Source organism: Carboxylicivirga marina (genome assembly GCF_016612505.1).
GTDB classification, from domain to species: Bacteria; Bacteroidota; Bacteroidia; order Bacteroidales; family Marinilabiliaceae; genus Carboxylicivirga; species Carboxylicivirga marina.
The window spans coordinates 1-57,671 of sequence record NZ_JAENRR010000028.1 but is presented as its reverse complement, the minus strand read 5'-3'; the positions used below and the strand labels follow the sequence as shown (position 1 = coordinate 57,671).

Here is a 57,671-nt window from a genome sequence, read left to right as displayed (position 1 = left end):
GATGATGGTGCCTTTAGGGCTTAGTTTAGGATAAAAATATTCCAACGCATCTAAGGTCGATTGGTAGAGATCAGCATCAATATGAACTAAAGCATATTTGGTTTCGTTGATGCCTTCTGTTGTAGCCGGAAATACACCTTCTTTAATAATAAGTTTGTCCTTGTTACCATCGATATATTGCAGTACTTCTTCGGGCGAAGTATTATCGAACTGCACCGTTTGTGGTCGTACTGTTCCATCGCAGTCTTCTTTTATCACTAGTTTAGGTAATCCGCTAAAGCTGTCGTATAGATAAAAATCTTTTTGGGGTAAAAGGTGATGAATCAATTTGGCTGTTTCTCCTTTATATACACCTAGTTCGGCGATAGCACCTGCAATATCGTTTTTTTGTATGCGCTTTAATTGTAGCCATAAAGAGTAAAAGCGCATTTTATCTTTAAACTTACGCTCCTGTTTTAATAGGACTTTACTGTGCTCTTTCTTTTTTTGAGCGTCGAGCCAACTAAAGGGTTTGAAAAGTTTATGAGTGTAAAAGCTCCAGAAGTAGCTTAAAGCCATTAATGTTACCAGGTTAATAAGTATCAAATTGAGGAATTGGATGAGTGTCATATGATAGTTTTCAAGGTTTATAACAAAGATAAATTATTTTTTTGTCCTTGATATAGCGATTGCTTCGAATGGGAAATTTACCCTAATGAATTAGCTGATTGAGTGTTTCAAATTATTACATTTGTTAATTAGCATTTTCTTAACTTCATTCAGATACAATACTATGAGAAGAATAACTTATGCCGTTTTAATACTTATAACTTTTGCTTGTCAAACGCCTGCACCCGTTCAACAGGATTGGGCTATTGCTATACACGGCGGGGCAGGTAATATGGACAGTACTAAATTTTCAGCGGATGATATATTGCGCTACGAAACGGCCTTGCAAACGGCTCTCGAAATCGGAAAAACAGCTTTAGCCGATGGAGAATCATCACTCGATGTGGTAGAAAAAGTAGTCAGAAACCTGGAAGATAATCCACTTTTTAATGCTGGTAAAGGGGCCGTATTTACCAATGATGGACGTAATGAACTGGATGCTGCCATAATGGATGGGAGTAATTTAAATGCCGGTGCCGTGGCTGGGGTTGGAGATATTCGTAATCCGATTAGTGCTGCGCGTTTGGTAATGGAAAAATCACCTCATGTGTTGTTAATTGGTAAGGGAGCTTCGTTGTATGCCACGCAAAATGGCATTGAAACAGTTGATAGCTCGTATTTTTTTACCGATAAGCGCTGGCAGCTTTTACAACGTACCTTACAAAAAGCTGGTAAAAACGGAACTGTAGGCTGTGTAGCATTAGATAAAAATGGTAATCTGGCTGCAGCTACTTCTACAGGTGGAATGAATAACAAACGTTATGGACGTGTGGGGGATGTGCCTATTATTGGAGCCGGTACCTATGCCAACAATAACACCTGTGCTGTGTCTGCAACAGGGCATGGCGAGTATTATATTCGTTATACTGTGGCACACGATATTTCTGCTCTTATGGAGTACAAAGGAGTTAGCTTAAGTGAGGCTGCTCAAACAGTGATCAACGAAAAACTTAGTAATGAAGCTGGAAATGGAGGTGTTATTGCTGTTGATAAATCAGGAAATGTAACACTAGAGATGAACTCAACAGGTATGTTTCGTGGCTGGGCCAACTCATCAGGCGATGGGGGTGTGGCAATTTTTAGATAAGATTTAAAAATAAAAAACACAGAATACTGGATATTATTGGATCGAAACTGTCGATCTACAAATAAAAAAAGGATGTCATCTTTTATGCAAGAATATGCTTAAAAGATGACATCCGTATATTCTTGACTAAGAACAGGAAACACAAAACGATCCCATGTCTTATGTCTAAAGTTTATATTTCATCAGAATAGTAAGCCAATGGTAACTCCCGCAAATTGTAGCGATTAGCCATTATTTCTCCATAAGCACCAGCCGAACGAATAGCGATTAAATCGCCCCTTCCGGTTTCGGGTAAGTCAACCGCTTTACCAAAACAGTCGCTTGATTCGCAAATTGGCCCAACTACATCGTACTTAGCAGATGGCTTATTTGAAGTCAGGTTCTCTATTTTGTGATAAGCCTGGTACAATGCCGGACGAATCAGGTCACTCATACCTGCATCAACAATGGCAAACTTGGTATTTACACCATTTTTCACATATAGTACCTTACTAAGTAATGCTCCACACTGTCCTACCATTGAACGCCCCAGTTCGAAGTGTAATTCCTGACCTGGTTTTAATTCTAATAGTTCATCAAAGAGCTTGAAGAAACTTTTAAAATCAGGGATAGAACTACTGTCAGGCTGTTCGTAATCGATTCCTAATCCGCCACCAACATTAACCACTTTAGGGCATATCTGATGACTGATGAACCACTTTTGTAGTTCATTCACGCGCAGGCACAAATCTTTGAACGACATTAGGTCGGTAATTTGTGAACCGATATGAAAATGAAGACCTTCTAACTCAACGTTTTTAAGTTTAGCCAGAGCATCAATTACATTTTCTAAATCCCACTGGTTAATGCCGAACTTATTTTCTTCCAGCCCGGTGGTAATATAATGGTGAGTATTGGCATTCACATTCGGGTTAATGCGCAAAGCTACTTTGGCTACTTTCCCTTTCTTCTCTGCTAGTTCGTTAATGATTTCCAGTTCAGGAATAGACTCAACGTTAAAACACGCGATGTCATTATCTAGTCCCAGGTTGATTTCCCAGTCGGCTTTGCCAACACCGGCAAATACCACCCCACTGGCACCAAAACCTGTTTCAAGGGCCTTTTTAACCTCGTTTCCACTTACGCAGTCTGCACCAAATCCGGCATCTTTAATGGTCGATAAAATGCGATCGTTGGCATTTGCTTTTACCGCATAATGCACCTTAAAGCCATAAGAGCCAGCTTCCTTTTTTACTGAATCAAGCGTTGCATTTAGCAAAGCCATATCGTAGAAGTAAAAAGGCGTTTGAAGTTGATTTAATGAATCAACAGGAAAATTAAAATTCATTCGTTTCCTAGTTAAAAAGTTTATCACTCAAAAGATTTAAGGCCTTCTTTTTATCATTAGCATTAATGAGCAAAGATAGGTTGTAATTGCTTCCGCCATAGGAAATCATTCTGATTGGAATCTCCTTAACGGCATCAAAAATAGTGTTGGCATAACCTCTGTTGTCAGCAATTAAATCACCCACTACACAAACAATTACTTGCTCTCTATCAACTTCAACGGAACCGTATTTTTTTAAGTCATTCACGATCTCAGTCAAATGCTTGTCGTCATCAATGGTTACAGATACGCCTACCTCTGAAGTGGTAATCATATCAATTGGTGTTTTGTAACTCTCAAATATCTCAAATACTTTGCGAAGAAAACCATAGGCCAATAGCATGCGACCTGATTTAATTTTAATGGCGGTGATGCCATCTTTAGCAGCTACAGCCGCCATACGTTCTTTGCGTTGTTTTGATGAAATGAGGGTACCCTCAGCTTCTGGTTTCATCGTATTAAGCAGGCGCACAGGTATATTAGCCAGCTTGGCCGGTAAAACACTTGTCGGGTGCAATATCTTAGCGCCAAAGTAGGCTAACTCGGCTGCTTCATCAAATGATAATTCCGAAATACTTTTGGTATTTTCAACGTAACGAGGGTCGTTATTGTGCATGCCATCAATATCGGTCCAAATCTGGATTTCATCAGCTTCGGTGGCAGTGCCAATTAATGAAGCGGAATAATCGCTACCTCCACGCTGGAGATTATCTATTTCGCCAAAGGCATTGCGACAAATGTAACCTTGGGTAATATAAATCTTACTGTCACCCTGTTCTTTGATAACCTTTTTAAGGTTTTCTTTTATATAGGTAGCATCCGGCTCATTATTCTTGTCAATGCGCATGTAATCAAGCGCAGGCAGTAAAGTTGAATCTTTACCATTTTCTTTTAAGAAATAATGAAAAAGAGCGGTTGAAATTAATTCGCCCTGAGCCAAAATAGCTTTCTCTTCAAATACTGTAAACATATCGATGGTAAACGATTTGATAAAATCGAAATGTGATTTTATCAACTGTTTTCCTTTTTTGAGATACTCTTCGCTTTTGAATAGTTTAATAACCTCCTGCTCATACTTAGCCTCCAGGTTATTAATGACTTCATTTGCGCCGTCGTGGTTTTGTTTATACAAGTAATTTGCAATTTCTACAAGGCTGTTTGTAGTGCCCGACATGGCCGATAACACAACAATCTTTTGATGACTATCATCTATAATGTTAGCCACCTCCATCATACGCTGCGCCGAACCAACTGATGTTCCACCAAACTTAAGTACTCTCATCTTAATAGTAATAATGATTGTTCACAATAACTTTTCGGCAACAAAATTATAAGTTTTAATGCCAAGATGTGTGACTATTTGAAAGAAAATTGACTTGCTCAATTTTGATTATTAACAAATTACACGACAAAAAACGAAATACAACTAAAATTAACAAAAAGTTAAAAAAATAACAACAAATATTATTTCTATTATTTTTGTGAATTATTGTAGGTTATTACACATTATTTGTGTTTTTACTTAATGAAATTGCACCTAACTTTGTACATTATTTAGGCAGTGTTTGAAACAAGCTTGCAAATTTGATTCTCAACATTAAGAAAGAAGCATATTATTAAGCGGTAAATTATATTTATTGGGGAGTTTCGTTTAAGGCTTAAGAACAAATAAGATACAGATGAAAATAAATACAGCACAGTTTTTTAAAAGTAGCGCCAAGGCTAATCAGTGTCCAAAAGAAGATCGTCCCGAATATGCATTCATAGGCCGTTCAAATGTAGGCAAGTCATCGCTAATAAATAAGCTATGTAAGCGTAAGGCATTAGCCAAAACATCATCCACACCCGGAAAAACACAACTGATCAACCATTTTGATATTGATAAAAGTTGGTACCTGGTAGACTTACCTGGCTTTGGTTATGCAAAAGTTTCGAAAACTATTCGTGCTACTTTCGGTGAGCTTATTACGGATTATATATCGTCGCGAAAAAACCTGATGTGTTTATTTGTGTTGATAGACTCACGCATTCCAATGCAGGAAATTGATTTAGCCTTTATGAATTCCATGATTGAAAATGGGGTGCCCATTGCAATTGTATTTACTAAAACTGATAAGCTTAACAAAAGTCAATATGCCACATACATGAAAAAGTACGAAGAGCAATTGTTAGAATTTTGGGAGGAATTACCACCTGTTTTTTATACTTCATCAAAAAGCGGACTTGGTAGCGATGAGTTACTGAATTTCATCGAAGATTTAAATTCGAAATGGTAATATTCAGTTTTTGAGGTAGTTGGATGATAAAATAAACAATTATACTTTTTTATGATGTTTGTACATGTTAAGAAAATATGAATTGCTTACCTTTGCAGCCACAAAGCAACATTTGAAATAATCTGATAAACATCAATTTAAATGCCACCGAAAGCTCCAATTAAGATATTTGCGGGAACTAGTACGAAGTATCTAGCTGAAAAAATTAGTCTTTGCTCAGGCAGAGAATTAGGTAGTGTTAACTGCTTAAGATTCAGTGATGGTGAATTTACAACTGCCTTTGAAGAAACTGTTCGAGGCTCTCACTTATTTTTATGCCAGTCAACATTCCCTCCTTCAGATAACCTGATGGAGTTATTGATGATGATTGATGCAGCCAAGCGTGCATCGGCTTATAAAATCGTAGCCGTTATGCCATATTTTGGGTTTGCACGTCAGGATCGTAAAGACCAACCTCGTGTAGCCATTGGCGCAAAGTTAGTTGCAGATATGTTACAAGCTGCAGGTGTCGATCGTGTAATAACGATGGACTTGCATGCCGATCAAATCCAGGGATTCTTCAATATTCCGGTTGATCACCTATATGCATCTTCTATTTTTGTGCCGCACATTAAGCACATGAATATGGATGACCTAATTATTGCATCTCCTGATGTTGGCGGTACCAAACGTGCTAATACCTATGCCAAATTCCTTGAAACTCCAATGGTTATTTGTCATAAGCAGCGCTCAAAAGCGAACGTTGTTGATGAAATGCGTGTCATTGGTGATGTTGAAGGAAAGAATGTGATAATGGTTGACGATATGGTTGATACAGCAGGTACATTAACCAAAGCAGCTGATATGATGTTAGATGCCGGAGCTAAGAGTGTACGTGCCTTTACAACACATGCAGTATTGTCTGGTCCTGCATATGAGCGTATCGAAAATTCAGGTTTAGCTGAATTGTATGTAACTGATTCGATTCCTTTAAAACAAGAGAGTGATAAAATTAAAGTGTTATCGGTAGCTCAACTTTTTGCCGATACCATCGAAAAAGTATATAATTATCAGTCGATAAGCAATCAATTTTTACTTTAAAGTATTATCTTTGCAGCCGCTTTAGAGCAAGCGTGTGATGGGAAATTAAGCCTCACATGGTTATAATTTTGAGTAGCACTTAATAAAAGAATTATGCAAACAATTGAAATTAAAGGTACTGTACGTGCCGAGTTAGGTAAAAAATCAACCAAAGCATTACGTGCTGAAGGTCAAGTTCCATGTGTGATTTACGGTGGAGAAAGTAATGTTCACTTTACAGCCTCAGAAGCTGAATTCCGTAAAGTAATTTACACTCCAAACGTATACATTATCAATGTAAATGTTGACGGAACTGTTTATCCTACTGTTCTTCAGGACACACAATTCCACTCAGTAAAAGAGCAATTATTACATGCTGACTTCTTATTAGTTAAAGAAGACAAGCCTGTTGTTATTGAAATTCCAGTTAAATTGGACGGATTTGCTGAAGGTGTAAGAGCTGGTGGTAAGCTTCAGTTAGAGAAGCGTAAGCTTAAAGTAAAAGCTTTAGCTAAGTATTTACCTGATACATTAGATATCAACATTGACGAGCTTGGACTTGGAAAAACAATTCAAGTTGGTGGATTGTCATTTGACAACCTTGAGATGTTGAATGCTAAGAATGCAGTAGTAGTTGCTGTACGTTTAACACGTGCTGCCCGTGCCGCTGGTCAGGCAGGTGGCGAAGAAGGCGAAGCTACTTCAGAAGCAGCAGAAGCGTAGATTTAACACGCCATATAAAAAAAAGCCTCCATATTCGCATATGGAGGTTTTTTGTATTTTAGCCACTCATTAAAAATTGATTTATACGAGAATGTTTGGGCTGTTTAAATTATTTTCAAAAAAGAAAAAAGATAATATTCCATCAGAAATGAAGTACCTGGTTGTAGGGTTGGGAAATATAGGCGATGAATACGCTCAAACCCGTCATAATGTAGGTTTTGAAGTGCTTGAAGCCATAGCTAAAAATAACGAAGCCCAATTTAAGGACGAGCGTTATGGTGCTGTTACCACTTATAAATTTAAATCGCGACAGATTGTATTGTTGAAACCGAATACATATGTGAACCTTAGTGGACGGGCCATTAACTACTGGATGCAGAAGGAGAAAATTCCTTTAAGTAATGTGCTGGTTGTAGTTGATGATTTGGCGCTCCCTTTTGGTTCATTGCGTTTAAAAACCAAAGGCGGTGATGCAGGACATAATGGACTAAAAAGTATTCAGAGTACATTAGGTACCGCAAGTTATTCGCGTTTGCGTTTCGGTATTGGTAACAAGTTTTCTAAAGGGCGTCAGGTCGATTTTGTACTGGGTAAATGGTCTGACGAAGAATGGTCAGGTTTGCTTGAGCGCGTAAAGGTGGTAGAAGATATTGTAAAAGCATTTGTAACGATTGGTGCTGCACGCACAATGAGTCAGTACAATAATAAGTAATACATCGGTGATATGGCAGGAGCAAGTGTTAGAATAGATAAGTATCTGTGGTCTGTACGACTGTTTAAAACCAGAACGATTGCCGCTGAAGCCTGCAAAAAGGGAAAGGTAATGATGAATGGTATTTCAGTTAAATCATCGCGTACGATCAAAGCCGGCGATGAGATAGAAATCCGGATGCCTCCTATTACACGACGATTTAAAGTGCTTGACGTAGCTGAAAAGCGAATGGGTGCTAAATTGACACCAGATTTTATAAAAGATATTACGCCACCCGATCAGTTTGAAATGCTTGAATTGGCAAGGTTAGCCAGTAATGCTAACCGAGACAGGGGGATGGGACGTCCAACTAAAAAGGATAGACGCGATTTAGAGAAATTACAAGAAGGAGATTGGGACTTATAATATTTGAAGTATGATAGTAGCACAGCAAAAGAAAAAAGAAAATATCGTTGAGTACATCTTATATATGTGGCAGGTTGAAGATCTGATCAGAGCCAATAAGGTCGACATGTCCTTAATAGATAAGCATATTATACCCGGCTATCAGCAAAACGAAGAAATAACGCTCGAAATAAGAGACTGGTGGGCTAACTTAACGGAGATGATGCGCATTGAGAATAAGGCTGAAAAAGGACATCTTCAAATAAATGTAAATACCGTTAATGATGTTAATCGCCTGCATAACCAATTGTTGAAATCACCTAATGAAGTGGCGTATCAGCATCTTTATAATAGCATGGCTGCCAGTATTCAGGAGTTTGACAATAAATCGGGAAATGTACTTGAGAATGATATTGCGATTTGTCTCACAGCTATTTATGGTTCATTTTTAATGAAGCTTAAAAATCAGGAAGTTTCTAAAGAAACCAGTGAAGCTATCAAGGTGTTTAGTCGTTTGTTAGGTACTTTGGCCAAAAAATACAAAGAAGAACAAGAGGGGAAGCTTGACCTTAATTAAAGTTGCAAGCAGTTTTGCCAAACCATCGATACCTGTTACGGGCGAATTTGTAGTACAATTTGTTGAGGATTTTCTTAGGTATTAATTTAGCAAGTATTGCAGCAATCGTCCAAAGTCCACCTGTTAAATATAGCAGTGATATAGCGGCTTCACCGGCCATTTGTGTTTTTGAATGATGTATCAGCAGCAGTTCGTCACCAATAGAACGGCTTACCAATTGGAATGGGATAAAATTCACTTTTCTATCTGCTCTAGAGTGCTTTCGAAGAAAACTAACGAAACCTAAGCAGAAACCACACTGACCATCATAATAGATAATTGGTAAGTCTGTGGTTTTAACTGCTTTCATTTTTAGAATTATTTATCGTTATCGATCGGATTTGCCTGATCTTCATTGTCTATTTCGGCACAGCAAATATCAGCCGCTTGATCGGTTTTGAAATAGGAGTTAGCATTAGATACAAAACCTTTGTTTGAAAATACATCAAAGATGAAGTCCTTATCGCTGTTGGCTTTGCATTGCACTATGATTTTTCGTACCATAAGTTAAAGTTTAAATTGTCAAAGGTATATAGGTAATAATACAATGCAAATTTAGAATTTGCGTTAATTTGCCCTTATTTACCTGTTAAAGTTAGTGCAATTGAGAATGAGCATTTAGCTCTATAAGTTGAACATGACCTGTTCAAAAAGGTTCAATTATGGCTTAAATATTACGATGTCAGCTCGTCGATTGATCACTTCAATAGCCGAGCTTTTTTGTTTGTTTTTAGGAAGCAATAAATCATTTTCACCTTTAGGCAATAATGTAAAGCGGTTTTTGTCAATACCTAAATCATCAACAAAGTAAGAAAGAACTTCTTCGCAACGCTTTTTACTTATTTCCATATTTTCCTCCGGATTTTCACGACTGTCGTTATAGCCATAAATGCCAACTGTAGAACGTGGATTTTTGACCATATAAAGTCCGATAGTGGCTAGGTCAACATGGTCTTTTGTATCTAGCTTACTCTCATAAGAGTCAAAATAAATCGATACCATGTTATTGCTGCCGTATATACGCATCGAATGGTGTTTAATCTTAATGGAATCAATTTTTACAACCTTCTTTGACTCATATTGACGTAATTGTTCTTCCAGCGCTGCTACTTCTTCAGCTAAAGGATCTTTCTTGGGCTTATCAAAAACATTAAAGCCATAACCACGATGTGTCCAGCGTGAATGACGCTTATCTTTTTTGCCAATTTTGTATGTCAACTGTAGGCTTGGATACCAATACTTATCATTATTAGCTCCCACCAGAATATTGTCTAATTTATCTTCGATTGACCAGCGCATTGTTGTTTCAAATCCGATATCAAAACTCCGGTTAATCCTATATTCCAGGCCTAATGTTAAGGGTGTTGCTATTTCGTTGGCACGCGCTATTTTTTGATAGGGATCAAGTGGATCATAACCTAATACAATGTACTCAGTTCCTTCTCTGTTTTGCACAACTTCATCTGTTTCGGTATAATGAACTCTGGTTCGAAAAGAGGCCACCCCTACTCCAATTTTCAAATATAGATTCCACTTATCTCGCATAGGACCAGGATAGGTGAACCACTGATTGATATAGGTGATAGCATTAACCGAATAGTCGATAATGTTACCTACGCTGTAATAAATTTCATTGCCCGATCGAAAATCACTTGTCAGGATTTGAAAATCGAGTGCCCAGGCCGGGTGTATTTGTTTGGCTAGTCTTACTGTTGGTCCAAAGTTCCAATGCTTGTCAGGAAAAACGGCGTATGAAGTGAGATCGTTATGCATCACCAAGGGGCCATAACCCACCGCTATTGACCATGTGTTAAAGATCTTGTCTCTTGAATAGCGTTGATGTTCCTCTAATTGACGATGATCGGTTGAGGATTGTGCCATAGCGCTATGCAGGCAACCAACAATCGCGAGAATCAATATGGTTGAAAATAATCTCATGTTCATGTGTTCGTCAATTACTCAACTATTACAAATAAATCAACACGCCTGTTGACCAGATGAAGCCCGCGTGGAGCCAATTTTTGTGTGTCAGATAATAATTCAGCTTCACCCTTATAATCTATTTCAAAGCGATTTCTATCAATTTCATATTCATCAACAAAAACTTTTAATACAGCATTACAACGACGTTGACTAAGTTTGATATTGTAATCGTATGAGCCTCTCTCGTCGCAATATCCAACGATCTTCACTCTGAGTGATTTATCTTTGCCCATGACATAAGCTGCTTTAGCTAGTGTCATGTGCGCATCTTGCGTGATTTCTGATTTGTCATAATCAAAAAATACTGAAGCCGACATGGTTTCTTTGTATTCAACGGATTCGGTGACAATGGTACTTGTATCTATTGAGGTGGAATCAAGCAAAGCCATGTATTCTATTTGTTGTTTCAACGAATCTAGCTTATGAGCCATTGGGTCGTCCTTGCGCTGGCGTTTGTAATTGATGTTGAAATCTTTATAGGTCCAGGCTGCGTGTCGTTTATTTTTCTTACCTATTTTGTAGGTTAAGTTTAATGATGTAAACATGTATCCATCATTATCAGCTCCTGATAGATTAACATCGAGGTTATCGGCATTCATATGGCGCATCATTATTTCGGTGCCTACATCAAAACTTTTGCTAATGCGATATTTTACACCGAGACCAAAGGGGATAAGTACTTCATTTCTACGAGCTGTTTCAATCTCCTGATAAGGTTCGTTTTCGGGGAAACGACGTTCATATCCATACACAAGGTAGTCGGTGGGTAGCCATCCATGAGGTGATGGGTAGCCGTCAATGGATTCATAAACATCTTGTACTTGAAGTATTTCATTTGTTTCTAAATCAAATTGTTTGCTTCTGAAATAGGTAAGTCCAATTCCTAACTTGGCATAGATATTCCACCTGTCGCCAATGGGGCCAAAAATGGCTAATTGATTCACGTTTAGTGTGCCGTTTATGGTAACATCATAAAAGTCACCTTCAAAATAGCGTCCGTTTTTCTCACCATACATATCGGCCATCATCCATTGCAAATCAATGCCCCATGGACGATTAAATTGTTTACTAATCATTATCGTAGGTGCAAATTTCCAGTTGCCACTTGGCATGGCAGTGTAATCAATGACATCAACATAGTAAATTACCGGACCGCCCCCAATGGTTACCGACCAGGTATTATACTTGTTACCTCTTCTGAATATTTGTTCTTCGGATAGCTGGCCGGCATTTGTTTGCGCCATCGTCCAGTTACACACTAGAAGTATGGTAGATAGAAGAATTATTAACTTATTCATGCGCCTCTGATTAATACTAATAATGTATTAAATCTAAGGTATTTAGCTATTGCTAAAAAGTGAAAGAAGTAAGATTTTTACTAATTGAATGATTTCATCCATAAACGTTGTGTAATTCCTGCCAAAAGAAAAGCCCTTCCAATATGGAAGGGCTTCTTAAATAGTTGTTTTATCTGCTGATTAACGATTTTTGTACTTGTCTAAACCGTCTAATAACCAGTTTTGATATTTCTTAATATCCGGATCGTAAGCCACAGGCGTATTAAGTGTTTTTTCGTTTTCGTCGATGATGACATAATATGGTTGTCCTTGCTGTTGGTAACGTTCCATCTGGAATTCCGCCCACTTTTGTCCAACCGTTCTGATTTTCTTACCTGTAATCTCTGAGATATATGGCTCATCTAGTTTCTTTCTGATGTCAACATACAGTGAAACTAGGATGTAATCATTAGAAAGTAAGCCTTTAACATCCTGATTTGACCACACTTTGTCTTCCATTTTACGACAGTTAGTACAACCCTTACCAGTGAAATCCAATAATAATGGCTTATTTACTTTTTTAGCATAAGCTAATGCCTGATCGTAATCGTCAAACGCCGGTATCCCTTGAGGTCCATAATGCATGCCTTCTGGCATTCCTCCATGCTCGCCTGAACTTACAATGCCCTGAACAGGTGTTTGATCGCCTACTCCAAATGGTGATTCGGCATAGTCTTTTGATGGTGGCATACCGCTAATTAAATTAACTGGTGCTCCCCATAATCCAGGAATCATATAAATGGTAAATGCTAATGTTAGTATACCTAATAAGAAACGTGAAACCGGAATGTGCTCCATTGGTGAATCGTGTGGCAAACGAATTTTTCCTAATAAATAGAAGCCCATTGCACCAAAGATTGCCACCCAGATAGCGATGAATACCTCACGCTCAAGAATGTGCCATCCCATTGTCATATCGGCAACCGATAAGAATTTGAAAGCAAAAGCTAACTCTAAAAATCCAAGGATAACCTTTACAGAGTTTAACCAGCCACCAGACTTAGGTAATGAGTTTAAGTACCCTGGGAATGCTGCAAATAATGCAAATGGTAAAGCTAGGGCCAACGAGAATCCTAACATTCCAACAATAGGTCCCATATAACCTCCGGTAGCTGCTTTTACAAGTAATGCGCCCACAATTGGTCCGGTACAACTAAACGATACAAGTGCTAATGTAAATGCCATAAAAAAGATACCGATGAATCCACCTTTATCCTCATTCTTAGTGGTGAAATTGATTAATGAGCTAGGCATTACAATTTCAAATGCTCCAAAGAATGAGATGGCAAATATTATCAGAAGCAAGAAGAAGAATATATTAAACCAAACGCTGGTTGACAATTCATTAAGTGCACTCGCTCCAAAAATGGCCGATACGGCTACTCCTAAAATAACATAGATAACAATAATGGAGATACCATAAATAATCGCATTTTTGATACCAGCTGCTTTAGAAGTACTTTGCTTCGTAAAGAAACTCACAGTCATTGGTATCATTGGAAATACACATGGCGTTAATAAGGCTGCCAGACCACCCCCGAATGCCAAGAAGAATATTCCCCAATAAGACTCTTCTTTTTCGTCAGAGCTCTCAGTACTTGCTACTTCAGCGGTTACAGGTGCGGTAGTATTAACTGTTAATTCAAAGTCAACCATTTCAGGAGGCATACATGTTTCATCGTTGCAAATCATCGATTCGATGTAGCCTTTAATAATAACATCACCTTCTTGTTTAAGCTGAATGACTTTCTTGAAGGTTGCTTTTTTCTCAAACCACTTCAACTCAGCATTAAATGTTTCATCGAAATGTGCTGTGGCTTTCGGTTCTTCAATAATGCCATCCAAGATGCTGTATGCTTCGCTTTCTTCAACTTCAATACCTGTAGGAACAGCCGTGTTCTCAGGTAGATCTGATGAATAAACGTGCCAACCGGCATCAATAGTTGCTTCACAAATGATTTCAACCTTTCCTTCTTCAATGTTTTTGGTAGAAAACTTCCAGGTAATATGTTGCTCCATTTGGGCAAAGCTGCCTGCAAAAACGGTCAACATTAGTACCAATGCTGTTAATGTCCTTTTCATACGTTTTAATTTGTTTTCAGTTGCCGTATACAACTCGCAATGCGTAATATGTAAAATAATAACTTACCTATATGCGTTGCGCGTTAACTTGTCTTTATTAATTAGGTGCTTATGTTTGTTAAAGTATAGTTTCTTATACATCTAACATCAATAGCATTTATTCAATTTTTGGTCTGTATAGTTTAGTCGTTAATTCTTTTCAATGCTTACAATTATTGCTCTAATTTGGAGCGTCATATTGTACTGAAGTTCTCAACATATTTAATTCTATACATGTCTACAAAGTTACAACAATTAGTTTGTTCGAAAGCTATCGTATTTTGTTATCACAACGTTAATGTGCCTTCTATTACATGATTTTAGGCACTCATGATTAGTGCGGCTAATCGTCAATGCTAAAAGTCATAGTTTGTGTTACAATTATAAAGACACCTGTGTAGGCATAGTGGGTGACATTCGTGGAGAGTGTTTTTGTATGACTTACATCACTATAAACAAAAAAAGGTTGACCTATTAAAGGTCAACCTCATTCTTTTCATTATCTAATATCTTGTATTCTAGGATTCCTAGAGAGTCGGAAGGTACAACGCTTAGGCCATGTGTATATTTAAATTTCCACTTTAACACTTGAGATGGAAATCCTTTTTTTAGATACGCATGCACCATAGGGTGTACTTTCAGGATCAATTTCTTCATTTTTAGGTCTTGCACAGCCTTCTTTACAGCGGCTTCAATTTTTTCGGGCCAGAATAATGATGGAACGATGGTTCCTGTTCCATTACATGTGGGGCATCCTTCGGCAGTATTAATATGCATTTCAGGTCTTACTCGTTGGCGTGTAATCTGCATTAAGCCAAACTTACTTAAAGGTAAGATATTGTGCTTAGTGCGATCAGAGGCCATGGCCTGTTTCATTTTTTCGAAAACCTTTTGTCGGTTTTCGTTATTCTGCATATCAATAAAGTCAACTACTATGATACCACCCATGTCTCGTAATCGTAATTGTCTGGCAATTTCATCGGCAGCAGCCAGATTCACTTCTAAAGCATTGTTTTCTTGATTAGAAGCTGATTTTGAACGATTACCACTGTTAACATCAATAACATGAAGGGCTTCGGTATGCTCAATTATTAGGTAAGCACCGCTTTTAAATGATACGGTTTTACCAAATAGAGCTTTAATTTGACGATTGACCATAAATTGGTCAAAAATACCAGCTGCTCCTTTGTATTGTTTTACAATCTTTTGTCGGTCGGGGCTTATTAAACCCACGTACTCTTTAATCTCCTTACATACTTCTTCGTCATTTACATAAATTGAATTGAACGAAGGATTAAGTATGTCTCTTAACAAAGCAGTTGTACGTCCTATTTCACCCATTACTAAACCGGGAGCTTTTACATCCTTTATGCGCGATGTGTGCTCCTCCCAGCGTTTAACAAGCATTCGTAATTCTTTGTCTAATTCGGCTGCTTGTTTGCCTTCAGCTACGGTTCTGATTATAACCCCGTAGTTTTTAGGTTTAATACTCGTTAAAAGTCGTTTTAGTCTTGCTCTTTCATCTGAAGAAGAAAGTTTTTGACTTACAGAGACTTTGTCGGAGAATGGTAATAGAACAATGTTTCTTCCTGCTATTGAAAGTTCTGATGTTAACCTTGGGCCTTTGGTAGAAATTGGTTCTTTAGCTACCTGAACCAATACTTGTTGACCTGCTGTAAGAACTTCCGGAATGGTTCCGTTTTTATTAATGTCGGATTCCGGTTTTAACTTGTGCAATGACACAACTCCTTTCTTAGCTTGTGCAATGTTCAGAAATTTCTGTAGGGAACGAAATTGTGGACCAAGATCTAGATAATGTAAAAAAGCATCCTTTTCGTATCCTACATCAATAAATGCGGCGTTTAATCCTGGCATAATCTTTTTGACTTTACCCAGATATATATCACCAACAGCAAATTGAACATTACTTGTCTCCTTGCGGAGCTCTACTAAGCGCTTATCTTCCATTAGTGCTAATGAAAGATGATCAGGAGTGACATCTACAAACAGTTCTGCATTCACTATATGATCGCAATTTTATTTCAAAGATCGTTGTATATAAATACAAACAACAAACAGAAAGTATACTACTTTCTGTTTGCTAAATTTTTAAGACGTATAGAAGATTACTTCTTCTTCTTATGACGATTTTTTCTTAATCTTTTCTTACGCTTGTGCGTAGCCATCTTATGTCTTTTTCGCTTTTTTCCACTCGGCATGGCTCAACGTTTTAAATGGTTATAATTACTTTACGTTATTCTTCACTTTTGTTACGAAGCTCTTAGAAGGCTTGAACGATGGGATGTAGTGAGCAGGAATGATAATTGTTGTATTCTTAGAGATGTTGCGAGCTGTTTTTTCTGCACGCTCTTTAACAACGAAAGAGCCAAAGCCTCTCAAATACACATTCTTACCCTTAACCAAAGAACCTTTGATAGTATCCATAAAAGCTTCAACAGTCTTTTGAACTGTAACTTTTTCAATTCCAGTATTTTTTGAAATTTCGTTTACGATATCAGCCTTTGTCATTTTTTCTTAAAATTATTTAATTATCAATTATTTACGGTCTTTTTCTGAAATTCAGATTGCAAAGATAAATGAAATCTCAATAAAAAAAAACAAAAGCATTATTTTTGCATAAAATTTTAATAATGACCGATTTCGCAATAAAACTACAGCAATGGTTCACGGTTAATAAAAGGGAGCTTCCATGGCGTATGGTTAACGATCCCTACAAGGTATGGTTGTCGGAAATTATATTGCAGCAAACACAAGTGGTTCAGGGTGAAAGTTACTATCTTAAGTTTGTAGATTCTTTTCCTACCGTGTTCGATTTGGCAAGTGCGAGTGAAGATAGAGTACTAAGACGTTGGCAAGGTTTGGGATACTATTCGCGTGCTCGCAACCTACATGCCGCTGCCAAAACGATTGTGGATGATTATAATGGGGTGTTTCCGAATACATTTAATGATATAATAAAGCTTAAAGGTGTTGGTCCGTATACGGCCGCAGCGATAGCATCTATCTGTTTTGATGAGCCTTGTGCTGTGGTTGACGGAAATGTGTTTCGTTTTATATCTCGATTGAAAGGTATATCGACCGCTATTGATAGCACAGTTGGAAAAAAGGAATTTAGCCAGATAGCTGATGAATTATTAGATAAAGAAAATGCGGGCGAGCATAATCAGGCAATGATGGAAATGGGTGCTTTGGTTTGTCGTCCGTCCAATCCGTTATGCCACGATTGTCCATTTAATACAGATTGTGTTGCGTTGGCAAGCAAGCAAATTGGCAACTTACCTTACAAAGAAAAACGCACAAAGCAACGTGCGCGATATTTGCATTTCTTTCTGATTCGTAATGAAAATAAAATCGTATTGGAAAAACGTAATGCTAAGGATATTTGGAAAAACTTATATCAATTACCATTGAAGGAAACAAGGTCTGCCAAGAAAATTAAGTCTTTTGATTTAAGGGAGAGTCAGCCTCTATTTGTGAAAAAATACAAGCACATACTTAGTCATCAGATACTTTATGCATCCTTTTACTTCGCCGATAAGAGTGTCTTAAGTCAATTAGAAGGGGAATATTTCGATGTTGATTTAGAACTGCTCGATGATTACGCATTTCCGCAACTGGTGGTTAATTTTCTTAGTGATGTAGGTGTAGTTAAAACGGATTAAGCTACTTTTGTTTTAACTTTAAAGTTTCGTATTTTTAAAATCGTAAACCTAAACACAATAGCATGTCGGTTAATAAAGTAATTTTAGTAGGAAATGTAGGGAAAGATCCTGAAGTAAGATACTTGGATAATGATGTTGCAGTAGCTAACTTTTCTATCGCTACAACTGAGAGGGGTTATACATCGCGTGATGGACAAACGGTACCTGATCGTACCGAATGGCACAATGTAGTTGCCTGGAGGGGCCTTGCTAAAGTTGTTGAGAACTACGTAAAAAAAGGGACTCAATTGTTTATTGAAGGAAAGATAAGAACCCGATCGTACGACGATAAAGATGGTAACAAACGTTATGTGACGGAGGTGTATGCCGATAATTTGCAAATGTTAGGACGTAAGTCTGATAACCCTGGCTCTTCTGACCAAGCCGGAGGAGCAATGAATACGTCACAGCAGCCAGCTCAAAATGCGCCAAGCCCTAACAATGCTGCGCAAGAAGACACATTCCTTGGTAACGATGAGTCAGATGATCTTCCATTTTAATAGATAAACATAAATTATTGGAAACCGAAAGTATTAGTTTGATATTCTCTTCCATCGCTGACGGATTGGATTTTTTACCTTTCACTATAGGTACGCTGCTTGCAATTATAATTAACCTTTTCTTATTATTGTTATCAGCAATGATCTCAGGGTCTGAGGTGGCATACTTTTCATTGGATCCTCAGGATATTAACTACCTGAAGGATAATGAGAGTAAACGCAATAAGCAAGTCTTAAAACATCTGAAAGATAAAGAACTCTTATTGGCTACAATCTTGATAAGCAATAATTTTGTTAATGTAGCCATCGTTATTTTAACTTCGTTCATTGCTGCTGCAATTGTTGATTTTGGAGAGAATGCTACTATTAAATTTATATTCGAGATAATCTTTATAACAGGTATTATTCTGTTTTTTGGTGAGATTCTTCCAAAGGTTTATGCTTCACAAATGTCGAGGAGATTCGCCGGTTTTATGGCTTATCCACTGATGGTCCTAACCAAAGTGCTTAAGCCATTGAGTTTGATTCTTACGAGTTCTACCAACCTGGTTAATCGTCGCATGTCAAAGAAGTTCAGTAATTTATCGATGGACGACATTTCACATGCCTTAGAACTAACCGGTAGTGACATATCAGATGAAAAAGATATACTTGAGGGCATTGTCAAATTTGGCAACATTGATGTGTCTGAAATTATGACCGCAAGGGTTGATGTTATTGATGTTGAGATAAAAAGTCATTATAATAAGGTGCTTCAGGTAATTATCGATTCGGGTTATTCGCGCATTCCGGTTTTTGATGAAACACCTGATAATGTCAAGGGTATTTTGTATGTCAAAGATTTGCTGGCACATTTAGATGAAGAGGTTGATTTTAAATGGCAATCCTTGATTCGGAAAGCTTATTATGTGCCTGAAACAAAGATGATTAATGATCTGTTGGAAGAATTTCAGTCTCAAAAAATTCACATGGCCATTGTGGTAGATGAATATGGTGGTACCATGGGGATTGTGACGCTTGAGGATATTCTTGAAGAAATAGTTGGTGATATTAGTGATGAGCTAGATGCCGATGAGGAGTTTTTTACAAGAATGCCCGACGGGACAATTGTTTTTGAGGCCAAAGTGCTTCTGAACGACTTTCATAAAATTACAGATACTGACGAAGAGATGTTTGAATCGGTAAGGGGTGAAGCAGAAACACTGGCAGGATTAATATTGGAACTTGAAGGCCAAATTCCTCAAAAGAATGATGTAATAGAATTTGCTAAATGTAGATTCACAATTGAAGCTGCAGATAACCGACGGATTAAAAAAGTAAAGTTCGAACTTAAAAAATAATGTGGTGAAGAGTAGAGGAGTTATAATGATGGTCGTGATACTGATGCTAGGACTATCTTGCAAGAGACATCACACGCCTAAGCCAAGAGGGTATTTTCGAATTAATATGCCCGAGAAAGAATATGAACTTTTAAACAAATCATTTCCTTATCAGTTTGAATATCCTAAATATGCTAAAGCAGTTGTTGATACTAGCTCGAATGCTGAGAAGTATTGGCTTAACCTGGTCTTTTCTGAGTTTAACGGACAGTTGCACATTAGCTATAAGGCGATAAATAATAATTTTAATGAGCTGATGGAAGATAATCGGAAGTTAGCTTATAAACATACCATTAAAGCAGATGCTATTAATGAACGCCTGTTCTATAACGAAGAAAGTAATGTATCAGGCATATTGTACGAGATAAAAGGCGATGCAGCCTCTCCGATGCAATTTTATGCCACCGATAGTTTAAGACATTTTATTCGTGGCTCACTATATTTTAATGCTATTCCAAATCAAGATAGCTTGTCACCTGTAATTAATTTTGTGCAAGACGATGTTATTCGTTTAATGGAAACCATTCGGTGGAACAACTAATAATATGGCCATTTATTCGCAAATAGATGTCGCAGAAAAACATCAGGTTGCTGTATGGAGAATCGATGAAAGTGTGGAAGAACTCCTTGGCTTGGTTGATATTACAGATGCAGACAAAAAAGTGTTAGATGCGTTTAAGCTCGAGAAGCGAAAAAAGGAATGGTTAGCATCACGTTTACTGCTTCAAAAGCTTATCGGACAATATCCTCATATTGTATATAACTCAAATGGCAAACCACAGTTGCAAGGTGATCAGCGCTTTATAAGTATATCGCACACCAATCGTTATGCGGCTGTTAGTGTGTCGCAAGAACCGACAGCACTTGATATTGAAATTTGCTCAGGCAGAGTTGACAAGGTTGCCAATAGGTTTGTTCATAATGATGAGCAAACTTATATAAAGGCAGGTGAGCGGACTCAATTTTTGACAGTTTTATGGTGTGCCAAAGAAGCGCTTTATAAATACTATGACATTTATGGAGTAGTTTTTAAAGAGCAGTTTAGAGTTAAGCCTTTTCAACTCGGTAAGACAGGAAAATTAGATTGTACATTTATACATGAAGCCCGAACGAAAGAAAATAGTCTTACATTTGAAATTAATGATGAATATACTTTGGTGTATTGTTAAAGAGGCAAATTATGATATTTGATAAAATTCTTGAGTGCTATAAACGAAACGAGAAACAATTGGCTGTGTTGATTGATCCTGATAAGTTTTCGTTTGAACGCATCTCTGAAATAAAGCACTTATTTGCCCAATCACCGCCTGATTTATTACTGGTTGGAGGCAGTCTAATAAGTGCCGATACCAGTCGCTTTATCAAAGAGCTAAAATTACATGTTGATTTACCAGTTATCCTATATCCCGGTTCATCAATGCATGTTTGCAAGCAAGCAGATGCGGTGCTTTTTTTATCACTCATATCTGGACGTAATCCTGAATTTCTAATCAGTCATCATGTGGCTGCTGCCCCTGCATTAAAAAAGCACAATATTGAAGCTATCTCAACCGGTTATATGTTGATAGACGGGGGAGCAAACACCTCTGTTCAATATGTTAGTCAGTCGCTGCCAATTCCTTCCGAAAAAAACGATATAGCTATTGCCACGGCTCTGGCAGGACAATTTCTAGGAATGAAAACCATTTATATGGATGCTGGTAGTGGAGCTAAAAAGTCCATTTCGCCGTCAATGATAAATGCAGTAAAAGAAGCCATTGATATTCCTCTAATGGTTGGTGGCGGAATAAGAACTGAAGAAGGAGTGAGAAAAGCCTGCAAAGCCGGTGCTGACATAGTTGTTGTTGGAAACATATTGGAACAGGATATGTCCTTGCTAACCGGCTTTTACAATGCTGTTAAGTCATTTACCGAGTAATGCCTTGTAGAGGGATTCCTTCACATCCATTCGGAAATGGTATTTCAAGAAATGAGCTAATAGTAGGTGCCAGATTAACCATTGGTACAGCACGATAAATTGTATTAGGCTGTACTTTCCATCCGTAAAATATTAACGGCAGATTAGATGCACTCCAGTGTCGGTTCATAATACTTCCATCTTCCATTTCTTCTGCCCAACCTGGGCTTAATTTAATCACGATGTCGCCAGAGCGATGGGGATGATAGTTATGTTTCAGGCTTCTTAAGGAGGAAATGTCTGATGAGGAAATCTTCAGTTCTGATATCGGCATCGCAAATGCGATACCTCGCATATCACTTAAAAAGCGGGCAGACTCTTCCGTTATTTCAATTACATCAATTTTCTTATCCTCGATTAGTTCGTGGTTTAAATACATTTGACCGTCATGGTAGGCTAACACCCATTTGCCTTGTCCGTATTTAGCCATTAAAAAGAGATTCAATAATGATGAGGCTTTTTGTCCGCTAAATAAGCCGGTTGGAATGCCATGCTTTGCGTTTTCGTCAATGGGCCTTACTGGCGCTGAAATTGAGGTGGTTATAATTAATGTATTCTCTAATCCAACTTGCTTATCAATGGTTTTTAATAAACCCTCAATTTCCTGATCCAAGCGTAAAAGCAAATCTTCAGTTTCGGCATCAAAAGCGCCATGTATATCTCCATGAACAGCCTTTGCGGTAAATTGCAGAGTAATCACATCTGTTACATCATCTTTTCCGTATTGCCCGTTAATGATTTGTGCCATGGCAAAGTCGCGGATGTATTTGTTGCCATATGGTGAGTGTAATACCGGAACGTAGGCGCCATTTCCTTTTTGTTTTTCTAGTGAGTATAAAAAGTCAGCACTTCTGACTCTTTGCTCACTAAAAAATTTCATTTGATGGTATTGGCTTAAATCTTTAAGAGGGCCCCATTTGCGTTTACTATATGTGTGAAGGAGGTCTTTTTTGTTAAATTTTCTGGCCCAATCGGGTAATGGTTTAATGGCATCGCTTTGTGGTACGATAACAAATTCTCCGGTGTTAGGCTCAACCCGATAAAGGTAATCCGGTTTGTGCCCTCCTGCCCAAACTAAAAAATTGCGATTAAAGCCAATAGCAGTAACTCTTGATGTACCATTGTTCATCCATTTTAATTCATCTGTAAAGGTTGATGTTAATAAACGGTCGGCAGTTGGGTAACGGTCATTTTCATTGCTTTGGATAAAGAGATCGCCATAAGCTGCATTTACTTCTTTTCCCCTTAGTCGGTCATACCACCAACTTGATACGATGCCATGTGTTGAAGCATAAGCGCCTGTATAAACCGTTGCTAAATTGCATCCATAGTAGGTAGAACCGGCAGGATAAGAGGCGTTTCTGTAGAATGAACCGGCATTAATCATTCGATTAATTCCATTGGCTGAGAATTGATCGCGAAACGCTACAATCTGCTCTGTACTTAACTGATCAATGAGTATGAAAACGACCAGACGAGGGCGTGGTGAAGGTGCTTTTTGGCTATAACAAATTTGTATAATAAATAAGGCTGCCAAAGAAATTAAAAGACTTTTCTTAATCATAGTTATAGGTTTGTCATTTTTATATCTATTGCTAACAAGAATCATTCTGTCGGAAAACAGATTTATTTACTACTTCCTTTGTAAAGAAATACATGTACTTCTTCCGCGAATATAATTCCCCCGCAATTAGCTTTCTCAATCAATTTAGTTGCTATTTCGGCAAAGCTTTGTATGCGCTCTGCTCTGTCAATTAGTTCAATAGTAACTGGTTGCTCTGTTGTTAATGTAAAGACCTTACTATTGTTTAGGATGCTATCAGCACCATATGAAATTAAACCTTTATAAACTGTAACCCCAGCCATCTTGTATTTTTTTGCTGCAAAAACAATGGCTTCATACAACGGTCTTTGGTATACTCTATCTTCTTCCCCAACGATCATCTTCAGTTTCTGAGCCTCTCCGTTTAATACCATTGTGTGAGAATTATTAATGAGAGTCCAAATTACGTATATTAAGTATGAATTTCAACCATGATAGTACATCATCGTATCTCCTGTTCAAATAAAAGACTTAATGGTCTTATTATGTTCTGATATTGAGCGTATAAAAAATAATTTGTGGATGTACTTTGGGTTAATTAACTTGTATCTTATCTAAATATTACTAATTTTACAGATACCCATAATTTACCTAAAATATTTACAAACTCTTAAATTAAGCTTTATGAAAGTATACCAAGCTGATCAAATAAAAAATCTTGCGCTGCTCGGTGGTAGCGGCTCTGGTAAAACCACTCTTGCCGAGGCAATGCTGTTCGAGGGCGGGGTCATTAAGCGTCGTGGTGACGTTTCAAGTAATAATACAGTATCTGATTATAACCGAGTGGAACATGAATATGGTTACTCGGTTTTTTCATCGGTATTATTCACCGAATATTTAGGTCGTAAATTTAATATCATTGACTGTCCTGGTTCGGATGATTTTATTGGTGGAGCCATTACTTCATTAAATGTTACAGATACAGCCTTGATGTTGTTAAATGCAACACAAGGAGTAGAGGTAGGTACCGAAAATTTATTCAGGTACACCGATGAGCATAAGAAGCCAGTCATTTTTGTTGTCAATCAATTGGATAACGAAAAGGCTAATTTTGAGCAAACAATGGAGAGTGCTACTGAAACTTTTGGTAGTAAGGTGGTTATAGTACAGTATCCGGTTAATGTAGGTCCTGATTTTAATGCCGTGGTAGATGTTCTTAAAATGAAGATGTACCAATGGGGTGCTGATGGTGGAGAACCGCAAATTCTTGAAATTCCGGCAGACCAAAAAGAAAAGGCAGATGAGCTTCATAATGTATTGGTTGAGGCAGCTGCTGAAAATGACGAGCCTTTAATGGAATTATTCTTCGAAGAGGGAACCCTTAATGAAGATCAAATGCGACAGGGCATTCACAAAGGACTCATTGCCCGTGATATGTTTCCGGTATTCTGTGTGTCGGCTGAAAAAGATATGGGTGGTCGTCGTCTGATGGAATTCCTGGGTAATGTTGTGCCTAATGTATCGGAGATGCCAACGCCTGTTGCTGGTGACGGAACAGAGGTGCCTTACGATGTTAACGGTCCAACGTCCTTATTTGTATTTAAAACAAGTATTGAACCACACCTGGGTGAAGTCTCGTACTTTAAAGTAATGTCGGGGCAGGTGGAAGAAGGTATGGATTTAATTAACGTTAATCGTAATGCTAAAGAGCGTATTGCTCAGCTATATTGTGTTGCAGGTAACAATCGACATAAAGTTGAAAAGTTAGTAGCCGGTGATATTGGTGTTACAGTAAAGCTTAAAGAAACACATACAAATCATACATTAAACACCAAAGGAACGGAGTTTGTGTTTGATGCCATTAATTATCCAAATCCAAAGTACCGTGCAGCTATCTCGGCTATAAATGATAGCGATGATGAAAAGCTTGGTGAAGTATTGCAGCGCATGCACGAAGAGGATCCAACTTTAAGTGTTGAATACTCGAAAGAACTGAAGCAAATTATCGTATTTGGAATGGGTGAGTTCCATTTAAATACAATGAAATGGCGTATTGAGAATAATGACAAGATTGAGATCGAATTCTTAAATCCTCGTATTCCGTATCGCGAAACAATTACAAAGGTAGCCCGTGCTGATTATCGTCATAAAAAGCAAAGTGGTGGTTCTGGTCAGTTTGGTGAAGTACATATGATTATTGAACCATTTTATGAAGATATGCCAACGCCTGCCACGATGAAGATTGAAGGGCAGGAAATTAAACTAAATGTTAAAAACGAAGAAATCGTGAAGCTGCCTTGGGGTGGTAAGCTGGTATTTAATTCATGTATTGTTGGAGGTGCTATTGATGCCCGTTTCTTGCCAGCGATTATGAAAGGTATAATGGAAAAAATGGAGCAAGGACCTTTAACAGGTTCATATGCGCGTGATATCAGAGTGTTTGTTTACGATGGTAAAATGCACGCCGTTGATTCTAATGAAATATCATTTAAGTTAGCCGGACGTCATGCCTTTAGTGAAGCATTTAAAAATGCAGGGCCTAAAATTCTGGAGCCGGTGTATGATGTTGAGGTAAAAGTGCCTAGCGATCGTATGGGTGATGTAATGAGTGACTTGCAAGGTCGACGCGCTATGATCGAAGGGATGTCGAGCGAAAAAGGTTTCGAAGTAATTAAAGCTAAGGTGCCGTTAAAAGAAATGAATAAGTATTCAACTTCATTAAGTAGTATTACCGGTGGACGTGGATTTTATTCAATGGACTTTTCAGCCTATGATAAGGTGCCACCTGAAATTCAGGTTGAGTTAATGAAGGCCTTTGAGGAAGAGGAAAAAGAAGACTGATGATAAAAGAAAAGGAGGGTTTAGCCCTCCTTTTTTATGCTTTACAGATTAATGCTTTAATTGACAATTAAGTGAACTGCACCTTCCAGCTCTTCCTTTTCACCGGGATTATAACCCGTCGCTTCAATTTTATAAAAATAAACCCCTGGTTCGGCTTTGCTGTTGCCTATTCGACCATCCCAGCCTACTTCCGGATTACTCGATGAGTACACTTTTCTACCCCAACGATTATAGATTAGCATCGTGAATTTATTAACCGAACGATATGAAACCCTGAACTCATCATTCTGTCCCGGACTGCTAAAAGGAGTAAAAGCATTGGGTACTTTAACCGACATCTCATTTACTGTAAATACGACAGGTGCGGTCTCGCTTTCACATTCCGATTCACTATTTTTTACGTAGAGCACTACCGGATATCCATCTTCGGCATATTTCTGAAAGGTAAATATAGGATCGGCAACAAAATCTTTGCCTGCTTCGCCAAATGTCCATTCCCAATCAGTAACCTTGCCAAGCGACTCATCGGTGAATCTGACAATCATGGGAGCAGAGCCTTCGGTTGCTTCATTGTCAGCTGTTCCTTCTGTCTCATGCGAGAATTTAGCTTCAACGGCAATGGCAACATAAGCATAACCTGCTTGAACTGGCACGATGCCCGAAGCGAACTTATTACCAACTACAACAGAATATTCTGAGTCATCAGTTGGCGCATCAATAAATCGGGTATAATTATCTTCATCACTAACGGGTCCGGCAGGTACTGAGGTCCACTCGTGACCATAATCAACCGTTAGCTCTCCATTGTCACTAACATGTCTGTAATATGCCAGTGTTTTATTTTGTGTATAAGCTGTTAATCTCAGGTTATCGCATGATGCAAAAGGTACACCTATGGAGTCGATTTGCGGCACAGGTACAAAATTCCAGCAGTAATAAGGTTGTGCGTCAACATCAACTCTGTAACCACGTTCAGTTATATTGGAAAGCGTTGCTGTTGTGGCTCCGACAATCGGTTCAAAGCTGCTCGTAGCTGTTGAATACTGATACCATTGGTAGGTTGCTCCTCCCGGTGCTGTTAAGGTGGCTGTGTTTATATCAGTATAAAAAAAGATTGGGTCCTCAGCGGCACCGCCACCATATTGTGTTGGCTCAGTGTAAAACGCATTGGAACTTATTTGTGCTTTAATAGATGTGGCTATCAGTACAAGCGATAGAGAAAGTAGTACCCGGCCTATTATTGGTTTAATTGATTGCATGTTCAGCTTAGTTAATTCAATAATGCTTTTCAAAGCTATAATAAATCTTCTAACGATAAAAAGGATAATATTATTACATTCCAATTCGATGGTATCAAATGAACTCCTATTTTTGCAACTGAAAATTCATATTTAAATCATCATTATTGTGCAGGATTATTTAAAGGGATTAAATGAAGCTCAACGAAGTGCCGTTGTTGAAACAGATGGACCATCGCTGGTAATTGCTGGTGCAGGTTCGGGTAAAACGCGTGTGTTAACCTTTCGCATAGCGCATTTGTTGAGTGAGGGAGTTAAACCATATCGCGTGTTAGCTTTAACTTTTACCAATAAAGCTGCCAAAGAAATGAAGGAGCGAATTGGCTCAGTTGTTGGTCAACACATTGCCGGTAGCCTTTGGATGGGAACTTTTCACTCTATTTTTGCACGTATCCTTCGTTATGAATCCAAGCACCTTGGTTACCCTTCATCGTTTACAATATATGATTCGCAAGATTCAAAAAATCTGGTTAAGAGCATTGTTAAAAAAATGAAGCTTAACGAAAAAGCCTACAAACCAGGTAGTGTGTTAGCGCGTATTTCAGCAGCTAAAAATGATTTGGTGACCCCGGTTGTGTATGCACGCGATGTTAATCGAATGACCCATGATAAGGCATCCCAAATGCCAATGATTCATGAAATTTATGCCCGGTATATGAAAGAATGCTACAAGTCGGGTGTAATGGATTTTGATGATTTGTTGCTCAATACCAATATTTTATTTCGCGACTTTCCCGATGTGCTAAAGAAATATCAAGATCAGTTTGACTTCATCATGGTTGATGAGTATCAGGATACCAATTACTCGCAGTATCTGATCATTAAAAAGCTGGCCGAGAAACATAAGAATATTTGTGTGGTTGGTGATGATGCGCAAAGTATTTATAGTTTCCGAGGTGCTAAGATTGAGAATATTCTCAATTTCCGTAACGATTACCCAGGTTATAAACTATTTAAATTGGAGCAGAATTATCGTTCCTCTCAAAATATTGTGAATGCGGCTAATAGTATTATTGAGAAGAATAAAGGTCAAATTCAGAAGAACGTATTTTCGGCCAATGATTTAGGTAATCCTGTGCGTGTTTTAAAAGCCTATTCCGATGTTGAGGAAGGTTTCTTAATTACCAATGATATTTTTGAGAAGCGCATGAAAGAGCATCTCGAATATAAAGACTTTGCAATACTGTATCGGACAAATGCTCAATCGAGGGTGTTTGAAGAGGCGCTCAGAAAGAAAAATTTACCGTATAAAATATATGGAGGCTTATCTTTTTATCAGCGTAAAGAGATAAAAGACTTACTGGCCTATTTCCGATTAACGATTAATCCGGCTGATCAGGAGGCTTTAAAAAGGGTTATTAACTATCCGGCCCGTGGTATTGGAAAAACTACCATGGATAAATTAATCCTTGCCGCTGATTCAAGCGACCAAAGTCTTTGGAATATTCTTATTAACCCTAATATTTCACAACTTGGCATCAATGCCGGAACACAGAAGAAACTAGCCAACTTTGTGGCACTTATTGCGCAATTTAAAGCCCAATTAGAAAATTTGTCGGCTTATGAACTGGCAGCTGAAGTAGCTTCGGCTAGTGGCATCATGAAGGATTTGCATAACGACAAGTCTATTGAGGGGCAAGGTCGTATGGATAACATAGACGAATTGCTAAATGGTATTAAGGATTTTACTGATTCAAAACAGGAGGAAGGTGAGCCCGCTAAGCTTGTTAATTTCCTTGAAGATGTTGCCTTATTAACCGATCAGGATAATGAAAAAGCGGATGATATTAATAAAGTGACATTAATGACTATCCATTCAGCAAAAGGACTGGAGTTTAAAAATGTTTACATTGTTGGTGTTGAAGAAGGACTGTTTCCGGGCACGCAATCAACCGATAGTGAAAAGAATCTCGAAGAGGAGCGACGCTTGTTTTATGTGGCTGTTACACGAGCCGAAAGCAATGCTACAATTTCCTTTGCCAGATCACGATATAAATATGGAGAATTGACATACAGTCGTCCAAGTCGTTTTATTGGTGATATTGACCAGGCATACCTCGATGTGAATCCTGAAGATTTTGTGAGTAATGAAAAGCCACAGCCTTCATTCAGAAAGCCGGGACTCGGGCAGGCAAACTCAAATTTAAAGCCACGCATTCGGATGAATTATACCTCCGAAGCAGGACAATCGAAGCCAAAAATCAATTTTAACGCATCAAATACTTCTGGATTGCAAGCAGGTATGCGTGTGGAGCATGAGCGTTTTGGGCAAGGAGAGGTGGTTAGCATTGAAGGAGTTGCCCCCAATGTAAAAGCCACTGTAAAGTTCAATAATGCCGGGCAGAAACAATTATTACTCAAATTTGCCAAACTAAAAATTTTGACTTAGTTTTGTGGCATTCAGTTACTGCGCTTATAAACAACAAAGTAACACTACTCCGAAAGGAATTATTAAAGAAGATTCCGTAGAACAACCACCGTTTGAAGGATATAAAACAAGTAAGATTTTAATACCAATTAATGGATTACAATTCTAATCGCAAAAATTTGATTCTGCCTGAATATGGCCGTCATATTCAAAAAATGGTTGACCATGCTGTCACTATTGAGGATCCAGAAGAAAGAGCCAAGTGTGCTAAAACCATTATTGGCATAATGGGAAACATGTTTCCACATTTACGTGATGTAAATGATTTCAAACACAAATTATGGGATCATTTGGCAATAATGGCCGACTTTAATTTGGATATCGAATATCCATATGAGTTACTTGAAAAAGAGGCATTGACCAAAAGACCTGATAAGATGCCGTATCGAAATAGTAAGATTTCATACAAGCATTATGGTGAGTTGGTTGAAAAGATGATTGCTAAAGCCATTTTACTCGAAGATGAAACAGAGCGTAAGATGCTGAGTGTGATGATTGCTAATCACATGAAGAAGTCATTATTTATTTGGAATAAAGATTCGGTTACAGATGAACGTATATTTGATGATCTAAAAAGATTATCGAAGGGCGTATTATCTGTCGAGGAAGGCACTCGTTTAACAGAGTTTAAAGAGCAGCACCAAAATCGTAACACTCGCAAGAAACGACCACAGAACAAGCCTAAGAAAAAGTAAATACCCACAATTGCCCTAAATATTTTCGCAATGAATTGCTTTGAAATCGAAGGCGGCCATCGCCTGAATGGAGAAATTACACCTCAAGGTGCTAAAAACGAAGCTTTACAAGTTATTTGTGCTGTATTATTAACTTCTGAGAAAGTTACTATTAATAATATCCCTGACATTGTTGATGTCAATAACCTGATTGATTTATTAGGTGAAATGGGCGTTGTTATTAATCGACTCAACAGAAATACTTGTGAATTTACAGCAGCTAATGTAAATCTCGAATTTCTTCAAACCAAAGAATTCAAGAAAAGAGCATCTTCATTGCGAGGATCTATTATGATTATGGGGCCATTATTGGCTCGGTATGGCAAGGCTTATTTCCCTAAACCAGGAGGCGATAAGATTGGCAGGCGTCGTTTAGATACCCATTTCATTGGTTTTGAAAAGCTAGGTGCTCGATTCAATTTTGATGCCGAGGATATTTTCTATACGGTTGAGGCTTCGGAAATGAAGGGTACGTATATGTTACTTGATGAAGCATCGGTGACTGGTACTGCCAATGTGCTAATGGCTGCTGTTTTAACGCCTGGCACTACAACAATATATAATGCCGCTTGCGAACCTTATTTGCAACAGTTATCGCGCATGCTGATAGCTATGGGTGCCAAGGTGACAGGAGTGGGTTCTAACTTGTTAACCATTGAAGGTGTTAAGGAGTTAAACGGTTGTAATCATACTATTCTGCCCGATATGATTGAGGTAGGCAGTTTTATTGGTATGGCTGCCATGACCAGTTCAGAGATTACTATTAAAAATGTGGGTGTGGAGCATTTGGGTATTATCCCAATGATGTTTCAACGTATGGGCATTAATCTTCAAATTAAAGGAGACGATATTTATATTCCTTCCCAGGAATCATACGAAATTGATACATTTATTGATGGTTCGATAATGACCATTGCCGATGCGCCCTGGCCTGGGCTAACACCCGACTTACTAAGTGTATTTCTTGTGGTTGCTACACAAGCAAAAGGTAGTGTGCTGATACACCAAAAGATGTTTGAGAGTCGCTTGTTCTTCGTTGATAAGTTAATCGACATGGGCGCAAGAATCATACTGTGCGATCCACACAGGGCTACCGTTATTGGCCTTAATAAAGAAACAGCATTGAGAGGAGCTGTTTTAACATCACCGGATATACGTGCTGGGGTTGCATTATTAATTGCTGCATTATCAGCACAAGGCAAAAGTACCATTCAAAATATCGAGCAGATTGATAGAGGTTACCAGAATATCGATCAACGTCTTCAAAATCTGGGGGCACGCATTCGTAGAATTTAAAATACTTTAACATTATTTAGGTGTATAATAGGCTGGTAATTAGCCTATTTAGATTTATTCTACACAAATAATTTAGACTATTCACATTTTAAGATGCAGATATTCAGGTTGTTATTGTTTAAGATTGACTAATATAAAAATAGATTCTACAAAAACAAGTGTGTTATAATTGTTGCTTGAAATCATTCAATTTACTTTTGCATACAGAAATCACACACTTCATCACATAAAACTGCATGTTCATCTAAAAAGAAAAAATACCTCGTTTATTTTTCTGAAACTTTACACCGATAATTAATTCAATTAACGTATCATGAAGCAGCTAAAGTTAATATTAGCTACTGTAACTGTGGGCTTGTTCTTTTTGTCATCTATTAGTGACAATCAGGATGCTATAGTTGGTTTGGAAGCCGGTAATAAAGCACCGGAGTTTCAAACCCAGCTTATCGATGGTACGCCATTTAATTTAAAAGACCTGGAAGGAAAAATGGTTCTATTAAATTTTTGGGCGTCCTACGATGCACAGTCACGCATGAATAATTACCATTTGAATCAACTGTATTCGCAATATAAACAAGCTTCTTTTTATAAGGGGGAAGAGTTTGTAGTGGTAAGTATCTCGCTTGACCGTTTTAAAGCACCACTAAACCTTGCCATTGAGCAAGATGAAACCATGGAATTTATGCATATCTGCGAATTCATGGGCGCTAACAGTAGTATTAGCAAGATGTATAACATCAATCAGCCGGTTAATATTCTTATTGACGGTGAGGGACGTATCATTAATTCAGACGTCAAGTATTCAACGATTGAAAAATCGCTAGCCTTTCTTGCTTCGATTTAATCTCACAACAACTTTTTATGAAACAATTAGCTAAATACTCTTTAGGGGTAATTATTGTATTTATGGTATTTTCCGTTTTTTCTGGGCATGCTCAGAAGAAAGGAACTGACATTGGCGATATTGCTCCAAATATTAATCTTCGTAATCCGGATGGAAAAGTGATGGAGTTGGAAGCACTACGTGGTCAATTGGTTCTTATCGATTTCTGGGCCAGCTGGTGCGGACCTTGTCGTCGTGAAAATCCTGTTGTGGTAGAAGCGTTTAATACATACAAGGATAAAACTTTTAATGCTGGTGACGGCTTTACTGTTTTTAGTGTTTCGTTGGATAAAAAGCAAAAAGCATGGGAGCAGGCTATTATAGATGATAAGCTAAGTTGGCCTTACCATGTAAGTGATTTAGCCGGTTGGAATAGCAGGGCGGCGGCAATGTACGGTGTCAATGGAATTCCAATGAATTTTCTTATTGACAAAGATGGAATCATCATTGCTAAAAACCTTCGAGGACATCACTTAAAATCAACACTACAAGGCTTAGTAAAATAAGCTGATAAAATGGCAAAAAGGCACTTTCAAATATGTTGGAAGTGCCTTTTGTCATATCAGGCGGTAAGTATTGCAAGCAATTTCTATTAAAACTGTCATTTTGTCTATCCTTAATAACTTGGCAGAATAATTGTAAATTTGCAGCGTTGAATTCTGCCTTGTGAAAGCAGAACGTAAATGAGAAACAAAAAAAGCTAGATATAATGGATAAGAAGTCATCTAAAAAGGAGAAAGCTAAAGAGAAGGCAATGGATGCGCAAGCCAATGAGAGGATTAATGAAATGAATGAAGAGGTTTCTGAGGAGCAAAACGAAGAGAGCAACGAAGAACAGACTGAAGATGTTCCTGAGCAAAGTGAAGAAGAGGCAGCAATTGAGAAGTTGAAAGAAGCAAATGATAAATACCTTCGTTTAAGTGCTGAATATGATAACTATCGTCGTCGTACTTTAAAGGAGAAAATGGAATTGACTAAAACTGCTGGTGAAAGTATCCTATTAGCCTTACTACCCGTTATTGATGACCTTGACAGAGCCATGAATCATATGGATGAAGCCAAAGATGTAGATGCATTAAAAGAAGGGATGCAATTGATTCATACCAAATTCAATGACTTTCTTGGGCAGCAGGGTATGAAAGAGATTGAAGCAAAAGAAAAAGATTTTGATACAGATGTCCATGAGGCAGTTACTAAAATTCCTGCCCCAAGTGATGAGATGAAAGGGAAAGTGATTGATTGTATCGAAAAGGGCTATACATTGCACGAAAAGGTTGTGCGTTTTTCAAAAGTCGTTGTAGGCGAATAAATAAGCTGAACTATGTCTAAAAGAGATTATTATGAAGTGCTGGAAGTGTCAAAAGGTGCTTCAAAAGATGAAATAAAGAAGGCCTACCGAAAGAAAGCCATAAAATTTCACCCGGATAAAAACCAGGGCGACAAAGCAGCTGAAGAGAAGTTTAAGGAAGCAGCTGAAGCATACGAGGTTCTTTCCAGCGACGAAAAACGTCAGCGTTACGACCAATATGGGCATGCCGGTGTTGGTGGTGCTGCTGGTGGTGGCTTTGGTGGCGGAGGTATGTCTATGGATGACATCTTCTCGCACTTTGGCGATATTTTTGGTGGCGGCTTTGGTGGATTCGGCGGTTTTGGTGGCGGTTCATCACGTGGCGGTCGTCGTGTGAATAAAGGTTCGAACCTACGCGTAAAAGTAAAGCTTAACCTGAGTGAGATTGCCAATGGTGCTGAAAAGAAAATCAAGGTTAAGAAATATGTAGAGTGTAATCACTGTAGTGGTTCAGGTGCTGAAAATGGTTCTTCATACAGCAACTGTTCAACTTGTCATGGTAGTGGCCAGGTTACACGAATTTCTAATACCATATTGGGACAGATGCAAACAGCATCAACTTGTCCGACTTGTGGTGGTGAAGGAAAAATCATTACTAACAAGTGTAATCACTGTGCTGGTGAAGGTATTATGCGAGATGAAGAAATCATTAGTCTTAATATTCCTGCTGGGGTAGAAGAAGGCATGCAATTATCCGTTTCGGGTAAAGGTAATGCGGCTCGCCGTGGTGGTGTGAATGGTGATTTATTGGTGCTGATTGAAGAAGAGAAGCATCCTGAATTAGTTCGTGACGGTAATAACCTAATCTATAGCTTAAATGTGAGTATCCCGGATGCCATACTTGGTATGACAGCTGAGATTCCAACGGTTGAAGGTGCTGTTAAGGTGAAGATTGATGCTGGCACACAGCCTGGAAAAATTCTTCGTCTGCGTGGCAAAGGACTACCTGAGGTGAATAGCTATGGTCGAGGTGATTTACTGGTACATATTCAGGTTTTTATTCCGAAGGACCTGGACAAAGACGAGCGTAAAATCGTTGAAAAGTTCAGAGGTGCCGAAAGTTTTGAACCTAAAAAAGGAAGTGGAGAAAGCTTTTTTAGTCGAATGCGAAACATGTTTGATTAATATTTATCCTCAAATACGATTGAAACCGGCCTTAGAGCCGGTTTTTTGTCACTTATTTTTAAGCTTTCATGTAATATTTATGAGCTTTTATTTTTGCTCATACACCATAAGCGTCATGTTCACAGACTTCTAGTTCTATGGCGTTATTTCGTGATAAATATCAGTCAAAATAGTCGAATAATTATTGTAACAATAAGGCGTGGACTGCGTTTACCCGTTTGTATTATCAAAATGGGGATTGAAAAGAAAGTTACATGGCCTGAATAAAGTAACCTGAAACGGGTATGTCTCGTCTTTTCAGTGAATTAAGACAATAATAGTATGAAAAAAATTTTGAGTGGCCTGTTATTCACATGCATTTTAGCAGGCTGTATTGGGGATGAGTTTGATACTAACCTCTTGGTTGATGATGTGGATACAACGGTTGGACTTTCTATTCCATTAGCCAAGTCAACAGTGTCAATGGCAGATATATTATCTGACCAAACGGATAAGGTGAAATATGATGGAGATAGAATTATACTATTTCAAGAGAATGACTCGATGGAATATGTTGGCATCAATGATTTCTTTCGACTATCGGCATCTGATGTTGATGTGTCGATACCTTTTGTCGTATTTAATACGCAAAATACAATAGAGCAGAATCAGGCCGTAGAGTTTAGTATTCCTGATGCTTCCATTAGTGTTATGGAGCTAAACTACAGGGTGGCTGCCCGAGGTAATAATCTTGAAGTACCATTATTGTTAGAAATTACTTTGGAAACAGAGAGTGGTACTGACCGGGTGATACAATTAGAAATTAGAAATAATGAACTGGCAGAGCAAACATTTACCGGCGATCGTTTTGCATTAAGCGATAATACATTAAACGCTAGTGTGAAGATACAGCCATTATATAATGGAGGGTTTTATGGCAATTCTATAGGTTCACTAAATCTTCAGTTTGACGAGTTGTTGTTAAGCTATGTAAAAGGAACAATGGGAGAGAATCAGGTAACAATGGATGAAGGAACTTATGATCTTGATTTTGATGTTTTGGAAGATATCCCAGGGGACATCGAATTTGCTAACCCAGAGCTAAGTGTCATTATTGATAATGGGACACCTTTTAAGGGGCTTATTGCTACTACTTTTGACGGAATATATAGTGGTGAAAAAATAAACCTGGCATCGCAACCTTTTACAATGGAAAGCAATAATGCAACAGAACCTACTGTTCGTACGCGATTCGTTTTAAATAATGATAACTCAAACATTAATTCATTTATCGCTAAAACACCGGAGCAATTAATATATGCCGGACTTCTAACCTTAAATCCAAATGGAGAAATAACGGAAGAAGTGGAAATGACAGATGAGGATCGTATTTATGTGGGTTATGGTATTGAAGTGCCTCTGGAATTGAAGCTCAACGCCGAACTGGAAGATGAAGTTATTGAATTGGATGATATTGATGCCATTGATGACTTAGCAAAGGCCACCCTTGTTTTTGCTTCAGAAAATGGATTGCCAATTGCTGCATCGGCCAGTATCAAGTTTTACCATGCTGAAACACAATCAGTACTTGAAACCATGGATATTGAAATAATTAATGCTGCAGAAGTTGATGCTGCAAGTGGTGTTGTGACCAAAGCTTCCAGTGCCTTAATCGAAATTGACTTGACTGAATCTCAATTAGAAAGCTTAAGGAATTCGGATGAATTACATGTTAGCCTGCGTTTGAATACAACTGATTACGATAAAGGTCAGACAGTGGTATTTCAAAAGAATGATGCTTTGCAAATGCAGATGGCAATTCGTGGAAAGATAGAATACAATAATTAACCTAGTAGAAGCAACTGCAATGAAGCAACTTTATATTGCAATTATCATATTAGCCTTTTGTGGGTCGGCCAAGGCGCAAGATAACTCTTTATTTTTCACAAAAGGCATTCCTCAATCAACACAATTAAATGCCTCATTCCGTCCGGTAAAAAAGTGGTATTTAGCCATGCCGGCACTTGGTAGTGTACAGATTAATAGTGGCAATTCAGGTTTTTCGTGGGATGACATCATCCGTTCAGGAACAGGAGCTCAATCTGACTCATTAGTCGTCGATTTAGATTATGCAGCCAGTCAAATGCAGGAAGATAACCTCCTGGCTACTGAAAGCTCACTTCAGGTGATTGGTTTTGGTTTCGCGGCTAAAAAATGGTTTTTCACTTTTGATATTAATCACAAGCTGAAAGCCAAAATAAAATACCCGGTATCATTAATGAATCTGAGACAAGGCAACTGGGATTACGATAACAATAAACCGATTAACCATTCATTCTCCAATTTATACGTCAATGGTATCGACTATAATGAAATAGCACTAGGTGCCTCCCGAACCATCAACGATCGATTAACAGTGGGTATGCGTGTGAAGTATCTGATAGGTGTTGCCAATGTTCATTCCGAATACTTTAATCTGGATATGGAGACTTTTGCGAACGGTAACATGCGATTGACGTCGGATGCCTCTTTTCGTACCAATATTCCCTTAGACATCACTTACGATGAAAATGGTTATGTTGATGGCGTTGAAGTAAAAGATGATATTGAGGATGAGCTATTAAGTACCAATAATACAGGTTGGGGTTTTGACTTTGGTGCTAATTACAAGTTTAACGATAAGCTGGTGTTAGGAGCTGCAGTTAACGATTTAGGCTTTATCAAATGGAAAGGTGAGACCTCGCGCTTGTTTACCAAAGGTAGCTTTGAGTATGATGGCATTGATATCTCTGATGAAATAACCGGTAACGAAAGTGATGAAGACGATTTTGATAAGGTCCTTGATGATTTGGAAGATGCTTTTCGTTTTAGCAGTGACTCCGAAGGCTATAAAACAGGCTTAATGGGTAGTTTTAATGTTTCACTGAACTATCAGCCAAAGCAGTGGCTTAACTTAGGTGTTATCTCTAAAAACTACTTTGTAGAAGATATGCTGGTACCACAAGTTACAGCAGGTGCAGGTTTGCAGGCCGGACGAATACTATCGACCTCCTTAACTTATTCGTATATGAAAAATGCGCCTTCTAATTTTGGAGCAGGTGTTGCACTTAATTTGGGAGCCCTACAGATTTATGCTGTTTCTGATAACCTGAGTTCAGCGCTTAAGCCTGAAACTGCCAAATATGTGAATGCGCGACTAGGAATTAACTTTGTGTTTAATGGTAAGCGCAAGAAAGTAGAGGAAGTAGTTGAAGAGAGTGTTGAATAAAACTATAGCGTTTCAATATATAGCCGCTTTCGAATAAGAGCGGCTTTTTTGTATGATTGAACGTGAGTTCGATGTAAAAAATAAATTGATTTCACGTTATTGAATCTTTGCTACCATCTCCTTTGCCAAATACGGTGCCATTAGGCCACCTCTTGAGCCTAATCCATTGAAGATGCCTATTTGCGGGTAGTCATCTAACATTTTTAATACCGGCCTTCTGTCGGCTAATGTTGGACGTATGCCGGTTATTTGTTGCTTAATTTTAAGTGGAAGAGAGGAAATGGTTTGCCACTTGTCTGCTAATTCATTCAACTTATTTTCTGTTGGTAACAGGTTCTCCCAATGGTGAGCATAGGTAGCACCAATTTTAAAACGCTGCTCACCAACAGGCATCACAAATACTCCTTTACTAATGATGTTGTTCAGCTTGAGCCCTGCTACCTTAACATCCAGTAACTCACCTTTGGTATTGTTCCACTTTAAATGGGAGAAAAAACGACTTTCGGTATCAAAACTTCCCCGGCAAAAAATCACTTTATTGGCTGACAGGCCTTGCCACTGTAGGCAATTATCCGTCAATTCCAGATCTTCATCCTTAAAATCCTTTTCTATCAAGGCATCATTTTTTTGAAGAAACTGCCGGTAACTCTCAAGCATGGTAGCCATATCGAGTCGGGCACATGGCTTAATGGTGCCGTAGCCATAGGGCTGATGAATTCCATTGGGCAAATCATGCCTGGCCTTAACCGAAATATAGTTATCCAGCTGTTCTTTTTCGTAACGATGATGCCAGAACTGCTCATCGTCGCTTCCATAAAGCTTGTTAATAGCCATTGGGTAATAAAAGCGTGTTTGTAACAGCGATTCCAGTTCCTGATAAAGCTGATGCGTATAAGGGTAAAACAAGTCGGCCTGCCAGGTTTTTGTTACCCGTTTAACCACAATCGGATTGATTAATCCGGCAGCTGCCCGTGATGCACTGCCATCCTTGAGTGTATCAATCACTTTATGTGCTATATTTTTCTTGAATAACTGATAAGAAAGGAGTGTTCCGGCCAGTCCCTGACCAACTATCAAAATATCAGTACTTTCTGTTTTTTGCATGTGTCGTGTTCAACATTAGTCTCATCAAAAGAAAAAAGATATGGCACATTTGTTCAATTGATTTAGAATTCAACAACAAAATACTGATAATACCATAGGAATGGCCTCTTGTGTTATCGCTTTTGTTGAAGAGAAGTCCATAGTAAGACCGTGAAGCTGAGAACTTGTTCGAAGATCCCACGGCCGCAGTTTGGACTGAGCTGAATAAGTAAGGGATTACACAAGAAGCCTTGAACTTTTTTCCATCGTTTTTTGGTTCAAGCTAAAAAAGGATGTCGGGTTTGGGCGAAGCGCCAATAAACTTAAATGAGCGCTAAGGTGGTTTACAACTCTCAGACATAGAGATGAATATTAATTTCAAGCTTATGTTGTAGCATGAAAGGAAAAAAAGATATGGCACATTTGTTCAATTATCTGTAACAAGATTTCAATTCAGTGTCTGTGTGACTCTCTATATTTCGAACTTTAAAATAAAAGGTTGACATTAGAGATTGAATCCTTAAAAAAGTATGACTATGACAATTTTTAAAAAGCTAATAAGTGCACTTTTTGTAGGCACTCTTGTTTTAATGAGTGCATGTCAGCCAGCCAAAGAAACTTCAACTGCCAAACATTATGTGTGGATGGGCGAAGGTAAAAATGAAGGCACTGCCGAACTTGAGAAGATGTTTATCAAGCTTAAAGAAACGGGCTTCGACGGCGTCATGTATCAAACCACACTTGAGAAATATGCTGCCGCTGTTGAGTTGGCTCACAAGCATGGCCTCGAACTGCATGCCTGGCAAACCATTCTTCGTCGCTACGATGATAAATTGTTAAGCGAACATGCCGATTGGTACACCGTTAGTCGCGATGGACGTTCTACTGCCGAGCATCAGCCTTTTGTTGATTATTATAAGTGGTTATGCCCAACCAAGCCTGAGGTTAGAGCCTATTTGACCAAGCTGGTTGAAGACCTGGCTGTGGTTCCAGATATTGATGGAGTGCATCTGGATTATATTCGTCATTCGGATGTGATATTAGCCCGTGATTTGTGGGATGTTTATGGTTTGGTGATGGATAAAGAATATGCCGAATTTGATTTCTGCTATTGCGACGATTGCATTGAACGCTACAAAAAAGAAACAGGAGAAGATGCTTCAGCGTTTGGCGATGCTGCGCCGGATAATGACAAATGGCGTCAGTTTAGATACGATATGGTAACTGAAACAGTGGCACAATTATCTAAGGCCGTGCATGCCAAAGGCAACAAAATAAATGCGGCAGTATTTCCAACACCAACCATTTCTAAAAAGCTGGTTCGCCAGGAATGGGATAAGTGGGGTATTGATGCTTATTACCCAATGAATTATCAAAGTTTCTATCGTGAAGATATCAACTGGATTGAAGCATGTTGTGTTGAAGGTGTGGCGGCTATAAATGAGCGAGTGCCTTTATATAGCGGGTTATACATGCCAGCTTTTGATACGCCAAAGGATTTTCAATTGGGCATTCAGGCTTCTAAGCGGGGTGGCGCTTCGGGCATTTGCATTTTTACACCCTATGAGCTAAACGATGAACATTGGGCTATATTAAAAGAAGAGATTGATAAGTGGTAATAAAGGACATAAGATTAAAGATACAAGACATAAGAATAACATCGCAGCATTGCCATTAATTTAAGGTGCTACATCTTTTGTCTTTCGTCTTATGTCTATAATCTTAATAAGAACCTATGAGAATAAAACAACTGATTGCAACGACAATGAGCATATTTCTACTGGTGGCATGCTCAGAAAAAGGAGATAATCCGATGCTAAATTTAATTCCTTATCCGGCCGAAGTAAATCAAGAGAAGGGCGAGTTGAAAATTGATGTGGCGATGCTGAGTGTCTCGTCTGACGATGATTTTGTGGTGACTTTATTAAACAAGCAATTGAAGGCCGAGCAAAATATTCAACTGGCCCATGCTGAAGATGGTTTTGTAAAGTTTAAGCTTGTTAATGATGCCACAATACCGGCCGAGGGGTATCGCCTTAAAGTGGCACCGAAGCAGGTGTTGATAGAAGCAGCAGAAAAGAGTGGTTTATTATATGGAGCCCAAACGCTTCGTCAGTTGTTATCACCTGAGAATGGAAGAGTAGTTCTCCCTTATGTGAGCATCAAGGATTCTCCACGTTTTGCCTGGCGGGGTATGCATTTTGATGTGTCGCGTCATTTCTTTGATGTGGATGAGATAAAGCAGTTTCTGGATTATATGGCCATGAACAAGCTCAATACTTTTCATTGGCATTTGGTGGATGATCAGGCTTGGCGATTGGAAATAAAGAAATACCCCAAGCTCACTGAGGTAGGTGCCTGGCGCGAGAATGTTGGATTTACTGCCAATCAGGTGAAAGGTTTGAACGTACAAAATACCGAAGCCTACGGAGGATATTATACACAAGCAGATGTACGAGAGATAGTAGCCTATGCCGCCGAACGTAATATTACCATCGTGCCTGAGATAGAATTACCGGGGCATTCGGCTGCTGCTCTTGTTGCATATCCTGAGTATTATTGCAATAATGCTGGTGAACTTGAAATATGGGAGCAGGCAGGTGTGTCAGCTGGTGTTTATTGTGCCGGTAAAGAAACAACCTTTCAGTTTCTGGAAGATGTGTTAAGCGAAACAATGGATCTTTTTCCTGGTGAGTTCATTCACATCGGGGGCGACGAAACACCAAAAGATACCTGGCTGGCATGCCCTGATTGCCGCCAGCGAATGAAGGAAGAAGGCGCTCATGACGAGCATGAGTTACAAAGTTATTTTGTGCATCGCATCGAAAAATTCCTCAATAAGCATAACAGGCGATTAATTGGCTGGGACGAAATACTGGATGGTGGATTGGCTCAGAGTGCCGCGGTGATGTCGTGGCGTGGTGTGGCCGGTGGTGTTAAAGCTGCCGAGGCCGGGCATGATGTGGTGATGACACCGATGTTTCCATACTATTTCAATCACACGCAGAATCACCTGAGTACATCGCCTGGCCATCCGGGCATCAGCACTTTGCGCGATGTGTATACTTTCCCATCGATACCTACCGATATATCGCCTGAAAACCGTCACCACGTGATTGGTGTGCAGGCCAATATGTGGAGCGAATACATGCCTGAATTTAAGCACATCGAATACAATTTGTTTCCGCGTGTGTTTGCCATTGCCGAAGTGGCCTGGAGTCCGGTCATCAGCGAATGGGATGACTTTTATGCGCGCGTTAACAACACTCTGCCTTTGCTTGAAAAGCTAGGAGTCAAAGCAGGTGATATCAGTTACCATGTGCGCATTAATGTGGAGCCTGATTATGAAAATAAGTCAGCCACTTTAGCCTTTGTTTCGGAGCGGCCTAACACTATTTTTTATACAAAAGATGGCAGCACGCCTACTACACGCAGCACTGTTTATAGAGGCCCATTTGTTTTAGCTGAAGATGCACACATTAAAGCCTGCCAGTTTAAAGAGGATGGTACAACTACTTTTATCTCCGAGAAAGAAATCATTTTTCATAAAGCATTTGGCAAGCCTTACGTACTAAAATACGCCCATGCACCTCAGTATGATGGTGGTGGTAAATATGGTTTAACCAACGGATTCCTCGGTGTAGAGGTGGGCGTAGAAGAAAAGCCCATTGACCTGACCATTGACATGGGTGAGCCAACAGAAATCAGCTATATTAACTCCCGCTTTAAAAATGCACCTATGTCGTGGGTTTTTGGCCCTAAAAAGGTACGTTACGAGCTGTCTGAAGATGGTACAACGTTTAAAGAAGTGGCATCTTTTGAGCCTGGCGTAACCGAAAGTGATGTGAATGAAATTGTAGACTATCCGGCTGAATTTAGTGCCACTAAAGCACGTTATGTGCGCATCATAGCCGAGAGTGTGGGCACTTGTCCGGCTTGGCATCCGGCTGCTGGTGGTAAAGCCTGGTTGTTTTCAGATGAGGTGATTGTGAAGTAAGTATTGAAGATAAAAGACATAAGAAGAAAGACGTAAGACAATAGGACAAAAAATAAATATGCTTGTCTTGTGTCTAGCTTCTATTATCTAAATAAAATTTGGTGTAGTTAGTAGTAAACGCCTCTTGTTGTGAACGAACAGCAGGGGGCGTTTTTGTTTAACAGAAAAGCACGGAGAAGCAAAGTCTTTATCCAATGTGAATCAATGCTTCCCTGGGGAAGCTGTCTGAAAGACTGAAGGGGCTTGTTTCGCATGCTTCCATGGCACATCAAAGTGTGAAAATGCAGTTGGATCTCGCATTGTTTTCCCCATCGCCTGCGGCACTTCTCCATGGGGAAGATTTGAATATGCGAGTGCTGACAGGCTTACATATCATTCTGTTGGTCTTACATACGCTGCTGTTGTGATTACATACACTGCTAACGGCTTTACATATCGCTCTGTTAGTCATGCATACGACACTGTTGAGCTCACATACTCCGCTAACGGTCTTACATACCGTTCTGTTGCTTATGCATAGGCTACTAGCATTGATTGTACATTGTGCTGATGGTCATACAAACGCCGCTGTAGTGCTTACATATCATTCTGACAGGCTAACATATTGAGCTGTTGCCTTTACATAGCCTGCTATCATAAATGTATACCCTGCTTACGACCTAATATCGTTTACCAAGCAAAATGCGCCTTTAGTGCATTTCATTTCTAAAGCCACGCTGATTATGTGACGGCATTATACCAGCGCATTATGAAATATAAATGGTATAACATAGGCCGTTAAGGGTTTTACATATCCTGCCTGTATCATATCCTATTATATATATTGTTAATATGTTATATTGATTTATCTTCCTTTTCGTCACATAAATACAGTTCGTTTGCATAATAAAAGGAAGCGTTCGTCACATCTGGCGAAAATAACACCAAAAAAACATGTTACGTTTTCACATTTCTGCAATTAACTAATGAGTACTCATTAATGAGGCTCATTTTTATTAACTAACTAAATGTTAAACTATGAATGCGATACAACGCAACCGATTGGCCATGTTTTTGGCCGTGAGAAATGTGTTTGGCACCTACCCTGCCGAACTAAGCCTGATTAAAGCCCTTGAAAGTTTTATTGTAAAATTTAATGACCTGCTGGCGCAAATTGAAGCTGTACATCGGATTCAACAAGGCAATACCACCGGTGCCAGGCAGTTGAAATTGAAAGAAGAGGCAGAGATGATTGAGGCAACTGTGAAACTGGCCGCCACCATGTATGTGTATGCCCAGGTGAACGACATGCCCGACCTGCAAGCTAAATGTGCAATTTCAACCTCGCAACTGGAGCGTATGACTGATGGAGAAGTAAAAGTCACCAGCTTAAATGTGTATGATGAAGCGGTAAAACTGGGAGATGGATTGGTTGATTATGGACAAACAGTGGAAGATGTGACGAAGCTAAAGAAAGAAATTGACGATTTCTCGGCACTTATTGCATCGCCTCGCTCGGCCATAGTCACCCGCTCGCAAGCCACCAGAGAGCTGGATAGCTTGATGCGTGAAGCCAACGACTTATTACGTAACAAGATTGATAAGTTGATGGAATTGCTAAAAGCCAAGCAGCCCAAGGTGTACAATACTTACCTGGCAGCAAGGGTTATTGTGGACCTGCGTGCCGGTATGAAAGTGGTGGAAGAAGAGTAAAGACAGGAGTTTAAGGATGCGATCTTTATTGCCACCTCGCAAATAAAGATCGCATCCCATTACGCAACCAAAGAATAATCAATTAATCTTATGTTTATTAACACTTTTAAAATCGCCAGAAAAATGAAAAGACAACTTTTAAGTTTTAGTAAACTCACCCTGCCCATTATGCTTATAGGTATTGTATTGATGGGAAGTGGCTGTGAAAAAGACGACAAAACACCTGAACTACCACCCATAACACAAAGCGGTGAAAATACCTTTGGCTGCCTTGTTAATGGAGAAGTGTGGCTGCCGAAAAAAGGTATGATTACAACGCCTCCTTATAGGGTAGTTAACAATCAGTATAAAGACGGACGATGGATTATAATAGCTAATAATAGTTTTCAAACTATTAATCTTACGATTTGCAATGATTCTGTTTTAAATGGAACTTCTACATTCAATATGGAATCTTTAGAGAATTGTTCGTCTGCTAGATTTAATGACTCCACCAACAATACGGATGAATATTTCTTTACAAATGGAGATAATTATAATGGAAAAGTGACCATTTCAAGGTTTGATTTAGATGAACTAATTATCTCAGGCACATTTTATTTTGATGCCATTAGCGACAAGGGTAATGCAGTCCAAATTAAAGAAGGTCGTTTTGATTTAAACATAAATAGCTACGAACCATAAACAAAAAACCTAAACCATGAAATTAAAGTATTTTACGCTCATTACATTTATTTGCATGTGCTCCCAATGCTAGCGCAGATTTGTAATCTGTGTTACTAGAAATCAGCACCAAGACTTCCATTACAGTAGGGCTATTGAAGGTGCCAGCCCAAAACCAATATTTATGAGCCGTAGTATAAGTTCCACAATCCAGAAGGTGTTTATGTTATCAACTTTGCTGTTCAAGGCTGGGTTTTTGTTTATAAAAATGACTACAAATCCGTACCAGTAGGAGGGCTATTCCCCCATCGCCTGCGGCACTTCCCCATGGGGAAGATTAATAGAATGCTCTGTGAAATATAGAATAACAGCATCATTACATTTATTTGCATGTGCTCCTATAAAAGGATGCGAAACTTCAAATACCCAATAACAAACTCTAAGCCCCAAAACCTCTTCGGACTTCAGACTCTCTTTCTTCGGACTCTTCCCCTACCAACTAATCGCCTCTTTTCCATTCGCTAACAAATAGTCATTAGCCTTACTAAAATGCTTAGTTCCAAAAAAACCACGATGGGCCGATAGTGGTGATGGATGAACCGATTTAAGAATCAAATGCTTATTACTATCTATCAACTGCGCTTTCTTTTGAGCATAGGCACCCCACAATACAAATACCACATGCTCCGATTGCTCAGCCACTGTTTTAATTACGGCGTCGGTAAATTGTTCCCAACCCTGTTTTTGGTGCGAACCTGCCTGATGAGCTTCCACTGTTAATGTCGCATTTAAAAGCAATACCCCTTGTCTGGCCCAATGCTCCAGGTTACCATGTTCGGGTATGTCAATGCCAATGTCGCTGTGTAGCTCTTTGTAAATATTAACCAGTGATGGAGGTGTTTTAATGCCTTTATTAACTGAAAAGCACAAGCCGTGTGCCTGGTTGGGGCCGTGGTATGGGTCCTGACCAAGAATAACCACTTTGGTATTTTCAAACGGACATAAATCAAAGGCATTAAAAATTTGTGAAGCAGGTGGATAAATGGTTTTATTTTGATATTCTGACTTTACAAATTGGGTCAGTTTTGCAAAGTATTCTTTATTAAACTCAGATTTAAGAATTTGTTTCCAGCCAGCTTCTATCTTAACATCCATGATTGTGTGTTGTAGTTATTAATGCGTGTAAAAATAGCAAAATAAAGATCGCAAGCCTCGTTTACTTAGCTTTTGTCATATGATCCCCATCCCCACACCTGTGGTGTGGTACTTCCCCTTTTGCTCGAGCAAAAAGGGAAGAGTGTGAGTATGGTGCCTTTTTATTGATGGCAGCACCAATTAACCATTAATCACCTGTGCGACGCGCTGTTGTTATGTATTGGCCCACTTCGCCATTGAGCACCCAGCCAAAAAATATAGAATGGATAGATAAGAGAAGATTAAATTACCAACCGTTATATTAATTTGAAATAAGTAGCCCGGATAAATCCCTCTTCCCCTTTTCAGGTGGAAGTACTGTCGATTGACAGGGAAGGGGGTTATTAAAGGGTTCTTGTCAATCAGATATTTATTTCATGATAATCGAAATTGCCTGACCACCACCTGCTGCTAATTTCATGCTCAGCTTATCGCCATGTTTCACAGTTTGTTTGCTTATGGTGTATTGCTCAGGATTATTTTGCCAGTCACTGCCTTCTTTATCGGCATAAATAGTGGCTTCATATGCCTTGTTCTGCTCCAGAAAGTCGAGTTTGATGTTGATGTCTCGTGCCTTTTCATTGGTGGCCGAACCAATCAACCAGTTATTACCTGTGCGACGAGCCGTTGTGATGTATTGCCCTACTTCGCCATTGAGTACCCTGGTTTCGTCAAAATCAATATCAGCATTGGCAATAAATGCAAAAGCCGGATGATTGATGTAGTTATTCACCACATCGCTCGCCATTTGCATAGGGCTGTATAGAATCACAAACAACGCCAGTTGTTTCGCCAAAGTCGTATGAGTGCGTGTTTTGCTTATGTCGTCGGTGTTCCATGATACACGCTCATCGGCAAAGTTTTTCAACATTAAGTCAAAAGTACCGGGCGTATAATCAACCGGTCCGCCCAACATGCGTGTAAACGGAATGGTAACAGTGTGCGATGGCGGGTTGCCATCGCTCCAGGCATTCCACTCCATGCCTCTGACTCCTTCGCGTGTCATCATGTTAGGCCAGGTGCGACGCTTACCTGTTGGTTTGATGGGCTCGTGGGCATTAATCATGATGCCATATTGAGCGGCTGTTTCAACTACCTTTTGGTAATGTTCTACCATGTATTGGCCATGGTGGTATTCGCCACGAGGGTAAATGCCACCCGCATAACCGGTTTTTAAAGCTTTTATATCCAGATGTTGGCACAAGGAGTAGGCCGAATCCATTAATGCTTCGTAACCAACGGCATCACCTCCGGTTTCGTGGTGCATAATCAGCTCAACGCCTTTTTCTTTGGCGTAGGCGGCTACTTTCTCTAAATCATAATCGGCTGCAGGTGTCACATGGTCAAAAGCATCTTTGGCACCCCACTTGTCCCAGCCGGCATTCCAGCCTTCAACAACAAGCCCCTGAATATTATTATCGGCAGCAAAATCAATGTAACGCATTGTATTTTCAGTAGTAGCTCCATGCTTGTCGCCTTCTACCCATGTTTCGGTACCAATGTGCATGCCCCACCATATGCCCATGTATTTCATTGGTTCTATCCACGAGGTATCCTCAATTTTACAAGGTTCGTTGAGGTTCACAATCATATTTGACTCCACCAATTGAGCTGCACTATTGCTTATGGTAATGGTGCGCCAGGGCGTGTGCATGCCGGCTTTGGTTTTCACCTTTGAGCCGTCGGCCCATGGCACCAATTCTGATACAAAAGTGTTTATTTTTCCGCCATCTTTTAGTTTTAAAGTCATGCCGCTGTAATTGGTCAATGCCGCCTCGTGCAACGAGACATGCAAGCCTGAATTGGTGCGCATGGTGATAGGTGTATTCACCCATTGGGCTTCTGATACTGGCGTTTCGTAATACAACTTCTCATATGAATCAAAGTCTGCCATAATCCACCAGCTTTTGGGGTTGCCAACTATAGCAAATTCACTCAACTCATCAGTAATGGTAAATTCCTCTAATCCATCCTGTTTAGGGAATTCATAGCGAAAAGCAACACCATCGTTAAAGGCTCTGAAAACCACATTCATATAGATGCCCGATTCTTCGTGTTTTAATTCCAATTTAGCCTGATTGTACCGATTGACATTCTTCTTTTCAGGTCCCCACACGGCTGTCCATGATTCATTCATTTCTGTACGTTCTCTGTCAATGAGTGTAAATCCATCAACAAGAGCACCATGCTCTTTTAAATTAAAACCTAAGGCCGATGATTGAATGACTAATTCGGTATCTTTCATCACCTGGTAGGATAATTTACCGTTTGTTAATTGGATGGTTGCATGAATCTCACCATCGGGTGATTGTAGTAGTTTGTTTTGTTTGCACCCAATTAGTGCCAAAATACAAAGCAGTAAAATAGATAATCTCATATGTAAATACTTGTTTAATGCTGATTCAAAAGTATATGTAGTTAAGTGATTCGCAGTGGTTCATTTGTTCAATTATTCGGTAATTTCAATCCAGTTACCATCGGGGTCTAAAATGACGCTTTCGTAATAACCATCGCCAGTTAAGCGAGGCTCACCCTGGATGGTATAGCCATCATGTCTCAACTGTTCAGTCAATAGGTCAACAGCATCTCTGCTGCCACACGAAAAAGTCAGATGAACCAAGCCGAGCTGATTGTTATTTATGGTGTTGGTTTCAAGTTCTGGTTTATGCATTATTTCAAGCCTGGCCCCTTCGTTATTGGATAAAAAATAGGATGTAAAGAGCTTGCTTTTATTCTCGTACTTGTCATTGGAGGTCATTTGAAAGTATTTAGTGTAAAACTGGCGTGATACTTCCAGGTTGCTCACCCACATGGCAATGTGTTCTATTTTCATTTTGTATGTTTATTTTAAAATATGAGATACTTATGCTAATGCATATTGCGGGTTAAATGTTACGGATTGTAAATCCGCAACAGCGATGGCCTCCTCTTCCTTCGGGTTTCTCCCCATGGGGAGCATCTTCCCCGTGAGGAAGTAGCTGCAAGGCGATGGGGGATATTTATAACATTACTCAACAGGAATAAGAATTATCTCATCTAGCAAGGCGCGGTTAACTTCCCCATTCATGTTGTTATTGTAATCTTCAAACGACAGCTGAAGCTGGTTTTTACCTTTTCTTAATTCCACCTCAATAAGGTTGGTGCAGCCCCAGTTTGACCACTCATTTCGTCCCCGCTGCGGCATCACCATTACGCCAGCCTTGTTGCCGTTAACCGATACAGTACGAATCGCACATTTGTTATCTGTATTATCGGGACCTGAACCATTGCTGTATCGCCCGCGAATGAGGTATTTGCCAGCTCTTTTAGCTGTAAAAGTGGTGCTAATAAGCGTGTTTAAATCATTGGATAATTCGATGTACCCCTGGCCCGTATAACCGTTGGCATTTAATTCACCTTTTATACCGATGTTACTTGCATCAATACCAGGGTAGTTTTCCGGTAAAAATGTGATGACATTGCTCAAAAATGATTCATTGGATTCATCAACAGCCTTTATGCTAAATTCTTGATAAAAATTAGTGCCCTCAACAACGTAATTGGTATTGGATGTGGTGGCTATGATGGCGCCATTACGAATAAGCTGATAGGATGTGGCGCCATCAATTTCGTTCCACTTAAGTTTATTCCGATGGGCTGTTATGCGAGGTGTTTTAAGCGAAAATGCATTTTCAGAAGCCTCTTTTCCCATGGCAAACTGTGGGTTACTGCTCAGTACAATTTCAATGGTATGATGGCCTTTTATTGATTTGTCAATAACTGCTTTGCTGCTTTGTCCGTCAATGGTAAAAGCTTGAATTTCGGAACCATTGCCCTTAATGGTGATGTCTAGTGTTGCTTCGCGATATTTAAAGTTTGTAAGTACCAACTCATCACCATAAGCATGAGGGATAAATGGTTTGAAATGAAGGCCGTCTAATTCGAAGTGAATACCAGCAAAAAGACGATATACCGAGCTTAGGTAGCCAGCTACGCTCCATAACTGGCGGTTAGAGTTGACTTCTGTATCGCGAAAGTCACCATTGTCGGCCACCATGTTTTCTTTATTAGTAAGAAAAAGCGCTGCTGCCCGATGCATGCCGGCTAAGCCTTGCTCTAAAGCGGATGTGTTGCCAGCTTTGGCACAGGCCCAATTCCAGTATGCTTGCACAAATGGCCAGATGCCGTTGTTATGGTAAGGAGGTATTTCTGGTATCTGCGGATAAATACAAGGCACCCCGTAGTCAACAACTGGTGTATTGCTTACAGCTTGTGCTGCTCTGCCATTATCAGCAATGTCAAATAGTACTGTGAAAGCCTCACCCAATGCTTCGCTGCGCGGAGAAACAGACAGGTGATTACGGCCATATAGAAACTGGGCGTAATAGCCTTTGGTATCCAACCAAAGCTCTTTGTTAATCGCTGCTTTAACCCTTTCGGCTTCGGCTTGGTATATGTCGCCATTCTCACCAAGCAAGGTTGCTATATCTGCCAAAATCTGGTAGGTTTGAGCATGCACCGCATTGGTTCCCAAAGTACGAGATTCGAAGATGTCGACCCCATTCATCCAGTCTGGATATGTTTGCTTTCGCCAGTCTAAAAACGACGATTCGCCTTTAATTAAGTTTGAACGCTTATCTTTTAGCGTCTGCATATCGTCATCCACCGAATTTTTGATGATGGAATAGATGGTTTTTAGCCATTGCTCATCGCCCGTTACTTTATAAATTTCCCAAGCTGCCAATGCCCATGTGGTTCGGTCTGATGAAATGGGCCAGGCACCACCCGTTCCGGTATCTTGTATGATGCGATTGTTTTTTACTTTGCGCATCAGGCTGGTTTTGGCCACTTCGGTGTTGGTGAAAGCATAAGCCAGTAGAATCGAATAGCTCACATCGCGTGTCCACACACCTGGCCACTCTTCTCCGGTTCTAAAGGTGCCATCGCTCTCGATATTCATCTCAGTCTCATCCAATGCCAAATTGTATAGAGCATTTACTAAGGGCGTTGAGCTTTTGAGCTGAGGGTAGTTGCTAATATCGTTTTTCAGCTGCCACTCATTGGCTGTAAAATCATCGGGATTGTATGGGTTTAATTCAAGGGTAATTTCAAAAATACCATCTCCATTGTCATCTTTTAATTGTCGATCAGTTCTACCATTGAGGTTATCAAAATCCCAACCCAAAGGTGCCAGGTTACCAGCAATGTAAATGCCGCTAAAATCTTCCTGATAGATTTTCTGGCCATTATAGGTTTCGTAGTAGCCTTTGTCTTTTAGAGATTGTGTTATAGCGCTCGCATCAAGCTTAATGATCAGCGGCGTGTTAGGCTCAATACTTCCGGTGGGATTGCTCTGTTTTTCATCGGGGTGGCGCTCGCCAAATTTAAGAACAGGTAGCTCTATTTTATGATGCTCATTGACTTGAAGCAAGAAAGTGTGGTTTACGCCAATGGGTAATTCATTGTCCTTGCCATTAATGGCGAATTTAAATTCAATAAGATTAGGAAAAGTGGCATTGGCCGGACTTTGGTAATCAGATGTGATGTGATAGGGAGAATGAACCTCGGCAGTATATTCGCCTTGCTCGACTTTGTTACTGAAAATTGTATAATTATCAGCCTGATAAATGGTCTTTTGTTCTTGCTGACAACTTAGTAAAATAAGCACTATTGCCAATATACTTGCTTGCTTCATAATCAGAGTTTGTGAGTTAACTAATACTCACGCAAATTACTTAGAGATGAATGAAATAGCAATAGGACTATTGGGTTGAGTGTTGATATACAGCGTTATAGTTTGCCTGATAGGGCGCATAGCCAATCTGCAAACGTTTGAAACGCCTTTGAGTGCTCCGGATATAATATTAATGAAAAAAAGTGGCAGAGATAATTCCCTGCCGCTTTTAAAATCATTTATAAAAATCCTCTAGTTAGTAGGAAAAGTATAACCAGTCCAGCTAAATACGCTTGTTTTGGCGCCGGTGTTCGTGTCACTAATTGTCACTTTAGCATCAGATGTAATTGTTCCATCACCTGATTCGTTAGACGTTTCGCGAGTAACTTCATTGCCGATATAAGCGATGCCTTTATAAGTGCATTCGATTTCTGTTTCATCAGTAGCACCACCACGTTTATCAACTACATCAACAAAGTCCTTAACTTCGCCATTGATGTTCCATACCAGGCAATTGGTAATTTTAGCTGTTGCACCGCGACGAATTTTAATCGCATCATGCATAAATGTTTTATCATCGGCTTTTGGCGCATTAACAACGATTGAAATATTTTTCAATACAAAGTTTGATTGGTCAACATGCTCAGGCCCTTTACCATCAAGGTTACCATCGGCTTCAATACCACGTGGGTCGCCTTCGTCAGTTAAAAATGGTGCTTCCCATATACCATAGGCATTATCAAGCGTACCTGTCCAGCCTTGTGTGATATCAAACATATCATCCTGTGAGTTTACCACTAACAAGTTGGTTACGTTAACAGCGCCACCGAAAAACTCGATACCGTCATCTGAACCTTCAGAAATGAAAACATTATCGATTTTAGTACCGCTACCAACACCATTAAGTGTTAGGCCGTTGTGCTCGGTATCAGCATCCACCTTGGCACCTGTGTGAAGCAATTTCACATACTCAAGTGAACCTGAGCTATCTGCATTGTCGTCACCTCCGTATTTGATGTTGCCATCTATTTCGGTAGAGCCCTGGTTGGTTCCTGAAGCACCAGCACCCGAAACTTTTGCTTTACCATTAATGATGATTCCACCCCAATAACCAGCTTTTGGGCTTGCTGCTCCTGACATAAACACAACTGGTTTATCGGCTGTACCTTCAGCTTGTATCTTACCGCCCATCTCAACGAGCACATATTTATCAAAACCAATTTCGGCCTTAATAACGATACCGGCAGGAATGACCAATTCACCACCATCTTTAATGGTTAAAGCACCTATTAGTTTGTATTCGATTGACGCATCCAGCTCAGTATATCCTGTAATATTTCCTTTTAATTCGTTTTCGTCATTCTCTTTTTTGTTATCATCATCATCACTACACGACATTAGCATTGCAGAAAAGATGGCTAGGGCAAAAATTAACTTTTTCATCGTTACAATTTTAGTTTATTGTTTTAATTATGGTTTCTTCTGTTTTTATTATCTATGGCAAATCTAATGCTTAGAATCAGGCTTGAGTTTTAGTAGATATTACCAGATTGTTATGTAATTATTAAAGGCTTCGTTCATCGGTTAACACAGCATTAACATGCCACAATCTTAGGAATGAGGCATTAAAACGTATAGCTGATTCCAAGACTTACATTAATTCCTTTTTCAAAATCTAAGAGCGTGACTTTGCTTTGATTCTGACCATTTACAATTGGCTTTTGTGTTAATTGATAGCTTGGGTTAAGCAAGTTTTGTGCTTTGAACTTAAGTGTCAGGTGTTTGTTAAGCTTGGCACTTGATACAAAGTCCATGCTTGGCACAGCACTTTCCATAATCGGATTAAAGCCATCGCGCCCAATTGTAAATACTTTCTCACTTGTGTAATTAAATACCACGGCATTAGAAAAAGTCTTATCGCCACTTTTGATGGTATGTGTTAAATCAACATTGGCTATAATAGGCGCGGCTCCTTCGAGTTGTGAATTAGCATGTGTGAAAGTGCCGGATATAGCCTCTGAGTCGGAATTATCAAAGTTGATGTTTGAATAAATATAGGAACCATTGAATCCTACCGATAACTTATTTAATCCGTTGCCATCAGTGCCATTGGTATTGTTAAAAATATTCTTTCTGACTTCTAACTCTAAGCCGGCCACGGTGGCAAAATCAGCCACATTTTCGTAGGTCAACACACCTGCTGAATTATTAGCATTTATTCGTGAGATGGGTTGGTTAATGTGTTTGTAAAAAGCATTAACACTAAAAAGCTCTCCGGCCGATATGTAGTTATCCCATTTTAAGTCCAGGTTGTAATTTTCAGATGGTTTTAAATCTTTATTACCCTGACTGGTATAGCTCAAATTATTATATCGAAACGGGCTAATCTCTTTACTTTGTGGCAAGGTGTACGTTTTACTCAAGCCCAAACGTACGGCGTTTTTATCATTCACATCATAACGTGAGTTTAAGCTTGGCAATATAAACAACTCGTTAATATTCGATTCCTCAGGTGTGGTTGATTGAAACTTGTAGTAGTTAACATCCATGTTAACATGGTCAAATCGCAAACCTGCATTAAGTGTAAAGCGAGGGTTTATTTCGATTATAGCATCAGCAAAAACACCATGCACCTGACGTGATACATTATAGCTTTGGTCGGAATACAAGACTCTAAAATCACCTCCGTTACCATCGCCAATATTCATGTTGTCTTGATTAAAGAAATCATCCAGCTTGATATTTGGCGGATAGAACTCTCCATCACTACTCGCACGCATATCGTACTCAACTGCTTCAAAATCATGGTTCACAAATCGGCCAGTATAACCAAATTTTAACAAGGATGCATTGTCATCATCGGTGCTCAACTTATAATCGGCACTTGCCTGAAGATTTAAATCTCCCTCGTTAAGGTCAGAGAAAAAGCGTTGCTGTTTTCCGTTACCACCTTGCAAGCCATAATAACCACCGCTTCGCTTCTCAAAGTTATTAATTCTTCTATCTGGCTCTTTACCTACAACCATGTTGTATGATGCAGCTACATTAAAATCAAGCTTTTCAGAAACAAACCATTTCGACATTAATTGATTAACATAGAGTGAATTGTCATTTAGTTGCTGGCGACGCATCATCCCCTCTTGTCCAACACCAGCTTCATAATCGCTATTGGTACCATAAAAGTCGCCCACATACTGATTAGTCGTATGTAAATACATAAAGTTATATGAGATTGAGCTTTTGTTACCAATGGAATAATCAGCATTAGCCATCATCAAATGGCTGGTATTTTGAGTGTATTTGTCACCGGTTTGGTTTTGGTCAACAGTGCCGTCGGTAGTGATGCGACGTACGGCCGCTTCTGAATAGGCATAATCGTTGCTATAACCAGCTACACCATACAAAGAAAGTTTGTTTTCATTTTCTCCAACGATGAACTTCTTACCACCTGATAAGCCAAAGTTGCCATTAAGTTGCGTATTACGTACAGATGGGTCAAGACTATAAGTAAAGCTATACTTATCGATTTGATTAAATTGTGCGCCTGGCAGTGTATTAGCAGGAGGCGTTGGCAGACTCGTTGCTTTAGTGTAACCGAAAGCATTGGTTCCGTTTGCTTGCAAAAAGTCACGATTGAAAGTTTGTGTGTTGGCTCCCAATCCGAAAGCAACATTAAACTCGCTGTCTTTGAATAATTCTTTTGATTTAATATCAATTACAGCTCCTCCAACGTCGGCATAATTACCAGCACTAAAAACTTTATTAACACCAACAGATTGAATAATATCAGTTGAAAAGAAATCGAGTGATATATTTTTATACTCCGGGTCTTCTGATGGAATTGGCATGCCGTTGTATGTGGTGGCATTATATCGGTCGCCTAAACCACGCACAAATACATTTTTCACACCTTCTTGCTTTGATATACCCGACACTTTAGCAACAGCTCCTTCGGCATCGCTAACGCCTTTGCGCGATAACTCTTGGGCACCAACAGCCTGTGTTGCTAATACCGCATTTTTTTGTTCAAGCATCAATAAGTTCTCCGACTCACGATTAGCTTTTGCTACAACTTTTACTTCGGCCAAATCAAGTTCTGATTCGCCCATTAAGAAGTTAAGTGTTGTCTCTTCGCCGTCATTAATAATAATGTCTTCTTTGACTTGTGCTTCGTACGAAATGTATTGACAACGAATTGTATAAGTGCCTTCTTCAAGAGGTGGCATGATGTAATCGCCTGTAAAGTTGGTTGTTGTACCTGTGGTAGTTCCTTCAATAATGATGGCCGCACCAATTAGTTCTTCGCCAGTTTTTCTGTCGGTTATTTTCCCTTTTAGTATCCCTGTTTGTGCATATCCCTGTGTAAGACCTGCAAGACATAGAATAATAATTCCAATAATTTGTCTTTTCATTTTTCCTCGCAATAATTCAAATAATTCAATGGCAAATGTATGGCAAGGTCACACGATGCCTGATAAGAGATAATTAATTCAACTTTAAATGTATGTTAAGTTGAAAGGAGTGTTAAGTGGCAGATGTTTAGTTGATTAGATTGGATTGTTTGTTGTGGGTAAACATCAGAAGAAATACCACTTAATACACGATTAACAGCGAATTAACATTACAATGTTTTCATTAGTAATAGAGAAATTATTCTCTAAAAAATGATGCCAAAATGCGCAAAAAATCAAGAGTTATTTAATTGGAGTTACCCCATAATACAGATGCCTATCTCATGGATTTCTTAGTTAACAAGGGTTTGCAGGGAATGCTAAG

General features: G+C 39.1%; 47 protein-coding genes (1 of these 47 running past the window's edge). 27 read left to right on the top strand and 20 right to left on the bottom strand.

The window, feature by feature from the left end:
- Positions 1-609, bottom strand: partial view of a TylF/MycF/NovP-related O-methyltransferase gene (locus tag JIV24_RS12660; RefSeq protein WP_200465416.1) — the 5' portion only. The gene continues 132 nt to the left of window position 1, outside the view; only the first 609 of its 741 coding nucleotides appear in the window; it begins with the start codon at positions 607-609; the stop codon falls past the left edge of the window.
- 163 nt (positions 610-772) lie between these two features.
- Here JIV24_RS12660 and JIV24_RS12655 point away from each other — a divergent pair, with 163 nt between their 5' ends.
- Positions 773-1,735 carry an isoaspartyl peptidase/L-asparaginase family protein gene (locus JIV24_RS12655; RefSeq protein WP_200465415.1) on the top strand — a complete coding sequence of 321 codons (963 nt, stop codon included), beginning with the start codon at positions 773-775 and terminating at the stop codon, positions 1,733-1,735.
- A gap of 172 nt (positions 1,736-1,907) precedes the next feature.
- Here the strand turns inward: JIV24_RS12655 and lysA are convergent, their stop codons facing one another.
- Both lysA and JIV24_RS12645 read right to left on the bottom strand, forming a co-directional pair.
- The gene (gene lysA / locus JIV24_RS12650) at positions 1,908-3,062 is read right to left on the bottom strand and encodes a diaminopimelate decarboxylase (RefSeq protein ID WP_200465414.1); all 1,155 of its coding nucleotides are present in this window, start codon (positions 3,060-3,062) and stop codon (positions 1,908-1,910) included.
- A 7-nt stretch (positions 3,063-3,069) separates the two neighbouring features.
- Complete coding sequence (locus JIV24_RS12645) at positions 3,070-4,383, bottom strand: aspartate kinase (protein ID WP_200465413.1); 1,314 nt, start codon at positions 4,381-4,383, stop codon at positions 3,070-3,072.
- 397 nt (positions 4,384-4,780) lie between these two features.
- Here JIV24_RS12645 and yihA point away from each other — a divergent pair, with 397 nt between their 5' ends.
- From yihA to JIV24_RS12615, 6 genes are all read left to right on the top strand, one after another.
- Positions 4,781-5,377, top strand: coding sequence for a ribosome biogenesis GTP-binding protein YihA/YsxC (yihA, locus tag JIV24_RS12640; protein ID WP_200465412.1), 597 nt, complete (start codon positions 4,781-4,783; stop codon positions 5,375-5,377).
- Between the two features lie 141 nt (positions 5,378-5,518).
- The gene (locus JIV24_RS12635) at positions 5,519-6,457 is read left to right on the top strand and encodes a ribose-phosphate pyrophosphokinase (protein WP_200465411.1); all 939 of its coding nucleotides are present in this window, start codon (positions 5,519-5,521) and stop codon (positions 6,455-6,457) included.
- Positions 6,458-6,550: 93 nt separating this feature from the next.
- Positions 6,551-7,159, top strand: a complete 609-nt coding sequence (locus tag JIV24_RS12630; protein WP_200465410.1) for a 50S ribosomal protein L25/general stress protein Ctc — start codon at positions 6,551-6,553, stop codon at positions 7,157-7,159.
- A 148-nt stretch (positions 7,160-7,307) separates the two neighbouring features.
- Complete coding sequence (gene pth / locus JIV24_RS12625; RefSeq protein ID WP_234445821.1) at positions 7,308-7,871, top strand: aminoacyl-tRNA hydrolase; 564 nt, start codon at positions 7,308-7,310, stop codon at positions 7,869-7,871.
- A 12-nt stretch (positions 7,872-7,883) separates the two neighbouring features.
- Entirely contained in the window at positions 7,884-8,276 is a 393-nt protein-coding gene (locus JIV24_RS12620) for an RNA-binding S4 domain-containing protein (RefSeq protein WP_200465408.1), read from the top strand.
- A gap of 10 nt (positions 8,277-8,286) precedes the next feature.
- Positions 8,287-8,832: a DUF4924 family protein gene (locus JIV24_RS12615; protein ID WP_200465407.1), complete on the top strand. Its 546-nt coding sequence runs from the start codon at positions 8,287-8,289 to the stop codon at positions 8,830-8,832.
- Here JIV24_RS12615 and JIV24_RS12610 read toward each other — a convergent pair.
- The 7 genes from JIV24_RS12610 to JIV24_RS12580 form a co-directional block, all read right to left on the bottom strand.
- Entirely contained in the window at positions 8,825-9,181 is a 357-nt protein-coding gene (locus tag JIV24_RS12610; protein ID WP_200465406.1) for a thiol-disulfide oxidoreductase DCC family protein, read from the bottom strand. The genes JIV24_RS12615 and JIV24_RS12610 overlap by 8 nt on opposite strands.
- Positions 9,182-9,189: 8 nt before the next feature.
- Positions 9,190-9,375 (bottom strand): hypothetical protein, encoded by a 186-nt coding sequence (locus tag JIV24_RS12605; protein WP_200465405.1) that lies wholly within the window; start codon positions 9,373-9,375, stop codon positions 9,190-9,192.
- Between the two features lie 156 nt (positions 9,376-9,531).
- On the bottom strand, positions 9,532-10,809 hold the full coding sequence (locus JIV24_RS12600) for an OmpA family protein (protein ID WP_234445820.1): 1,278 nt from the start codon (positions 10,807-10,809) through the stop codon (positions 9,532-9,534).
- A gap of 17 nt (positions 10,810-10,826) precedes the next feature.
- Positions 10,827-12,152, bottom strand: a complete 1,326-nt coding sequence (locus JIV24_RS12595; protein WP_200465403.1) for an OmpA family protein — start codon at positions 12,150-12,152, stop codon at positions 10,827-10,829.
- 180 nt (positions 12,153-12,332) lie between these two features.
- A complete protein-coding gene (locus JIV24_RS12590; RefSeq protein ID WP_200465402.1) occupies positions 12,333-14,273 on the bottom strand; it encodes a protein-disulfide reductase DsbD family protein in 1,941 nt (646 codons plus the stop codon).
- A gap of 513 nt (positions 14,274-14,786) precedes the next feature.
- Positions 14,787-16,334: an Rne/Rng family ribonuclease gene (locus JIV24_RS12585; RefSeq protein ID WP_200465401.1), complete on the bottom strand. Its 1,548-nt coding sequence runs from the start codon at positions 16,332-16,334 to the stop codon at positions 14,787-14,789.
- Positions 16,335-16,556: 222 nt separating this feature from the next.
- On the bottom strand, positions 16,557-16,841 hold the full coding sequence (locus JIV24_RS12580) for an HU family DNA-binding protein (protein WP_200465400.1): 285 nt from the start codon (positions 16,839-16,841) through the stop codon (positions 16,557-16,559).
- Positions 16,842-16,963: 122 nt separating this feature from the next.
- On the opposite strand from JIV24_RS12580, the gene mutY reads away from it, so the two are divergent.
- From mutY to JIV24_RS12550, 6 genes are all read left to right on the top strand, one after another.
- Entirely contained in the window at positions 16,964-17,995 is a 1,032-nt protein-coding gene (gene mutY / locus JIV24_RS12575) for an A/G-specific adenine glycosylase (RefSeq protein WP_200465399.1), read from the top strand.
- Positions 17,996-18,057: 62 nt separating this feature from the next.
- A complete protein-coding gene (locus tag JIV24_RS12570) occupies positions 18,058-18,534 on the top strand; it encodes a single-stranded DNA-binding protein (RefSeq protein ID WP_200465398.1) in 477 nt (158 codons plus the stop codon).
- 17 nt (positions 18,535-18,551) lie between these two features.
- On the top strand, positions 18,552-19,874 hold the full coding sequence (gene gldE / locus JIV24_RS12565) for a gliding motility-associated protein GldE (RefSeq protein ID WP_234445819.1): 1,323 nt from the start codon (positions 18,552-18,554) through the stop codon (positions 19,872-19,874).
- A gap of 4 nt (positions 19,875-19,878) precedes the next feature.
- Positions 19,879-20,454 (top strand): gliding motility lipoprotein GldD, encoded by a 576-nt coding sequence (gene gldD / locus JIV24_RS12560; RefSeq protein WP_289048417.1) that lies wholly within the window; start codon positions 19,879-19,881, stop codon positions 20,452-20,454.
- Positions 20,455-20,458: 4 nt separating this feature from the next.
- Complete coding sequence (locus tag JIV24_RS12555) at positions 20,459-21,082, top strand: 4'-phosphopantetheinyl transferase family protein (protein ID WP_200465397.1); 624 nt, start codon at positions 20,459-20,461, stop codon at positions 21,080-21,082.
- Between the two features lie 11 nt (positions 21,083-21,093).
- Positions 21,094-21,831: a geranylgeranylglyceryl/heptaprenylglyceryl phosphate synthase gene (locus JIV24_RS12550; protein ID WP_200465396.1), complete on the top strand. Its 738-nt coding sequence runs from the start codon at positions 21,094-21,096 to the stop codon at positions 21,829-21,831.
- On the opposite strand, the gene JIV24_RS12545 is transcribed toward JIV24_RS12550, so the two are convergent.
- Both JIV24_RS12545 and JIV24_RS12540 read right to left on the bottom strand, forming a co-directional pair.
- The gene (locus JIV24_RS12545) at positions 21,821-23,434 is read right to left on the bottom strand and encodes an alkaline phosphatase family protein (protein ID WP_200465395.1); all 1,614 of its coding nucleotides are present in this window, start codon (positions 23,432-23,434) and stop codon (positions 21,821-21,823) included. The genes JIV24_RS12550 and JIV24_RS12545 overlap by 11 nt on opposite strands.
- Positions 23,435-23,496: 62 nt before the next feature.
- Positions 23,497-23,847, bottom strand: coding sequence for a DUF190 domain-containing protein (locus tag JIV24_RS12540; RefSeq protein WP_200465394.1), 351 nt, complete (start codon positions 23,845-23,847; stop codon positions 23,497-23,499).
- Between the two features lie 250 nt (positions 23,848-24,097).
- Between JIV24_RS12540 and JIV24_RS12535 the strand changes: the two genes are divergently transcribed.
- A complete protein-coding gene (locus JIV24_RS12535) occupies positions 24,098-26,254 on the top strand; it encodes an elongation factor G (RefSeq protein ID WP_200465393.1) in 2,157 nt (718 codons plus the stop codon).
- A gap of 56 nt (positions 26,255-26,310) precedes the next feature.
- On the opposite strand, the gene JIV24_RS12530 is transcribed toward JIV24_RS12535, so the two are convergent.
- Positions 26,311-27,513, bottom strand: coding sequence for a T9SS type B sorting domain-containing protein (locus tag JIV24_RS12530; protein ID WP_200465392.1), 1,203 nt, complete (start codon positions 27,511-27,513; stop codon positions 26,311-26,313).
- A gap of 148 nt (positions 27,514-27,661) precedes the next feature.
- On the opposite strand from JIV24_RS12530, the gene JIV24_RS22800 reads away from it, so the two are divergent.
- From JIV24_RS22800 to JIV24_RS12485, 9 genes are all read left to right on the top strand, one after another.
- The gene (locus JIV24_RS22800) at positions 27,662-29,941 is read left to right on the top strand and encodes an ATP-dependent helicase (protein ID WP_200465391.1); all 2,280 of its coding nucleotides are present in this window, start codon (positions 27,662-27,664) and stop codon (positions 29,939-29,941) included.
- Between the two features lie 131 nt (positions 29,942-30,072).
- Positions 30,073-30,675, top strand: coding sequence for a DUF4290 domain-containing protein (locus JIV24_RS12520; RefSeq protein ID WP_200465390.1), 603 nt, complete (start codon positions 30,073-30,075; stop codon positions 30,673-30,675).
- A 30-nt stretch (positions 30,676-30,705) separates the two neighbouring features.
- Entirely contained in the window at positions 30,706-32,010 is a 1,305-nt protein-coding gene (gene murA, locus JIV24_RS12515; RefSeq protein ID WP_200465389.1) for a UDP-N-acetylglucosamine 1-carboxyvinyltransferase, read from the top strand.
- A gap of 313 nt (positions 32,011-32,323) precedes the next feature.
- Positions 32,324-32,854, top strand: a complete 531-nt coding sequence (locus JIV24_RS12510) for a TlpA family protein disulfide reductase (RefSeq protein WP_200465388.1) — start codon at positions 32,324-32,326, stop codon at positions 32,852-32,854.
- Between the two features lie 17 nt (positions 32,855-32,871).
- On the top strand, positions 32,872-33,399 hold the full coding sequence (locus JIV24_RS12505; protein ID WP_200465387.1) for a TlpA family protein disulfide reductase: 528 nt from the start codon (positions 32,872-32,874) through the stop codon (positions 33,397-33,399).
- Positions 33,400-33,602: 203 nt separating this feature from the next.
- Positions 33,603-34,202 carry a nucleotide exchange factor GrpE gene (locus tag JIV24_RS12500; RefSeq protein ID WP_200465386.1) on the top strand — a complete coding sequence of 200 codons (600 nt, stop codon included), beginning with the start codon at positions 33,603-33,605 and terminating at the stop codon, positions 34,200-34,202.
- Between the two features lie 12 nt (positions 34,203-34,214).
- Complete coding sequence (gene dnaJ / locus JIV24_RS12495) at positions 34,215-35,366, top strand: molecular chaperone DnaJ (RefSeq protein WP_200465385.1); 1,152 nt, start codon at positions 34,215-34,217, stop codon at positions 35,364-35,366.
- A 321-nt stretch (positions 35,367-35,687) separates the two neighbouring features.
- The gene (locus JIV24_RS12490) at positions 35,688-37,193 is read left to right on the top strand and encodes a hypothetical protein (RefSeq protein WP_200465384.1); all 1,506 of its coding nucleotides are present in this window, start codon (positions 35,688-35,690) and stop codon (positions 37,191-37,193) included.
- Positions 37,194-37,212: 19 nt separating this feature from the next.
- Positions 37,213-38,613, top strand: coding sequence for a DUF5723 family protein (locus JIV24_RS12485; protein ID WP_200465383.1), 1,401 nt, complete (start codon positions 37,213-37,215; stop codon positions 38,611-38,613).
- Positions 38,614-38,709: 96 nt separating this feature from the next.
- Here JIV24_RS12485 and JIV24_RS12480 read toward each other — a convergent pair whose 3' ends face one another.
- The gene (locus JIV24_RS12480; protein WP_200465382.1) at positions 38,710-39,717 is read right to left on the bottom strand and encodes an NAD(P)/FAD-dependent oxidoreductase; all 1,008 of its coding nucleotides are present in this window, start codon (positions 39,715-39,717) and stop codon (positions 38,710-38,712) included.
- 515 nt (positions 39,718-40,232) lie between these two features.
- On the opposite strand from JIV24_RS12480, the gene JIV24_RS12475 reads away from it, so the two are divergent.
- The 4 genes from JIV24_RS12475 to JIV24_RS12460 all read left to right on the top strand — a co-directional run bounded on the left by JIV24_RS12475 (position 40,233) and on the right by JIV24_RS12460 (position 46,069).
- Entirely contained in the window at positions 40,233-41,315 is a 1,083-nt protein-coding gene (locus JIV24_RS12475; protein ID WP_200465381.1) for a family 10 glycosylhydrolase, read from the top strand.
- Positions 41,316-41,431: 116 nt separating this feature from the next.
- Positions 41,432-43,693, top strand: coding sequence for a glycoside hydrolase family 20 protein (locus tag JIV24_RS12470; RefSeq protein WP_200465380.1), 2,262 nt, complete (start codon positions 41,432-41,434; stop codon positions 43,691-43,693).
- Between the two features lie 1,017 nt (positions 43,694-44,710).
- Positions 44,711-45,385 carry a hypothetical protein gene (locus JIV24_RS12465; protein WP_200465379.1) on the top strand — a complete coding sequence of 225 codons (675 nt, stop codon included), beginning with the start codon at positions 44,711-44,713 and terminating at the stop codon, positions 45,383-45,385.
- A 123-nt stretch (positions 45,386-45,508) separates the two neighbouring features.
- A complete protein-coding gene (locus JIV24_RS12460) occupies positions 45,509-46,069 on the top strand; it encodes a DUF6252 family protein (protein WP_200465378.1) in 561 nt (186 codons plus the stop codon).
- Positions 46,070-46,540: 471 nt separating this feature from the next.
- Here JIV24_RS12460 and ung read toward each other — a convergent pair whose 3' ends face one another.
- From ung to JIV24_RS12430, 6 genes are all read right to left on the bottom strand, one after another.
- Complete coding sequence (gene ung / locus JIV24_RS12455; RefSeq protein WP_200465377.1) at positions 46,541-47,203, bottom strand: uracil-DNA glycosylase; 663 nt, start codon at positions 47,201-47,203, stop codon at positions 46,541-46,543.
- A 409-nt stretch (positions 47,204-47,612) separates the two neighbouring features.
- Positions 47,613-49,619 carry a glycoside hydrolase family 97 protein gene (locus JIV24_RS12450; RefSeq protein ID WP_200465376.1) on the bottom strand — a complete coding sequence of 669 codons (2,007 nt, stop codon included), beginning with the start codon at positions 49,617-49,619 and terminating at the stop codon, positions 47,613-47,615.
- 72 nt (positions 49,620-49,691) lie between these two features.
- Complete coding sequence (locus tag JIV24_RS12445) at positions 49,692-50,075, bottom strand: VOC family protein (protein WP_200465375.1); 384 nt, start codon at positions 50,073-50,075, stop codon at positions 49,692-49,694.
- 174 nt (positions 50,076-50,249) lie between these two features.
- Positions 50,250-52,916, bottom strand: coding sequence for an alpha-L-rhamnosidase-related protein (locus JIV24_RS12440; RefSeq protein WP_200465374.1), 2,667 nt, complete (start codon positions 52,914-52,916; stop codon positions 50,250-50,252).
- Positions 52,917-53,147: 231 nt separating this feature from the next.
- Positions 53,148-54,338 (bottom strand): hypothetical protein, encoded by a 1,191-nt coding sequence (locus JIV24_RS12435; RefSeq protein ID WP_200465373.1) that lies wholly within the window; start codon positions 54,336-54,338, stop codon positions 53,148-53,150.
- Positions 54,339-54,520: 182 nt separating this feature from the next.
- Entirely contained in the window at positions 54,521-57,307 is a 2,787-nt protein-coding gene (locus JIV24_RS12430; RefSeq protein ID WP_200465372.1) for a TonB-dependent receptor domain-containing protein, read from the bottom strand.
- Positions 57,308-57,671: the final 364 nt, after the last annotated feature.

What these genes read in the sequence shown, in the direction of transcription:
- JIV24_RS12460 (WP_200465378.1), top strand. Translation starts at nt 45,509, where the DNA reads ATGAAAAGACAACTTTTAAGTTTTAGTAAACTCACCCTGCCCATTATG.
- JIV24_RS12485 (WP_200465383.1), top strand. Translation starts at nt 37,213, where the DNA reads ATGAAGCAACTTTATATTGCAATTATCATATTAGCCTTTTGTGGGTCG.
- JIV24_RS12505 (WP_200465387.1), top strand. Translation starts at nt 32,872, where the DNA reads ATGAAACAATTAGCTAAATACTCTTTAGGGGTAATTATTGTATTTATG.
- JIV24_RS12530 (WP_200465392.1), bottom strand. Translation starts at nt 27,513, where the DNA reads ATGCAATCAATTAAACCAATAATAGGCCGGGTACTACTTTCTCTATCG.
- JIV24_RS12520 (WP_200465390.1), top strand. Translation starts at nt 30,073, where the DNA reads ATGGATTACAATTCTAATCGCAAAAATTTGATTCTGCCTGAATATGGC.
- JIV24_RS12555 (WP_200465397.1), top strand. Translation starts at nt 20,459, where the DNA reads ATGGCCATTTATTCGCAAATAGATGTCGCAGAAAAACATCAGGTTGCT.
- JIV24_RS12590 (WP_200465402.1), bottom strand. Translation starts at nt 14,273, where the DNA reads ATGAAAAGGACATTAACAGCATTGGTACTAATGTTGACCGTTTTTGCA.
- JIV24_RS12570 (WP_200465398.1), top strand. Translation starts at nt 18,058, where the DNA reads ATGTCGGTTAATAAAGTAATTTTAGTAGGAAATGTAGGGAAAGATCCT.
- dnaJ (WP_200465385.1), top strand. Translation starts at nt 34,215, where the DNA reads ATGTCTAAAAGAGATTATTATGAAGTGCTGGAAGTGTCAAAAGGTGCT.
- JIV24_RS12445 (WP_200465375.1), bottom strand. Translation starts at nt 50,075, where the DNA reads ATGAAAATAGAACACATTGCCATGTGGGTGAGCAACCTGGAAGTATCA.
- JIV24_RS12500 (WP_200465386.1), top strand. Translation starts at nt 33,603, where the DNA reads ATGGATAAGAAGTCATCTAAAAAGGAGAAAGCTAAAGAGAAGGCAATG.
- ung (WP_200465377.1), bottom strand. Translation starts at nt 47,203, where the DNA reads ATGGATGTTAAGATAGAAGCTGGCTGGAAACAAATTCTTAAATCTGAG.
- JIV24_RS12620 (WP_200465408.1), top strand. Translation starts at nt 7,884, where the DNA reads ATGGCAGGAGCAAGTGTTAGAATAGATAAGTATCTGTGGTCTGTACGA.
- JIV24_RS12490 (WP_200465384.1), top strand. Translation starts at nt 35,688, where the DNA reads ATGAAAAAAATTTTGAGTGGCCTGTTATTCACATGCATTTTAGCAGGC.
- yihA (WP_200465412.1), top strand. Translation starts at nt 4,781, where the DNA reads ATGAAAATAAATACAGCACAGTTTTTTAAAAGTAGCGCCAAGGCTAAT.
- JIV24_RS12645 (WP_200465413.1), bottom strand. Translation starts at nt 4,383, where the DNA reads ATGAGAGTACTTAAGTTTGGTGGAACATCAGTTGGTTCGGCGCAGCGT.
- JIV24_RS12430 (WP_200465372.1), bottom strand. Translation starts at nt 57,307, where the DNA reads ATGAAAAGACAAATTATTGGAATTATTATTCTATGTCTTGCAGGTCTT.
- JIV24_RS12615 (WP_200465407.1), top strand. Translation starts at nt 8,287, where the DNA reads ATGATAGTAGCACAGCAAAAGAAAAAAGAAAATATCGTTGAGTACATC.
- JIV24_RS12635 (WP_200465411.1), top strand. Translation starts at nt 5,519, where the DNA reads ATGCCACCGAAAGCTCCAATTAAGATATTTGCGGGAACTAGTACGAAG.
- JIV24_RS12550 (WP_200465396.1), top strand. Translation starts at nt 21,094, where the DNA reads ATGATATTTGATAAAATTCTTGAGTGCTATAAACGAAACGAGAAACAA.
- pth (WP_234445821.1), top strand. Translation starts at nt 7,308, where the DNA reads ATGAAGTACCTGGTTGTAGGGTTGGGAAATATAGGCGATGAATACGCT.
- lysA (WP_200465414.1), bottom strand. Translation starts at nt 3,062, where the DNA reads ATGAATTTTAATTTTCCTGTTGATTCATTAAATCAACTTCAAACGCCT.
- JIV24_RS12450 (WP_200465376.1), bottom strand. Translation starts at nt 49,619, where the DNA reads ATGAGATTATCTATTTTACTGCTTTGTATTTTGGCACTAATTGGGTGC.
- murA (WP_200465389.1), top strand. Translation starts at nt 30,706, where the DNA reads ATGAATTGCTTTGAAATCGAAGGCGGCCATCGCCTGAATGGAGAAATT.
- JIV24_RS12535 (WP_200465393.1), top strand. Translation starts at nt 24,098, where the DNA reads ATGAAAGTATACCAAGCTGATCAAATAAAAAATCTTGCGCTGCTCGGT.
- JIV24_RS12435 (WP_200465373.1), bottom strand. Translation starts at nt 54,338, where the DNA reads ATGAAAAAGTTAATTTTTGCCCTAGCCATCTTTTCTGCAATGCTAATG.
- JIV24_RS12465 (WP_200465379.1), top strand. Translation starts at nt 44,711, where the DNA reads ATGAATGCGATACAACGCAACCGATTGGCCATGTTTTTGGCCGTGAGA.
- JIV24_RS12605 (WP_200465405.1), bottom strand. Translation starts at nt 9,375, where the DNA reads ATGGTACGAAAAATCATAGTGCAATGCAAAGCCAACAGCGATAAGGAC.
- JIV24_RS12655 (WP_200465415.1), top strand. Translation starts at nt 773, where the DNA reads ATGAGAAGAATAACTTATGCCGTTTTAATACTTATAACTTTTGCTTGT.
- JIV24_RS12540 (WP_200465394.1), bottom strand. Translation starts at nt 23,847, where the DNA reads ATGGTATTAAACGGAGAGGCTCAGAAACTGAAGATGATCGTTGGGGAA.
- JIV24_RS12545 (WP_200465395.1), bottom strand. Translation starts at nt 23,434, where the DNA reads ATGATTAAGAAAAGTCTTTTAATTTCTTTGGCAGCCTTATTTATTATA.
- JIV24_RS12440 (WP_200465374.1), bottom strand. Translation starts at nt 52,916, where the DNA reads ATGAAGCAAGCAAGTATATTGGCAATAGTGCTTATTTTACTAAGTTGT.
- JIV24_RS12630 (WP_200465410.1), top strand. Translation starts at nt 6,551, where the DNA reads ATGCAAACAATTGAAATTAAAGGTACTGTACGTGCCGAGTTAGGTAAA.
- JIV24_RS12475 (WP_200465381.1), top strand. Translation starts at nt 40,233, where the DNA reads ATGACAATTTTTAAAAAGCTAATAAGTGCACTTTTTGTAGGCACTCTT.
- JIV24_RS12510 (WP_200465388.1), top strand. Translation starts at nt 32,324, where the DNA reads ATGAAGCAGCTAAAGTTAATATTAGCTACTGTAACTGTGGGCTTGTTC.
- JIV24_RS12470 (WP_200465380.1), top strand. Translation starts at nt 41,432, where the DNA reads ATGAGAATAAAACAACTGATTGCAACGACAATGAGCATATTTCTACTG.
- JIV24_RS12480 (WP_200465382.1), bottom strand. Translation starts at nt 39,717, where the DNA reads ATGCAAAAAACAGAAAGTACTGATATTTTGATAGTTGGTCAGGGACTG.
- JIV24_RS12595 (WP_200465403.1), bottom strand. Translation starts at nt 12,152, where the DNA reads ATGAATAAGTTAATAATTCTTCTATCTACCATACTTCTAGTGTGTAAC.
- JIV24_RS12610 (WP_200465406.1), bottom strand. Translation starts at nt 9,181, where the DNA reads ATGAAAGCAGTTAAAACCACAGACTTACCAATTATCTATTATGATGGT.
- mutY (WP_200465399.1), top strand. Translation starts at nt 16,964, where the DNA reads ATGACCGATTTCGCAATAAAACTACAGCAATGGTTCACGGTTAATAAA.
- JIV24_RS12600 (WP_234445820.1), bottom strand. Translation starts at nt 10,809, where the DNA reads ATGAGATTATTTTCAACCATATTGATTCTCGCGATTGTTGGTTGCCTG.
- JIV24_RS12580 (WP_200465400.1), bottom strand. Translation starts at nt 16,841, where the DNA reads ATGACAAAGGCTGATATCGTAAACGAAATTTCAAAAAATACTGGAATT.